Source organism: Streptomyces sp. NPDC101118 (assembly GCF_044759445.1).
In the GTDB taxonomy this organism is placed as follows: Bacteria; Actinomycetota; Actinomycetes; order Streptomycetales; family Streptomycetaceae; genus Streptomyces.
On sequence record NZ_JBIVZG010000020.1, the window covers coordinates 84,306 to 135,716 of the forward strand.

The 51,411-nt window shown below is 75.6% G+C and carries 49 protein-coding genes; 26 read left to right on the forward strand and 23 right to left on the reverse strand.

The window, feature by feature from the left end:
• Positions 1-91 precede the first annotated feature (91 nt).
• The 3 genes from ACIQUQ_RS27545 to ACIQUQ_RS27555 all read left to right on the forward strand — a co-directional run bounded on the left by ACIQUQ_RS27545 (position 92) and on the right by ACIQUQ_RS27555 (position 3,688).
• Complete coding sequence (locus ACIQUQ_RS27545) at positions 92-2,029, forward strand: RICIN domain-containing protein (protein WP_403980933.1); 1,938 nt, start codon at positions 92-94, stop codon at positions 2,027-2,029.
• Positions 2,030-2,115: 86 nt separating this feature from the next.
• A complete protein-coding gene (locus ACIQUQ_RS27550) occupies positions 2,116-2,766 on the forward strand; it encodes a hypothetical protein (protein WP_403980935.1) in 651 nt (216 codons plus the stop codon).
• Between the two features lie 277 nt (positions 2,767-3,043).
• Positions 3,044-3,688: a 1,4-alpha-glucan branching protein gene (locus ACIQUQ_RS27555; RefSeq protein WP_403980938.1), complete on the forward strand. Its 645-nt coding sequence runs from the start codon at positions 3,044-3,046 to the stop codon at positions 3,686-3,688.
• A 68-nt stretch (positions 3,689-3,756) separates the two neighbouring features.
• Here ACIQUQ_RS27555 and ACIQUQ_RS27560 read toward each other — a convergent pair whose 3' ends face one another.
• Complete coding sequence (locus ACIQUQ_RS27560; RefSeq protein WP_403980940.1) at positions 3,757-5,244, reverse strand: alpha/beta hydrolase family protein; 1,488 nt, start codon at positions 5,242-5,244, stop codon at positions 3,757-3,759.
• 296 nt (positions 5,245-5,540) lie between these two features.
• Here ACIQUQ_RS27560 and ACIQUQ_RS27565 point away from each other — a divergent pair, with 296 nt between their 5' ends.
• Both ACIQUQ_RS27565 and ACIQUQ_RS27570 read left to right on the forward strand, forming a co-directional pair.
• Positions 5,541-6,695 (forward strand): sensor histidine kinase, encoded by a 1,155-nt coding sequence (locus ACIQUQ_RS27565; RefSeq protein WP_403980942.1) that lies wholly within the window; start codon positions 5,541-5,543, stop codon positions 6,693-6,695.
• Positions 6,692-7,354 carry a response regulator gene (locus ACIQUQ_RS27570; protein ID WP_403980945.1) on the forward strand — a complete coding sequence of 221 codons (663 nt, stop codon included), beginning with the start codon at positions 6,692-6,694 and terminating at the stop codon, positions 7,352-7,354. Before ACIQUQ_RS27565 ends, ACIQUQ_RS27570 begins: the two co-directional genes overlap by 4 nt.
• 179 nt (positions 7,355-7,533) lie before the next feature.
• Here ACIQUQ_RS27570 and ACIQUQ_RS27575 read toward each other — a convergent pair whose 3' ends face one another.
• Entirely contained in the window at positions 7,534-8,805 is a 1,272-nt protein-coding gene (locus ACIQUQ_RS27575; RefSeq protein ID WP_403980948.1) for an MFS transporter, read from the reverse strand.
• Positions 8,806-8,916: 111 nt separating this feature from the next.
• Positions 8,917-9,741, reverse strand: coding sequence for a dienelactone hydrolase family protein (locus ACIQUQ_RS27580; protein WP_403980951.1), 825 nt, complete (start codon positions 9,739-9,741; stop codon positions 8,917-8,919).
• 142 nt (positions 9,742-9,883) lie between these two features.
• Between ACIQUQ_RS27580 and ACIQUQ_RS27585 the strand changes: the two genes are divergently transcribed.
• The gene (locus tag ACIQUQ_RS27585; RefSeq protein ID WP_403980953.1) at positions 9,884-10,639 is read left to right on the forward strand and encodes an ASCH domain-containing protein; all 756 of its coding nucleotides are present in this window, start codon (positions 9,884-9,886) and stop codon (positions 10,637-10,639) included.
• A 92-nt stretch (positions 10,640-10,731) separates the two neighbouring features.
• Here ACIQUQ_RS27585 and ACIQUQ_RS27590 read toward each other — a convergent pair whose 3' ends face one another.
• Positions 10,732-12,297, reverse strand: coding sequence for a PQQ-binding-like beta-propeller repeat protein (locus tag ACIQUQ_RS27590; protein WP_403980956.1), 1,566 nt, complete (start codon positions 12,295-12,297; stop codon positions 10,732-10,734).
• A 224-nt stretch (positions 12,298-12,521) separates the two neighbouring features.
• Between ACIQUQ_RS27590 and ACIQUQ_RS27595 the strand changes: the two genes are divergently transcribed.
• Positions 12,522-12,863: a hypothetical protein gene (locus tag ACIQUQ_RS27595; protein ID WP_403980959.1), complete on the forward strand. Its 342-nt coding sequence runs from the start codon at positions 12,522-12,524 to the stop codon at positions 12,861-12,863.
• A gap of 161 nt (positions 12,864-13,024) precedes the next feature.
• Positions 13,025-13,390: an SCO0607 family lipoprotein gene (locus ACIQUQ_RS27600; protein ID WP_403980961.1), complete on the forward strand. Its 366-nt coding sequence runs from the start codon at positions 13,025-13,027 to the stop codon at positions 13,388-13,390.
• A 274-nt stretch (positions 13,391-13,664) separates the two neighbouring features.
• On the opposite strand, the gene ACIQUQ_RS27605 is transcribed toward ACIQUQ_RS27600, so the two are convergent.
• Positions 13,665-14,042 carry a hypothetical protein gene (locus ACIQUQ_RS27605; RefSeq protein ID WP_403980963.1) on the reverse strand — a complete coding sequence of 126 codons (378 nt, stop codon included), beginning with the start codon at positions 14,040-14,042 and terminating at the stop codon, positions 13,665-13,667.
• A gap of 210 nt (positions 14,043-14,252) precedes the next feature.
• Between ACIQUQ_RS27605 and ACIQUQ_RS27610 the strand changes: the two genes are divergently transcribed.
• The 5 genes from ACIQUQ_RS27610 (at position 14,253) to ACIQUQ_RS27630 (ending at position 19,612) form a co-directional block, all read left to right on the forward strand.
• Positions 14,253-14,921: a hypothetical protein gene (locus tag ACIQUQ_RS27610; protein ID WP_403980965.1), complete on the forward strand. Its 669-nt coding sequence runs from the start codon at positions 14,253-14,255 to the stop codon at positions 14,919-14,921.
• Between the two features lie 173 nt (positions 14,922-15,094).
• Positions 15,095-16,069 (forward strand): hypothetical protein, encoded by a 975-nt coding sequence (locus ACIQUQ_RS27615; RefSeq protein WP_403980968.1) that lies wholly within the window; start codon positions 15,095-15,097, stop codon positions 16,067-16,069.
• A 126-nt stretch (positions 16,070-16,195) separates the two neighbouring features.
• Positions 16,196-16,759: a toxin-antitoxin system, toxin component gene (locus tag ACIQUQ_RS27620; RefSeq protein ID WP_403980970.1), complete on the forward strand. Its 564-nt coding sequence runs from the start codon at positions 16,196-16,198 to the stop codon at positions 16,757-16,759.
• A 97-nt stretch (positions 16,760-16,856) separates the two neighbouring features.
• The gene (locus tag ACIQUQ_RS27625; RefSeq protein ID WP_403980973.1) at positions 16,857-18,311 is read left to right on the forward strand and encodes an NAD(P)/FAD-dependent oxidoreductase; all 1,455 of its coding nucleotides are present in this window, start codon (positions 16,857-16,859) and stop codon (positions 18,309-18,311) included.
• A gap of 11 nt (positions 18,312-18,322) precedes the next feature.
• A complete protein-coding gene (locus tag ACIQUQ_RS27630; RefSeq protein ID WP_403980976.1) occupies positions 18,323-19,612 on the forward strand; it encodes an MAB_1171c family putative transporter in 1,290 nt (429 codons plus the stop codon).
• Between the two features lie 115 nt (positions 19,613-19,727).
• On the opposite strand, the gene ACIQUQ_RS27635 is transcribed toward ACIQUQ_RS27630, so the two are convergent.
• Positions 19,728-20,213: a flavodoxin family protein gene (locus ACIQUQ_RS27635; protein ID WP_403980978.1), complete on the reverse strand. Its 486-nt coding sequence runs from the start codon at positions 20,211-20,213 to the stop codon at positions 19,728-19,730.
• A gap of 258 nt (positions 20,214-20,471) precedes the next feature.
• Between ACIQUQ_RS27635 and ACIQUQ_RS27640 the strand changes: the two genes are divergently transcribed.
• A complete protein-coding gene (locus ACIQUQ_RS27640; protein WP_403980980.1) occupies positions 20,472-20,726 on the forward strand; it encodes a hypothetical protein in 255 nt (84 codons plus the stop codon).
• A gap of 129 nt (positions 20,727-20,855) precedes the next feature.
• On the opposite strand, the gene ACIQUQ_RS27645 is transcribed toward ACIQUQ_RS27640, so the two are convergent.
• From ACIQUQ_RS27645 to ACIQUQ_RS27655, 3 genes are all read right to left on the reverse strand, one after another.
• Positions 20,856-22,130 (reverse strand): 2,4-dienoyl-CoA reductase, encoded by a 1,275-nt coding sequence (locus ACIQUQ_RS27645; protein ID WP_403980983.1) that lies wholly within the window; start codon positions 22,128-22,130, stop codon positions 20,856-20,858.
• A 115-nt stretch (positions 22,131-22,245) separates the two neighbouring features.
• Positions 22,246-22,623, reverse strand: a complete 378-nt coding sequence (locus tag ACIQUQ_RS27650; protein ID WP_403980985.1) for a hypothetical protein — start codon at positions 22,621-22,623, stop codon at positions 22,246-22,248.
• Between the two features lie 166 nt (positions 22,624-22,789).
• Complete coding sequence (locus ACIQUQ_RS27655; RefSeq protein ID WP_403980988.1) at positions 22,790-24,352, reverse strand: IucA/IucC family protein; 1,563 nt, start codon at positions 24,350-24,352, stop codon at positions 22,790-22,792.
• A 53-nt stretch (positions 24,353-24,405) separates the two neighbouring features.
• Between ACIQUQ_RS27655 and ACIQUQ_RS27660 the strand changes: the two genes are divergently transcribed.
• Positions 24,406-26,529 carry an IucA/IucC family protein gene (locus ACIQUQ_RS27660; protein WP_403980991.1) on the forward strand — a complete coding sequence of 708 codons (2,124 nt, stop codon included), beginning with the start codon at positions 24,406-24,408 and terminating at the stop codon, positions 26,527-26,529.
• Positions 26,530-26,826: 297 nt separating this feature from the next.
• Positions 26,827-28,332, forward strand: coding sequence for a cellulose binding domain-containing protein (locus ACIQUQ_RS27665; protein ID WP_403980994.1), 1,506 nt, complete (start codon positions 26,827-26,829; stop codon positions 28,330-28,332).
• On the opposite strand, the gene ACIQUQ_RS27670 is transcribed toward ACIQUQ_RS27665, so the two are convergent.
• Complete coding sequence (locus ACIQUQ_RS27670; protein ID WP_403980997.1) at positions 28,329-29,339, reverse strand: GlxA family transcriptional regulator; 1,011 nt, start codon at positions 29,337-29,339, stop codon at positions 28,329-28,331. The two genes, ACIQUQ_RS27665 and ACIQUQ_RS27670, sit on opposite strands and share 4 nt — an antisense overlap.
• 52 nt (positions 29,340-29,391) lie before the next feature.
• On the opposite strand from ACIQUQ_RS27670, the gene ACIQUQ_RS27675 reads away from it, so the two are divergent.
• Positions 29,392-29,835, forward strand: coding sequence for a cupin domain-containing protein (locus tag ACIQUQ_RS27675; RefSeq protein ID WP_403981000.1), 444 nt, complete (start codon positions 29,392-29,394; stop codon positions 29,833-29,835).
• Between the two features lie 90 nt (positions 29,836-29,925).
• Here ACIQUQ_RS27675 and ACIQUQ_RS27680 read toward each other — a convergent pair whose 3' ends face one another.
• The 3 genes from ACIQUQ_RS27680 to ACIQUQ_RS27690 all read right to left on the reverse strand — a co-directional run bounded on the left by ACIQUQ_RS27680 (position 29,926) and on the right by ACIQUQ_RS27690 (position 34,288).
• Complete coding sequence (locus ACIQUQ_RS27680) at positions 29,926-31,137, reverse strand: PQQ-binding-like beta-propeller repeat protein (RefSeq protein WP_403981002.1); 1,212 nt, start codon at positions 31,135-31,137, stop codon at positions 29,926-29,928.
• A 268-nt stretch (positions 31,138-31,405) separates the two neighbouring features.
• The gene (locus ACIQUQ_RS27685) at positions 31,406-33,385 is read right to left on the reverse strand and encodes a glycoside hydrolase family 5 protein (protein WP_403981004.1); all 1,980 of its coding nucleotides are present in this window, start codon (positions 33,383-33,385) and stop codon (positions 31,406-31,408) included.
• 75 nt (positions 33,386-33,460) lie between these two features.
• Positions 33,461-34,288, reverse strand: coding sequence for a LysR substrate-binding domain-containing protein (locus ACIQUQ_RS27690; protein ID WP_403981006.1), 828 nt, complete (start codon positions 34,286-34,288; stop codon positions 33,461-33,463).
• A gap of 58 nt (positions 34,289-34,346) precedes the next feature.
• Here ACIQUQ_RS27690 and ACIQUQ_RS27695 point away from each other — a divergent pair, with 58 nt between their 5' ends.
• Positions 34,347-34,745, forward strand: a complete 399-nt coding sequence (locus tag ACIQUQ_RS27695; RefSeq protein ID WP_403981009.1) for a DUF5997 family protein — start codon at positions 34,347-34,349, stop codon at positions 34,743-34,745.
• A 260-nt stretch (positions 34,746-35,005) separates the two neighbouring features.
• Here ACIQUQ_RS27695 and ACIQUQ_RS27700 read toward each other — a convergent pair whose 3' ends face one another.
• The 3 genes from ACIQUQ_RS27700 to ACIQUQ_RS27710 all read right to left on the reverse strand — a co-directional run bounded on the left by ACIQUQ_RS27700 (position 35,006) and on the right by ACIQUQ_RS27710 (position 38,111).
• Positions 35,006-35,719, reverse strand: a complete 714-nt coding sequence (locus ACIQUQ_RS27700; RefSeq protein ID WP_403981011.1) for a class F sortase — start codon at positions 35,717-35,719, stop codon at positions 35,006-35,008.
• Between the two features lie 1,054 nt (positions 35,720-36,773).
• On the reverse strand, positions 36,774-37,100 hold the full coding sequence (locus ACIQUQ_RS27705; RefSeq protein ID WP_403981014.1) for a putative quinol monooxygenase: 327 nt from the start codon (positions 37,098-37,100) through the stop codon (positions 36,774-36,776).
• 273 nt (positions 37,101-37,373) lie between these two features.
• Entirely contained in the window at positions 37,374-38,111 is a 738-nt protein-coding gene (locus ACIQUQ_RS27710; RefSeq protein WP_403981016.1) for an IclR family transcriptional regulator, read from the reverse strand.
• A gap of 162 nt (positions 38,112-38,273) precedes the next feature.
• Between ACIQUQ_RS27710 and ACIQUQ_RS27715 the strand changes: the two genes are divergently transcribed.
• Together ACIQUQ_RS27715 and ACIQUQ_RS27720 are read left to right on the forward strand one after the other, a co-directional pair.
• Positions 38,274-38,921, forward strand: a complete 648-nt coding sequence (locus ACIQUQ_RS27715; RefSeq protein WP_403981018.1) for a nucleoside/nucleotide kinase family protein — start codon at positions 38,274-38,276, stop codon at positions 38,919-38,921.
• On the forward strand, positions 38,918-39,406 hold the full coding sequence (locus ACIQUQ_RS27720; protein WP_403981020.1) for a GNAT family N-acetyltransferase: 489 nt from the start codon (positions 38,918-38,920) through the stop codon (positions 39,404-39,406). Before ACIQUQ_RS27715 ends, ACIQUQ_RS27720 begins: the two co-directional genes overlap by 4 nt.
• 91 nt (positions 39,407-39,497) lie before the next feature.
• Here the strand turns inward: ACIQUQ_RS27720 and ACIQUQ_RS27725 are convergent, their stop codons facing one another.
• Both ACIQUQ_RS27725 and ACIQUQ_RS27730 read right to left on the reverse strand, forming a co-directional pair.
• Positions 39,498-40,001 (reverse strand): hypothetical protein, encoded by a 504-nt coding sequence (locus ACIQUQ_RS27725; protein WP_403981023.1) that lies wholly within the window; start codon positions 39,999-40,001, stop codon positions 39,498-39,500.
• Positions 40,002-40,159: 158 nt separating this feature from the next.
• Positions 40,160-40,660, reverse strand: coding sequence for a nuclear transport factor 2 family protein (locus tag ACIQUQ_RS27730; protein ID WP_403981026.1), 501 nt, complete (start codon positions 40,658-40,660; stop codon positions 40,160-40,162).
• A 152-nt stretch (positions 40,661-40,812) separates the two neighbouring features.
• Between ACIQUQ_RS27730 and ACIQUQ_RS27735 the strand changes: the two genes are divergently transcribed.
• Both ACIQUQ_RS27735 and ACIQUQ_RS27740 read left to right on the forward strand, forming a co-directional pair.
• The gene (locus ACIQUQ_RS27735; RefSeq protein ID WP_403981112.1) at positions 40,813-41,379 is read left to right on the forward strand and encodes a PadR family transcriptional regulator; all 567 of its coding nucleotides are present in this window, start codon (positions 40,813-40,815) and stop codon (positions 41,377-41,379) included.
• On the forward strand, positions 41,366-42,169 hold the full coding sequence (locus ACIQUQ_RS27740; protein WP_403981028.1) for an SGNH/GDSL hydrolase family protein: 804 nt from the start codon (positions 41,366-41,368) through the stop codon (positions 42,167-42,169). The genes ACIQUQ_RS27735 and ACIQUQ_RS27740 overlap by 14 nt, the downstream gene beginning before the upstream one ends.
• A gap of 63 nt (positions 42,170-42,232) precedes the next feature.
• Here ACIQUQ_RS27740 and trpS read toward each other — a convergent pair whose 3' ends face one another.
• Positions 42,233-43,420 (reverse strand): tryptophan--tRNA ligase, encoded by a 1,188-nt coding sequence (gene trpS, locus ACIQUQ_RS27745; protein ID WP_403981030.1) that lies wholly within the window; start codon positions 43,418-43,420, stop codon positions 42,233-42,235.
• A 255-nt stretch (positions 43,421-43,675) separates the two neighbouring features.
• The gene (locus tag ACIQUQ_RS27750; RefSeq protein WP_403981032.1) at positions 43,676-43,963 is read right to left on the reverse strand and encodes a helix-turn-helix domain-containing protein; all 288 of its coding nucleotides are present in this window, start codon (positions 43,961-43,963) and stop codon (positions 43,676-43,678) included.
• 77 nt (positions 43,964-44,040) lie between these two features.
• Between ACIQUQ_RS27750 and map the strand changes: the two genes are divergently transcribed.
• The 3 genes from map to ACIQUQ_RS27765 all read left to right on the forward strand — a co-directional run bounded on the left by map (position 44,041) and on the right by ACIQUQ_RS27765 (position 47,153).
• Positions 44,041-44,808, forward strand: a complete 768-nt coding sequence (gene map, locus ACIQUQ_RS27755) for a type I methionyl aminopeptidase (protein ID WP_403981034.1) — start codon at positions 44,041-44,043, stop codon at positions 44,806-44,808.
• A 128-nt stretch (positions 44,809-44,936) separates the two neighbouring features.
• Positions 44,937-45,296 (forward strand): hypothetical protein, encoded by a 360-nt coding sequence (locus ACIQUQ_RS27760; RefSeq protein WP_403981038.1) that lies wholly within the window; start codon positions 44,937-44,939, stop codon positions 45,294-45,296.
• 561 nt (positions 45,297-45,857) lie between these two features.
• Entirely contained in the window at positions 45,858-47,153 is a 1,296-nt protein-coding gene (locus tag ACIQUQ_RS27765) for an MFS transporter (protein WP_403981041.1), read from the forward strand.
• A 10-nt stretch (positions 47,154-47,163) separates the two neighbouring features.
• Here ACIQUQ_RS27765 and ACIQUQ_RS27770 read toward each other — a convergent pair whose 3' ends face one another.
• From ACIQUQ_RS27770 to ACIQUQ_RS27780, 3 genes are all read right to left on the reverse strand, one after another.
• Positions 47,164-47,643 carry a hypothetical protein gene (locus ACIQUQ_RS27770; RefSeq protein ID WP_403981043.1) on the reverse strand — a complete coding sequence of 160 codons (480 nt, stop codon included), beginning with the start codon at positions 47,641-47,643 and terminating at the stop codon, positions 47,164-47,166.
• 106 nt (positions 47,644-47,749) lie between these two features.
• Complete coding sequence (locus ACIQUQ_RS27775; RefSeq protein ID WP_403981045.1) at positions 47,750-48,691, reverse strand: TauD/TfdA dioxygenase family protein; 942 nt, start codon at positions 48,689-48,691, stop codon at positions 47,750-47,752.
• Between the two features lie 108 nt (positions 48,692-48,799).
• Positions 48,800-49,597 (reverse strand): DUF4239 domain-containing protein, encoded by a 798-nt coding sequence (locus ACIQUQ_RS27780; RefSeq protein WP_403981048.1) that lies wholly within the window; start codon positions 49,595-49,597, stop codon positions 48,800-48,802.
• Between the two features lie 259 nt (positions 49,598-49,856).
• Between ACIQUQ_RS27780 and ACIQUQ_RS27785 the strand changes: the two genes are divergently transcribed.
• Positions 49,857-51,290 carry a glycoside hydrolase family 16 protein gene (locus ACIQUQ_RS27785; RefSeq protein ID WP_403981050.1) on the forward strand — a complete coding sequence of 478 codons (1,434 nt, stop codon included), beginning with the start codon at positions 49,857-49,859 and terminating at the stop codon, positions 51,288-51,290.
• Positions 51,291-51,411 lie beyond the last annotated feature (121 nt).

Consider the following 51,411-nt stretch of genomic DNA (forward strand, 5'->3'; position numbering starts at 1 on the left):
ACAGCGTCAGAAAAGCCGCCATCAGCGGAAGCCGCGCCGGCTCATATTCGCGACGCTGGCCACGGCCGCAGCGGGGGTGATGGCGGCCGGCATGTTCTACGGAAACGTCCTCGAGGGGGCGCAAGCCGAACCGCTCGCGCCGCGCGCCGGAGCCGTCGCCCCCGCGGGGCCGGCCGGCGCGCCGGCCCGCGACGCGGAGCCCGCGCCGCTCAAGGCCGTACCCTCCGACCAGCCCGCCAAGGGCATGGTCTTCGACGGCCTGGCGGCCGCCCCCAAGGGCGACCGCTGCGCCGGTGTCTACCGCACGGATGCCGGCCACTGCACCCACGGGCCCGACGCGCCGCCCAAGGGCGTCGACATCAAGAAGCAGGTGCCCCCCGCGGTCAAGACGACCGCCGTCGCGGCCGACCCGACCCGCCCCGGCTCCGCGGCCAAGGCCGGCGGGCGTCCTCAGGACGCGCCCGCCACCGCCGACGCGCAGGCCGCGAGCGGCAGCGCCGCCTCCGCCCCCGCCCCGGCCGCCGGCCAGCGCGCCGTGGCCGCCGGCCCGGCCGGACAGACCGTGCAGTGCGACGGCGACGGCAGCACGGGCAACCGCGTGCAGGTCGTCTACGTCCACGGACCCGGCCGCGACCGCTTCTCCCAGTACGTCGCGTCGTTCCGCAAGTGGGCCGCCGACGCCGACCTCATCTACTCGGCCAGCGCCCAGGAGACCGGCGGCGTCAGGCACATCCGCTACGTCACGGCCGCGGACTGCACGCCGACCGTCCTCAACATCGAGCTGCCCGACTCCGCGCTCTCCGAGTTCAGCGCCACCAACCGCGCGCTGGCCGGCAAGGGCCTGGACCGCCGCGACCGCAAGTACATGATCTTCGCGGACACCCAGGTCTACTGCGGCATCGGCACGTTCAACGGCGACGAGCGGCCCGGCCAGGCCAACCTGAGCAACTTCGGCCCCTCCTACGGCCGTACGGACTCCGGCTGCTGGGGCGGCCACACCGCCGCCCACGAACTCGGCCACAACCTCGGCGCGGTGAACAACAGCGCCCCCAACACCAGCCGCGGAGCGCACTGCACCGACGAGTACGACGTCATGTGCTACTCGGACACGCCGTACTACCCGCAGATGCGCTACGTCTGCAACAACCAGGCGAAGGAGAACATCCTCGACTGCAACCACGACGACTACTTCCACACCAGCCCCCGCGCGGGCAGCTACCTCGCCACCCACTGGAACATCGCCGACAACCAGTTCCTGATGCGCGGCAAGGGCGGCGGTGGCGGCGGCACGGACCCGAAGCCCGACCCGACGCCCACCCCGACCCCGACCACGCGTCCCGGCACCGGCCCCGACGTCAAGGTCGGCCAGATCCGCTCCGACGCCGCCGTGGCCAGCTGGCCCAAGGTCTCCGGCGCCGCCTGGTACCAGGTGCTGCTGAACGGCCGTCACCTGACCTGGATGCAGGGCACCGCCGTCCGCATCTACAACCTGCGCCCCGACACCGCGTACACCGTCGCCGTCTCGGTCCGTGACTCGGCCGGCCGCGACAGCGGCCCCGGCAAGGCCACCTCCTTCCGCACCGCGAAGGCCGGCGGCGCGGGCACCGCGCCCGGCGCCCGCTACCTGCTCGGCAACGGCAGCACCGGCATGACGGCCGAGATCTGGGGCGGCCGCACCGCCGACGGCACGGTTCTGGTCGGCTCCGCCGCCACCGGGTACGCCCAGCAGCAGTGGTACTTCGACGACGCGGGCAACGGCCTCGTCCGGATCCGTTCCGCCGCCTCCGGCAAGTGCCTCCAGACCGGTGGCGCCCCCTCCGCCGGCATGTGGACGGCCCAGCAGCCCTGCCGCGCCGTCACCGCCCAGCAGTGGAAGGTCTCCGCCCGCGGCAGCGCGGTCACGGTCACCGACCGCTCCGGCGCCTACGCGCTGACCGTCGGCAGCCGCCCGTACTACGGCGCCTGGCTGCTCGAACTCCAGCCGAAGGACGGCCGCGCCGCCCAGCTCTGGACGCTGACCAGGGCCTGACCCACAGGCCCGTCGCGGGCGGCCGTTCGGGGGGACGGCCGCCCGCCCCCACCCCTCATGTCCCGTCTCCCCCGGAGAGCACCGCCATGCCCGTAGGAACCGCACGCTCCGCCGCACGAAGAACCGCCCGGTCCGCCGTCCTCGTCCCCCTGGCCGCCACCGCGACCGCCGTGGTCATCGGCCTCCCCGGCCTGGCCCGGGCGCACGGCGACACGCTGAAGGTCGAGGTCACCGGCAACCGCGAGGGCCGGGTGACGGCCGTCATCACCTGGGAGAACGACAACGACCCGCTCGACGAGCCGGTCGCCGGCACCGTCAACGCGGTGAGCGCCGACGGCGCCCGCCTCCAGGGACCCTGGCGGCTGGTCGCCGACCCCGGCACCCCGAACGGCTGGACCACCAAGGAGGCGCTGCCCTCCGGCACCTGGAAGGTCTCCGTCGACGCCGCCTTCCCCGGCCTCGGCCACGCCGAACGCAGCCTGACGATCAATCCCGCCGGCACCGGAGCCACCGCCCCGCCGGCCACTCAGGGGCCGGGCGCCGAACCCGTGCGGACCACCGCCCCCGTCGCCGCGCCGCCCGCGAAGGGGCGGCCCATCACCTCGGAACCCCGGCGGACCGGCCGTACGTCGGCCACCTGGTGGACCGCGGCCGGCGTGGTCGTCGCCGCTGCCGCCGGCGCCGCGGTGGGCGTCCTGGTACGCCGAGCCCGGGCCCGGCGCGCCGGCCGCGCGTAACGCCGCACCGGCACGGCGACGCCGGACCGCAGCGCGGGACGGGCGGCAGGACAGCCGCCCAGCGCCGCGCGTGACGCCGGACCGGCACCGCCCGGCGGGCCCGCCGAACCCGGTACGGGATCCCGCCCCCGCGCCCCCCACCCCGTGCGCCCGACACCCCTGGGCGTACCGGGGGCGGCGGCGCGGCCCCGAAGGCCGCCGGCCGCGGGGGAGTTCGCCGCGGATGCGAAGCTGGTCGCGACCGGCTCCATCCACGACGACGGAGGAGGACGCGGCCATGGCCGTCATCCACCACACCACCCTCACGCCGACCAAGCTCGAACTGCTCGCCGCCTGGCTGCCCTCGCGCCCCTGGTACCGCGGCGGCGAAGCCGGCCCCGAGCCGGCCAAGGCGGGCGGCTTCCGGCTGGACGACCCGGAGGGCGCGGTGGGCATCGAGTTCATGGTGGTCAGCGACGCCTCCGCCGGCGAGCCGACCGCGTACCTGGTCCCGCTCACCTACCGCGGGGCCCCGCTGGACGGCGCGGAGGACGCGCTCGTCGGTACCATGGAGCACGGGGTGCTCGGCAAGCGCTGGGCGTACGACGGCTGCCACGACCCGGTGCTGGTCGCGCAGTTGCTCGCGCTGGTGGAGGGCCGCGCGGAGGCCCAGGCGCAGAGCGACAGCGGCACCCCGGACCGCGACGTCACCCGCGCGCTCACCGGCGGCCCCCTCACCGGCCCCGCCACGGCCGCCGACACCGCCGAGGGCACGGTCCTGACCCTCGCGACGGGCGCCACGCTGCACCTGAACCGCGTCCTCACCCCCGCCACCCCCCTCCCGCCGACCGCGACGGGCCACGTCTCGGGCGTCTACCGCCCGACCCCGGACACCACCACCCCGACGGTCTTCGCGGTGGTCCACCCCGAGCCGGAGAACTGACGTCCTGTGCCGGGCCGGTCGGTCGGACGGTGATCGGGCCGCCGTACGACCAGGAGCCGTCCGGCCGGTCATGTGACGCCCCGGGCGCGTCCCCCGGGCGGGGTGGCCGTGCCCCGGGCCCCCGATGAGGTGACCGTGCCGTAGGCCCGGAGGGTGTCGGCCAGGTCGCCGGGGCGGCCCCGCAGGGTGGCGTCCAGGAAGGCGAGGGTGGCCGCGGCGACGACGCGCGGACTCTCGGTGCGGCCCAGGTCCCCGACGACCGAGGGCACCGGCGGCAGGTAGAGCGGGGCGTCCGTGAAGGTGAGGTGCCCGGCACCGGGGACGGTGAGCCGGTAACTCGCCGCGGTGTTGTGCGCGAGGGCCTCGGTGAGCCGGGGCAGGTAGCGCGGGTCGGTGCCGGCGGTGATCTCCTGGGTGAGTGCGAGCGCCGGCTGTTCGAGCGCGGGCGCGGTGGGGCCGTGGGGGTAGCCGTCCAGGTCGACGACGGCGTCGAACCGGCGGTCCTGCCGGGCCGCCTGCAGGGCGGCGGCTCCGCCCAGGGAGTGGCCGGCCACCGCGGCGCGGCCGGTGTCGAGGCGTCCGGCCAGCGGGTCGGCGGTCCCACCGCCGCCCAGTCGCTCCAGCCGGGTGAGGACGAAGCCGAGGTCGGCGGCCCGGACGGCGGTCCAGCCGGCGGCCAGCTCCTCGTCCCTGGCGCGGTCCCCGGAGGAGGCGGTGGTGGCGCGGATCGTGCGGCCGTCGGCGAGGACGACGACGGTGGAGTCGTACGGGTGGTCGAGGGCGGCCACCAGGTAGCCGTGGCTGGCCAGCTCCTCCGCCCAGGCGGTGTTCTGGGACCGGACCCCGCCCGAGCCCGGGGAGAAGAGGACGACCGGGAACCGCTCCTGCCCGCCGGCCACCGGGGCGTCGTAGACCGCGCGGCTGCGGGCCCTCGGGACGCCGCCGACCAGGAACCCCGGCAGGCCGGCCCCGCCGGCGAGGGCCTCGGAGACGGTCCGCGCCTCGTCCTCCGTGCGTCCCAGGTACTGCGCCCGGGGGACGCCCGCGGGACTCTTCCGCGCCGGGTACCAGAGCTGGACCACGACGGTGCGCCGGTCGGCCGGATCGGCGGTGAAGCTCTCGGCGCGGAGCGGGTCGGTCCACTGCACCACCCGGGTGCCGACCGCGAAGTCGCCCGTCGGCTCGGGGAAGACGGGCACGGGGAAGGCCCAGGCGGCCACCGGGCCGGTGGCGATCAGGCCGGCGCAGGCCAGCGATCCCGGCAGGGCCGGCCACCGGCGGGCCCGCCGCGCCGGCCGGCCGGCACCGCGCCGCAGCAGGGGCGGGAGGGCGAACGCCGCCGCGACGGCGGCGCCGGCCAGGACCGGCAGCATCTGCCAGCGGATCCCCACGCAGGCGAGCACGGTCGCCGACGGTACGAGCACCGCCCCGGCCGCGACGGTGCCGGGCCGGCGGGCCGCCGGGGGGAGCCAGCGCGCCACCGGCAGCGCGAAGGCGCCCAGCAGGACGAGGACTTCCGGAAGGGACAGGGACAGCCCCGGGATGGTTTCGGTCACCCGGCCATGCTCGGCACCGGGCCCGCACCGCCGCATCGGCCCCGGGGCGGCGCCGACTGCGACCGGCGTGGCAACCGGGGGCGGGCCGCGGTACGACCGGGGTGGCAACCGGACCCCCGGGACCGGCGGCCGGCCTGCGACCGGGGGAGGTGCCGGGTCTCCTCCTGTGGTCGTACTCCGGCCCGGTGCGTTCCGACGCCGGGCTCATGTGCGGCGCGGAACCCGCGGCCTAGGCTGCGGCCGTACGCGGTGGCGGCCCCGGCCGGACCGCCGCGACGACCGACCGACGGAGAGGTGTGACGGTGCGCCACCGGGACCGGGTACCGCCCCTGGTGTGGGACTCGGTGCTGCCGGCGCTGCTCCTGCTCAACGTCGTGACCACGTTTCCGGCCCGGGAGCTGCCGGTGGCGGCGGCGCTCACCGCCGCCCTGGCGCTGCCCCTGGTGTGGCGGCGCCGGGCCCCGCTCGCGGTGTTCGCCGCCGTGGTGGCCGCTGCCTCCGTCCAGTGGCTGGCGGACGTCCAACTGCCCGCGGACGTCGCCCTGCTGGTGGCCCTGTACACGGCTGCCGCGCACACGGGCCGGCGCGGCACGCTGCTCGCCGCCGCCGTCGTGGAGGGCGGGGCCGTGCTGGCCTGCCTGCGCTGGGCACCGGACGGCGCGTTCCCGACCCCGTTCGTCGCGCTCTCCGCGACGGTGGTCGCCGCCGCCGTCCTCGGGGTGAACGTGCGCACCGGCCGGGCCTACCTCGCCGCCGTGCAGGAACGGGCCGAACGGCTGGCGCTGCACCAGGAGCAGCAGGCTCGGCTGGCCGTGGCCGAGGAGCGGGCCCGGATCACGCGCGAGATGCACGACATCGTCACCCACAACCTGTCCGTCATGGTGGCGCTCACCGACGCCGCCGTCTACGCGCAGCACAGGTCCCCGGACCGGGCGACCGCCGCGATGCTGCAGATCTCCGAGACGGGCCGGCAGGCCCTCACCGACATGCGGCGCTCGCTCGGCGTCCTGCGGGCCGACGAGCCGGACGCCGAACGCCACCCGCCGCCCGGCATCGCCCAGCTGGGGGCGCTCGCCGACCAGATGGCCGCCGCCGGTCTGCCGACCGGCCTGGCGGTCCGCGGCGGCCACGCCCATGTACCGGCCACCGCACAACTCACCGTCTACCGCCTGGTACAGGAAGCGTTGACCAACACTCTCAAACACGCCCCCGCCGGCACCCGCGCGACGGTCCTGGTCGAGTGCTCGGCCGGGAGCGTCGGCGTGGAGGTCACCGACAGCGGCCCCCGGCCGGCGCTTCCCGCCGCCGCACCGTCCGGCCACGGCATCCCCGGCATGCGCGAGCGCGCGGCCGCCTACGGGGGGACGCTTCGGGCCGGACCGCTGCCGGGCGGCGGCTGGGGTGTGCGGACCCGGCTCCTGCTCGACAGTGGCGGGACGGGCGCCGCATGACGATCCGCATCCTGATCGCCGACGACGAGGCCCTGCTCCGGATGGCCTTCGGCACGGTCCTGGAGGCCCAGCCCGACATGGCGCCGGTCGGCGAGGCCGCGGACGGCGCCCAGGCCGTCCGCCTCGCCCGGGAGCTGCGGCCCGACGTCGTCCTGATGGACGTCCGGATGCCCGGGACGGACGGGATCGAGGCGACCCGGCAGGTCGTCGAGGTCTCCCCGCGGAGCAGGGTGCTGATCCTGACCACCTTCGACCTGGACGCGTACGCCTTCGCCGCGCTCGCCGCCGGGGCCTCGGGCTTCCTGCTGAAGAACACCCGGCCCGAGGAGCTGCTCGCCGCGATCCGCAACGTCGCGGCGGGCGACGCGGTGCTCTCCCCGCGGATCACCCGGCGCCTGCTGGAGGACTTCCGTCCGCACCTGGCCGACGGGGGCACCGCCGTCCGCGACGAGCGGCTGGACCGGCTCAGCGCCCGGGAGCGCGAGGTGCTCGTCGAGGTGGGCCGCGGCCTGTCCAACGCCGAGATCGCGGCCGCCCTGTTCCTCGCGGAGGCGACCGTGAAGTCCCATCTGGGGCGGATCCTGCTCAAGCTGGAACTCCGCGACCGGATCCAGGCCGTGGTCTTCGCCCACGAGAACCGCCTGGTCCCCCAGGCCTGACGCCGGCCGAGGGCCCGGAACAGCGGCCGGACGGCGGCCCGGACGGGCCGGCCACGTCGGCGATGGGGACGGCGCCGGTGGGGACGGCGCCGGTGGGGCTGTTGCGGTGGCAGCGGGAGTCCGCGGGGTCGCCGCGGCGGCCGCCCCCGACCGGGAAGGACGAGCAGGCCGGGCGACGGTCACCCGACCGGCCCGGACGGCTCCCGGCCGACCCGTGCCCGGGGGCGGCGCGTCGCGCGGAGGTGGCGGGCCAGGGCCGTGGTCGCGAGGGTCGTGACCAGCGCGCACACCGGCCACCAGCCCCAGCGCGCGTACAGGTGGGTGCCGAGCCAGGAGCCCGCGCTGCCGCCCACGTAACCACACGTCATGTAGGCGGTGTTGAGACGGCCGCGGGCGTCTGCGCGGAGCGCGTAGATGCGTACCTGGTTGGCGACCATGCCCGCCTGGAGGCCCACGTCGAGCAGCAGCGTGCCCACCACGAGTGCCGCCAGGCCCACCGCGCCGCCCGTGGCGCCGAGGCCCAGGACCAGGCCCGTGGCGGCCACGGCGAGCAGGCAGACGAGGTTGACCGCGTCGGGCCCGCGCCGGTCCACCAGCCGGCCCGCCACCGGCGTGCACGCCATGGTGGCCGCGTTGACCAGCGCCAGCGCCCCCACCGCCGGGGCGCCCAGCCCGTACGCCGGGCCGGTGAGCAGCAGCGCGACGGAGGTCCACACGGCGGTGAACCCGCTGAACACCGCCGTGTGGTACCAGCAGGACCGGCGCAGTTCGGGCTCCGTGCGCAGCAGCCGCAGCGGCTCGGCGAGCAGCGCCGGGTAGCGCTGCCGGGACGGCGGCACGGTGACGGGGAGCGCGCGGACGAGCAGGAGCGCGACGCTCAGCGACAGGGCCGCGGCCAGCAGGTACGGCGCCCGCCACCCGAACCACTCGCCCAGCGTGCCGCCGAAGGCCCGGGAGATCAGCATGCCGCCGAGCGAGCCGCTCAGCATCGTTCCGGTGACCCGCCCCCGCTGGTCCTCCGGCACCAGGCCGACGGCCAGCGGGCCGATCACCGGGGCGACCACGGTCGCGGTGCCGACGCGCGCGCTCGCACCGACCAGCGCGGGCAGCCCGGGCGCCGCGCCCGCGGCGAGCAGGCCCAGCCCGGTCACGCCGAGCAGGGTGACGACCAGCCTGCGGTGCGGGATCCGGTCGCCGAGGGGTACGAGCAGGAAGATGCCCGCCGCGTAGCCGAACTGACAGGCCGTCACCGCCAGGGTCGCCGACTCGGGCGTGACCCCGAGGCCCGAGGCGATCAGCGGGCTGATCGCCTGCGGGAAGTACACGTTGCCCACGGCGACCCCACAGGCGAGCGCGAGCAGCGCGAGCACGACCCGGCCCGGCGCGGTGGCGGCCGGTCGGGGGGCCCCGGGGGCCGGGTCGCTCCGGTTCTCGTCGTCCGTCGTCCTCATGGGCCGAAGTCCACGGCACGGCGCGCGCCCTGCCAAGCGAATTACCGTCCCGGGGCGGCCGGGGCGGCCGGAACGTCCGGGGCGTCCCGGGCGACGGGCCCCGGCCGGCGCTCACGCGCCTGGCAGCAGCCGGCTCCTCAGGTGGTCGAGCACCTGGTCCAGGGCCGCCCGGGTCGGTTCCCCGGGCCGGTCGACCAGGTGCTCGGTGAGCACCGAGTGCGGCGGCAGCACGCCCTCCGGATTGGCGTGCCGGGGATCCAGCTCCACCGCGACGAAGCCCTCGCCGAGCTCCCGCCTGAGGTACGCGAACCGGTCGCCCGGCACGAACCGGTCCCCCCGGAACCGCAGGCCGAGGACGCGCAGCCCGTCCCGCTCGCAGCGGTCCCGCACCACGGCCATCTCCTCGGCCGAGATGTCGATGCCGCAGGCCTGCCTCCGGGTCCACGGCACGGGCAGCGAGGGCTGCGAGAGCACCGGGGCGAGCAGCCGGTCGTCCGTGGCCATGGCCAGCGCGAACCCGCCGGTGAAGCACATGCCCACCGCGCCGACGCCCGGGCCCCCGCACCGCCCGTGCTCGTGCGCGGCCAGCGCCCGCAGCCAGGCCACGGCGGGGGAGGAGCGGCCGGTGGCCAGTACGGTGAACTCCCGGCTGACGCACACCGAGGCGATCGACGAGGCGGCGTACGCGAAGCCGGCGAGCCGGCCGTGGGCATCCGGGTGCGGGTCGCGGCCGGGCCTGCCGAAGAGCACGGGCAGCACCGCCGTACAGCCGAGCGCGGCCACGCGCTCGGCGAACGCGAGCACCTTCGGCGTGATGCCGGGGATCTCCGCCATCACGATCACGGCGGGTCCGGAACCGTGCCGCAGGACCTCGCGGGTGGTGCCGTCGTGGGTGAACTCCTCGCGTGCGAAGCCCTTGAGGTCGTGGTCGGCCACCGGGTACCGCCTTTCGTCAGCCGGGAGGGGACGGGGAACTCGGGCTGGTCCGGGAAGGGACGGTACCGGCAGGCGCGCCCGCCGGTGTCGTGACGTTCACCGGGTGCAGGGCTTGCGGACGGGTATGAGTAGGGTCTGTCGGATGGACAGCACGACGAATCTGCCGACGGAAGAAGACCTGGAGCTGGTCGAGTTCGCCCAGCGCATTGTCGAGGCCAACGGTGACGGTGAGGTGCACACCGTCGGGGCAGCCGTACGAGACGCACAGGGCCGGATGTTCGGTGGCATCAACCTCTATCACTTCACGGGCGGACCCTGCGCGGAGTTGGTGGCCCTGGGGCACGCGCGCGCCGCGGGAGCACGTGACCTGGCGGCGATCGTCGCCGTCGGCGACTCGGGGCGCGGCGTGCTCGCGCCGTGCGGCCGGGACCGGCAGGTCCTGCTGGACTACCACCCGGGCATTCGCGTCCTCGTGCCGGTGGCCGGCGGCATCCGCAGCGTCGCGGTCTCCGACCTTCTGCCTCATGCCTATGTCTGGGGGGAGCAGCCCGTCGCGGGGTCCGAAAGCGCGCTGCGCACGACCGCGACGCAGGCGCTCCACTTCCATCCCGCCTACCTCGATGCCGTGCGCGCCGGGCGCAAGACGACCACGGTGCGGTTCCGGGACCCGGTGGAGACGGGCCCGGTGAACATGGTGTTCGAGCTGGACGACGAGGTGGTGCTGCCGGGTGTGATCACCCGGATCACCTCCAGGAAGGTTGCCGAGCTGACCGAGGCGGACGCCGTCGCCGACGGGTTCCGCGATCTTGCCGAGTTGCAGGACAGGCTGCGGCTCCACTACCCCGACATCAAGCCGACCGATGACGCCGCCATCGTCCACTTCCGTCTGACGAGCTGACGGCACCGGCCGACGAACGCACGAGCAGGCGATCGGCCTGCTCCTGCTGCCGCCGGCCGGGGCCGCCACCGTCAACCTTCCCGGTCGCAGCACTAGTCGGCGAAGGACAGCATGCGGATCACCGGCTGCCGGTCGTCGCCGTCCATGAGGGAGTCGGTCACGAAGACGCGGCCGGCGGCGTACGCGACGTTCCCCGCCAGCATCTCCTGCTCCGGGGCCCGCGCCGAGGACGTGTGCCGCAGCAGCACGGTGACCTTGTCCGGGCCGGGGCCGAGCCGCAGGGTCCGGCCCGCCTGCTGCGAGGTGGCCCCCACGTACGCGACGAGGGTGCCGCCCTCGGCCTTCAGCGGCAGCAGGGGGCGGTACGCCTCCACCTTCCGCCCCCACGCGAACTTCCCCGTGGCCAGGCTGAACGCCGCCAGCCGGCCCTCCGTGGACGCGTACAGCATGCCGCCGCCGACCAGCGCTCCCCGGCAGTTCTGCACGCCCTCCCCGGAGTCGCCCTCGTCGCACGGGTCGAGACCCCGGTTGCCGGGGTCGACGACCATGCGCTGCCGGCCTGCGGCGTCGAGCACCACGGCCGTCCACTTCCCGATGTCCGTCCGGTCCTGCGAGACGATCACGACCGGGTCGACGGAGAGGACCTTCCACAGCTTCCGCCCGGTCGGCAGCCGGAACCGCCACTTCACCTTCCCGGTGCGGGGGTCGAGCTCCTTGATCTGGTCCTGCGGGGTCTTGCCGGTGATGCCGCAGTGGTCGACCTGGAGCAGGCGGACGCCGCCGGCCACGTCGTCGGGGTAGCAGGCGCCGGGGTTCTCCTTGCGCGACACGAACAAGGGCGCCCCGTCGCTGACCCGGTAGGCGTCGGCGGACATGAACCGGCCGACCATCAGGGTGTCCCCGCTGATCGCGAGGTGGATGGTGAGGAGGGTGTCGGAGGGGGCGTCCGAAGTGAGCTTCTTCGTCCACCCCGGCTTGCCGGTCTTCAGGTCGATCATCATCAGGTGGTTGCAGCGGCGGCCCGGGCCGCCACCGGTGCCGCCGCCGTTCGTGTAGGCGACCACCACCTTCCCGTCGGGCGTGGTGCCGACCGGGGTGTCGCAGACCGGGGCGGGCAGCTTCAGGCCCCAGGCCTTGGTGCCGTCGGCCGTCCTCAGGGCGGTCACCTCGGTGTACGCGGCCTGGACCACGGTGTCCCCGGCGAACCAGAGGTCGTGGAGCTGGGTGTTGTCCGGTACGTCGAGGTCGTTGGCGAACGCCCAGGCCCGGGCCTCGCCGGCCGCCCGGCCGATGTTGATGTCGGCGCCCAGGCCGGGCGCCGAGCCGCCGGAGGCCGGCGACGGGGCCTTCGGCCCGCCGGGCGGCCGGGCGGCCACGGTGGGTCCGGCGGTCCGGTCCGCGCGGCCGCCCTCCTTCCCGGAGCCGCCGCCCAGACCGGCGTACAGGCCCGCTCCCAGGAGCACCAGCGCGAGTGCGGCGGCCCCGGCCAGGAGCACGGCCCGGTGCCGGGAGGGGCGCGGCGACGGCAGCGGTGGCGGGGCCTCCGGCTGCCAGGAGGGTCCGCCCCAGGGGTCGTCGCCCCGGGCGTACGGGTTGTCCCCGGTGCCGGCCGCGCCCGGCGGCGGTGCCTTCGGTGGCTCGTACCAGGGCTGGTTCATCGGTTCCCCCTCGTGCGACGGCCGGATCGGGCGGGCCCGGTCCGGAGAGCGGCCCCAGTGTTCCAGCGGACGGCGCCCGGCCGCCGCCCCCACCGTCACATCCGGCCATCGGGCACCGTCACCGGCCACGGTCTCCGGCGGCCGGGCATCGGCGCGGCCGGCCCCAGCGCAAATGTCCCTCAACTCCGTTGGTCCGGACGATCATGGTGCGTAGCCTCGCCCGCATGACGCACACCTGGCACGTCCTCGTCGAGGAGACCCGCACCATCGAGCGCTGGCTGGACCACCGGCAGGTCGAGACCGAGCACTGGAGCCTCGCCGTCAGCGAGCCCGTCGCCGGCCCGGAGACGGCGGCGGACAGGGCCCGGGAGCTGGCCGGGGAGTACCTGCCCGACTGGATGGCGCGCCCCGGCCGCCCCGGTGACCGTCCGCGCCGCCGGGCGTACCTCACCGCCGGCGGCAGCTGGCTGGTCACCCTCGCCCACGAGGAGGGCCGCCGCAACTACTGCCACCTGCGGATCACTCCGGCGCAGATGATGCTGGACGAGGCGGAGACCCGGGGGTAGGGGCGGGGACGGGAGGCAGGACCTCCGGCGTTCCGTCCCGGTGCGCACGCGGGTACCGGTTGCGCACGTGGGTACCGGGACGGAAGTGAGTACCGGTACTCATGGCGGAAGTCCCCGCGCCGGCCCGAGACTTACGGCACCGACGAGAAAGGTCACCGATCATGCTGCAGAACCGAGGAGCGCGCGGGTCCGCCGACGCGACCGGCGCCGTCCGCGCCTCCCGCCAGTCCCTCACCCACCTCGCCGTCGCCGGCCTGGTGACGGCGCTGTTCGTCACCGGCTGCGGCACGGGCGCGGACCGGGTCTGCGGCGGCGGACGGTACCCCGTGAAGGCGGTGGGCAACACCACCGGCCAGGACTGCGTGCCGGACGGCCAGGAGCCGCCCGCGGGCTACGTCCGCTACCCCGAGGGGAAGGTGCCGGAGCACGTCGGCGACAAGTGGGACGACTACTGGAGCAAGGTCGTGGTCGACGAGAAGGGCAACATCGTCTCCGGCGGGACGGACGGCACCGGCGGCCAGGGCTGAGGCCCCGGGCGGGTCCGGCCGTCCGCCGTCACCCGCAGGTGGGTCCGGCCGTCCGGCGTCACCTCAGGTGGGTCCGGCCGTCCGGCGCCACTCCCAGATGGCTCCGGCCCTACGGCGTCACCCCCGGCGGGTGCGCCGTCCGGGGTCACGCCCCCCGGCGGGTGCGCCGTCCGGCGTCACGCCCCCGGCGGGTTCGCCGTACCACCGGAGCCGCCCCCCGCCCGCTTCGTGACCCTGGCCAGTACGGCGTACCCCGTCGCGTCCCGCATCGTCGTCAGGCGGCCGGAGTTGCTCCGGCAGCGTGGCCCGCGCGTGGTCGAGGGCGGCCTCGGCCGTCGTTCGGCACGACCACGTCCCCGGTCTCCAGCAAGCCCGGGTCGACGGTGCGCAGGTCGGCCGCCCCGCCCGAGGCGATCAGCAGGATCCGCACCGGGTGCCCGCCCGGCGGACGGCCGGCGAGCGCGGCACTGATCGGCCGTGCCCGGTGGGCCGTCCGGTTGCGCTGCTGCTGCGCGATCGGCGCGTGCAGCAGGTGCTCGTCCAGGTACCAGCCGCCGCTGCCGGGGTCCGCCCCGTTCCGCCCGGCGAGCAGGTACTCGACCGTCTCGAAGTCGCCCGCGTGGCCCCGCGGCCGGTCCTGCGCCCGCCGCACGACCACCGAGCCGCGCAGTTGCCTCCCGCAGGGGCGCGGGCGCCGGAACGGGTGACGGGGGTGACGTGCCGGTCACCCGGCGTCGGCAAACCGCTCCGCCCGCACGCGAGGTGACGGTGGGTGAGGTGCCCCGACGCGCCGGGGGCGGAGGCCGCGCGGGGACCGGCGGCCGGTGCCGGCGTTGTCAGAGGGGCCCGCCACACTGGCTCCATGGAGAAGAACGAGGGGCGCGACGGGCACGTCGACCCGCACGCACTGCTGGCGCTGACGGACTGGGACGCGGTGGAGAACTGCTGGTCCGACATGGCCCCGCCGACCGAGGACATACTGCTGCGCCTGCTGGCCGACGACCCCCAGGAGCAGGGCCACGCCCTGCGGGAGCTCATGGAGGCCGTCTGGCACGGGAACGTCGTCTCCAGCGCCGCCGCCCCCGCCGCCCGGTACGTCGCGGCCGTCCTCGCCGACCCCCGGACCCTCGCGCTCGTCAAGGACCGGGTGCCCGTGGAGGAGGCCGAGGAGGGTGAACAGACGCCGTACCCGCTCCGCGCCGGCCTGCTCAACTGGCTGGGTGACATGGTCCAGGACGCCGCCTCACAACAGCACGCCCCCTACGGCGAACAGGAGGACGTCGACGCCGTGCTGGCCCTGGCGCCGGAGCTCCACGACGCGGTCCGGCCCTTCCTGGACGACCGGTCCCGCGACGTCCGCGAGGCCGCCCAGGGCGCGCTCCTCCCGCTGCTCGCGCTGCCCGCCCTGGCCGAGCGGATACCGGCCCACCGGGTGCTCGTACGCCACCTCGCCCTGACCGACGGCCACCACAAGTGGCGCGCGATCGACACCCTCGCCTACTGGGGCGAGGACCTGTCCAGGCTCCTGTAGGGGGAGGCCGGAGGCGGGCGCGCGGCCGGACCGTGCGGGCGGGCGGCGTCTCAAGTTTCGTGGGGTGACCTCAAGAAGGTTTACGGCAGGCCTGGTTCGGCGGGTCCCCTCCCGTTAGGCTTCTCGCAGCTCAACCCCCTTGCCCAGCCCCCCGACCCACAGGAGAGCAGCCGGTGCGCGAAGCCCTGCCGCCCCTGGGGGAACTCTGGGACACCGTGGCCGCGCTCGCCGCGGAGCAGGGCCAGGACCCGGCCGAGGTGCTCGGGACCGCCAGGCTGTCCGGCCTCACGGGCATACCCGCCGCCCGCGTCGAAGCCGTACGCGACGGCCGGGACGCCGGGCTCCCCCTCGACCGGCAGGTGCGGGAGCGCTTCAACGAACTGCGCCACAGCAGGAGGCGCCCGGACGGGGCCCGCCACAGCCTCGACGCCATCGCCCGCCACTTCGCCGCCCGCGGCGCCTCCCTCGGGGCGCTCAACGGCGGCTCGGGACTGCCCGGCCTGCGGCACGCGGCGGGCATCCAGTCCTTCTTCGGCGTCTACGCCGGCTTCCTCGTGGCCGACGACCGCAGCGCCGTGGAGCACGCCCTCGCCGCCTCCGGCATCGTGCCGCCCTGCACCCCGGCCGAACTCGACCGGATCGGCCGCCTCACCGGCATCGAGCCGGCCGGCGTCGCCCGCGCCCTCGCCGGCGAAGGCGGCGGCCTGCCGCTGCCCCGCCGCGTCCGTACCCGGTTCCGGCTGCTGCGCGCCACCCGGCCGGGGCCCGACGGGGAGCCGTACTCCCTCAGGGAGATCGCCGCCTCCTTCTCCGGCACCGCCCAGTCCCTGAGCAAGCTCAACGTGGACGAGGACGACAGCCTGCCCAGCCTCGCGGTCGCCGCGGGCATCCAGCGCTTCTTCGGCGTCGACGGCGGCTTCCTCCTCGCCGACGCGCCCACCGCCCTGCGCCGCGCCCTCCACCACCTGGCCGCCGGGCTGCGCCGCTCCGCGGCCGAGGCGGCCGGGGACCCGCTGGAGAAGCTCAAGCGGGACTACGAACTGCTGCACATCGCGATGCGCGCCAGCAACCTCTCGCCCCGCGGCCGCCGGGACCTCGCGGCCCACCTCAAGAACCTGCTCGCCAGTGAGGGGATCGCCGATGAGTAGCCGGGCACACGGCCGGTTAGCGGCCGGGGCGGGGGAGCGCGCGCCGGGACGGCACGCGCGCCCGAAGGGCCGTGGGACGTTCCGGACGTGGGAATTCCGGAAGGGCGGGACCGGGGGAGGCAGCCGATGAGGGTCACGCGCGAGATGCGCGCACTGCGCAGGCGGCTGCTCGCCGACACCCGCCTGCCCCGCCCCGCCGACGCCGGCACCATCATCGCCGGCCTCTGCGAGGCCTTCGCCCGGCGCCGCGGCGGACGCCCCGTCGACCACCGCTTCAGCCGCTTCCCCGTCGCCACCGCCAGCGGCCTCTGGCTCCAGCTCGCCGACCGCGACCTGATCGTCATAGAGGAACGCACCCGGCCGGGACACCAACTGGTCATCGCCTGCCACGAGCTGTGGCACATCCTCGAGGGGACCTGCGACAGCCACGGCCCCGGCCTCGCCGTCGCCGCCCGGCTGGCCGGCAGCGACACCGACCTCGGCGCCCTGCTCGGCACGGAGCAGGGCCTGCGCGCCGTCGTCCAGCAGGCCGCCGCCCGCGCCGGACACGACAACCCGGCGGAGGACCGGGCCGAAACGTTCGGCCTCTTCATGGCCAGAGAACTCACCTGCCTCCTCCCCGCACCCGAGGAGGAGCAGGTGCCACCCGCCATCGAGCGGATCCGCACCTCACTCGGCGGGGGGCACTGACGTTGCCCGCCGACCGCCCGCCGACCTTACGTTCCGCCGAACTCCCGTCCCCCACACCCGTCCCCGAACTCGGCGCAGCGAAAGAGAGCCCCGCACGATGAACAGCACCACAGCGACCCCGCACGCCGTCGTGATCGGCGGCAGCATGGCCGGACTGCTCGCCGCGGCCGTCCTGGCCGCCCACGCCACGGTGACCGTCATCGACGCGGACGAACTCCCCGACCGCCCCGCGCCCCGCCGCGGCCTCCCGCAGGGCCGCCACGTCCACGTCATGTGGTCCGCGGGCGCCCGGGCCGTCGAGCGGATCCTGCCCGGCGTCACCGACGCCTGGACGGCGGCCGGCGCGCTGCGCCGCAGGCTGCCCACCGACCTGGTCACGATGACCGCCCAGGGCTGGATACCCCGGTTCGGCGAGCACCAGTTCAACATCTCGTGCAGCCGCGACCTCCTCGACTGGGTGGTCCGCACCCGCGTCGCCGCCCTCGACGGCGTCACCCTGCTGCAGCGCAGCACCGTCCGCGCGCTGGAGGGCTCCCGCCGCGCGGTCACCGGGGTCCGCGTCGACACCCCGGACGAGAAGGACGTACGCCTGCCCGCCGACGTCGTCGTCGACGCCAGCGGCCGCGGCTCCCGCGCCCTGCGGTGGCTCGGCGACCTCGGCGTGCGCGGCGTCCGCCAGGCCGAGGTCGACTCCGGACTCGTCTACGCGACCCGCCTCTACCAGGCCCCGCCGGGCGCCCACGAGACCGGCTTCCCCATCGTCAACGTCCAGTCCGACCCCCGCGTGCCGGTGCCCGGCCGGACCGCCACCATCGTGCCCATCGAGGACGGCATCTGGCAGGCCACCCTCTCCGGCACCCGCGGCGGCCAGCCCACCGCCGACCCCGACGCCTTCGTGCCCTTCGCCAAGAGCCTGCGCGACCCCGTCGTCGGCGACATCCTCGAACGGCAGACCCCGCTCGCCCGCACCGCCCGCGACGGCGGCCGGACCGCCGCCGAGGTCGCCGTCACCCAGGGCAACGCCAACCGGCGCAGCTACTTCGAGAAGGCGGAGCTGCCGGCCGGCTTCTTCGCCGTCGGCGACTCCGTCGCCACGTACAACCCGCTGTACGGCCAGGGCATGACCGTCGCCGCCCAGGGACTCCTCGCCGTACGGGAGATCCTGCGCCGCAGACCCGTGACCGACCCGGAGTTCACCCGCCAGGCCCAGCGCGCCGTCGCCGGCCCCGCGACCGTCGCCTGGGAGCTGGCCACCTCGCAGGACATCCTCTACCCGGGCGCCACCGGCATGCGGCCGCGCCCCGGCTCCGGGCTCCTCAACTGGTACGTCGACCGGCTCATGACCGGCGCCACCCACCAGGAGGAGCTCACCGCCGCCTTCCTGCGCGTCATCACGATGACCGAGTCCCCGGCCGACTGGATCCGCCCCCGCACCCTGGCCCGCGTGCTGCGCCCCGGCGGCACCGCCGCCCACGCCAGCGCGCCGCTCACCGCCGCCGAACGCGCCGTCGCCGGCCTGGCCGCCAACGAGTCCGCGGGCAGCGCCCGATGAGGTGCCGCTAGATGGACAGCGGCATCCTCCTCTACGCCCCGGGCGCGCTGCTCACCCTCGCCCTGCTCGTCAAGGCGCCCGCCCTGCGGCGGGACTGGCACCGGCCGATGATGCGCGCCGTGTGCGTGCTGCTCGTGGTCGGCTGCCTGGTGCTGTTCCTCGCGGCGCCGCCGACCATCGTGGCCGTCAACCGGCTCACCGGGATCCCCAACTGCGCGGCGCCGCTGGTCTACGGGGTGCTCACCGCGTTCTCCGGCTCCTGCATCGTGCTGGTCCTGCACTGGAGCGGGACGGACCCGGCCGTCATCAGACGCGGCACGCGGTGGACCGTGTCGGCGACCGCGGCGGTCACCGTGCTGATCGTCGCGGCGTTCGCCGCCGGGGACGCGGGGGTCGAACGGGTGCGCGACCTGGACACGTACTACGCGAACACCCCGTACGTGCGCGAGATGATAGTCCTCTACCTGCTGGCCCACTCGGCCGGCAGCGCCACCCTGACCGTGCTGTCGTGGAAGTGGCTGCGACGGGTACGGCCGGCCATGCGCTCCCTCCGGGGCGGGCTGGCCCTGCTGGCGCTGGGCGGGCTCCTCGACCTCGGCTACCTCGCGGCCAAGTGGGCCGCGGTGGGCGCGCGTTGGGCCGGGCGGGACTGGGACGCGCTCTCCACGGACCTCGCTCCGCCGCTGGCCTCGGGCGCGGCGGTGCTGGTCGGCGCGGGGTTCCTCGTACCTCTGGTGGGGGCGTCTTCGGCCTGGCGGGAGTACAGCCAGTACCGTGCTCTGCGGCCGCTGTGTAGGGCGCTGGGCGGGCCGGCCGGCCCGGGGGCGGCGACGGTGCCGCTGAAGTGGTGGTCGCCGGTGGGCATCCGGCTGATCCACCGCGAGTCGGTCATCAACGACGCGATCCTGGCCCTGACCCCGCACTGCGAGGCGCACGTCCGGGCCCGCGCCCTGGACGCCGCGCTCGCCCAGGGCCTGGCCCCCGCGGACGCCGCGACGGTGGCGGACGCGGCCATGCTGGCCGCGGCGGCCGCCCGCCGGCGCGGGACGCCGCCGGGCCGTGACACGGAGCGGGTGGCGACCGCCGCGGCCCGGGACACGAACCGCCCCGGTGCCGCCCCGCCGACCGGGCGCGGCGACGAGGCGGGCCCCGGCGCGGACGGCCGGCAGGAGGCCGGGCCCGGCGTCGAGGCACGGCTGGGGTCGCGCCCGCTGGGCGCCCTCGCGGCCGAGTTCCGGCGTTCCCCGGTGGTGGCCGCCGCCCGCCGCGAGGCGTCCGGCACGGCCGACGCCGCCACCTGAGCCCCGGGCGGAGCGCAGCCCCGCCGCCGGGGCCGCCGCCTGCCGGGTTCGTGGCCCGCCGGGTTCGTGGCCCGCCGGGTTCCGCCGCCGGTCGGGCTCGCCGCCGCCCCGGCGGTCAGGCCGTCCGTGCGGAGCCGTTCGCGAGTCGTTCCGCGAACTCGCGGGCGGCGGTCAGGTCGGCCCCGTCCGGGCGCCGCTTGTTGATGCCGCCGATCAGCCTGAACGGCCCCCACGTGTCGTACGCGCGGCAGGTGAAGGTGCCCTCGACCTCGAATCCCTTGTGCTGGAGGAGCCGCACCAGCGGACGGGTGTACGGCGCGAACGCCGGCTCCGGGAGGCCACTCGTCGCGAAGACGAAGGCCCGCCGCGAAGACGCCGGCAGCGCGCGGACGAAGGCGAGCAGGTCCGGGTGCATCCGCTGCGCGAAGACACCTGAGCCGAAGCCCACCAGGTCGTGGCCCGCCGCCTCCGCGGTGGTCACCTCCTCCGGTGCGACCACGCGAGCACCGAGCACCCCGGCCATCGCCTCCGCCACGCGCCGGGTGTTCCCGTGGGATACGGACGTACAGACGAGCAGGTTCTTCATCGGTGTCCCTTTCATCGGTCGCTCCCTGCAGCGGAGACCGGGGAGACCCGCGGGATGTGACAGCCCTGCGCTGTACGGGGGTCCGTGGGCGGCAGGCCGGTGGCCCCGTCGGCAACCGGCCGTCGCGAACCGTGGGTCAGACGTCGTTTCATCTTCTTCGGTTTTCGGGGAAATAGTTGACCGCGATCGAGCATCGTCCCGGATGCCCGCCCACCCCGCCCGGACGACAATGGGATCGGACAGGGAAACCCTCTCGCGAAGGGAGGCAGGACAGTGGGTCTCAACACCGACCTGACCGAAGCTCAGAAGCGGGCGCTCAAGGAGAACGCGGACGACCTGGAGCAGTTTCGGCGTCAATTGGACGAGGTGCACGAAAGGGCCCGGTCCCGCCTGGAGAGCGCGGGTCTGGTGCCCGGCCTGGACGCCCTCAACTGCCTGATCTGCGTCGTGTGCAAGGGGTGGAAGAGCGGCCCTGGCGGCAAGTGCGCCAACTGCCCCCACGATCTGTTCTCGCACAACATCATCTAGGACCACTCCTCCGGAGCACCTCGCTGACCGGAGGGGAGCGTTCCGAGGGCAGGATCGGACGGCGCGCCGGCCGGGGCCGGTCGTGGCGGGCCCCGGCGGCGTGCCGGTGAGCGCGGACGTGCTGATGATCTAGACGCCGCGGCCCTTCGCCGTGCCGGCCGGGTGGCCGGAGAGCCAGGCGCCGTAGCGGCGGACCAGGCGGCGGTGGCCCGCCAGGTCGCGTACGAGCGTCAGGCCGGCGGAGACGGTGCGGCGCGGGCGGCGGCCCTCGGCCAGCCGGTGCAGGTGGCGGCGTACCACCGCCAGGTGCGTGGCGGCCCGCCACGAGGTGTCCCGCACCGGCAGCCGCAGCCCTTCCACCCGGGCGGTGGCGTCCTCCCCGGCGGCCCACCGCTTCGGCAGGTCGGGGGAGAGCGCGAGTACGCCGGCCATGCCGGCCACCGCCACGCCCTTGGCCAGCACGCCCTCGGCCACCTCGCGCCGGGCGATGCCGCCGGTCAGCATCAGCGGCACCGGGGGCGCCGCGGCCAGCAGTTCCTCGGCGAACGGCAGGAACCGGGCCTCGCGCGCCAGTGGCCGCCGGTCGGCGGCACCGTCCGCGACGGTGGCCACCGGGCTCTCGACGCTGCCGCCGGACAGCTCCAGCAGGTCGATGTCCAGCTCCCCGAGGAGGCCCAGCAGCGCCGCCACGTCCCCGGTGCCGAAGCCCCCGCGCTGGAAGTCCGAGGAATTGATCTTGACGCCGATGTCGAAGCCCGGCGCCACGCGTGCCCGCACCGCCCGGATCACCTCGGCCAGCAGCCGAGCCCGCCCCTCCGGCGAGCCGCCCCACCGGTCGGTCCGGCGGTTGACCAGCGGGGACAGGAACTGGCTGAGGAGGTAGCCGTGGGCGGCGTGGATCTGTACGCCGTCGAAGCCCGCGGCCTCGGCGCGTGCGGCCGTGCGCGCGAACCGGTCCACGGTCTCCTCGATCTCCCCGGCCGTCATCTCCTTGGGCGGAGCGAAGCGGTGGCTCAGCCTGCCGAGGTCGACCGGTACCTCGGACGGGCCCCAGGACACCCCCGGCATGTCGGAACCGACCTGCCGTCCCGGGTGGTTGATCTGCATCCACACCCGGCCGCCGCCGGCTCGTGCGGCGTCGGCCCAGCGGCGGAAGGGCTCCAGGGGCGAGTCGTCCTCCAGGACGATGGTGCCCGGCGAGGTCAGTGCCCGCCGGTCGATCATGACGTTGCCGGTGATCAGCAGTCCGGCGCCGCCCTCGGCCCACCGGCGGTAGAGCCGCTCGATGCGGGCGTCCGGCAGCTGTCCGGGCCCCGCCAGGCACTCTTCCATGGCCGCCTTGCAGAGGCGGTTGGCGAGCATGCTGCCGTTGGGCAGTCTCAGCGGCGAAAAGAGGTCGTCCAAGTCAGTGTCCCCCACTCACGTTCACCTGATGGCGAGAAGGCTGGCGCGAATGCTTCCCCAAGCACCCGCGCGCGGCGACACAACATACCCCCCGGTGGTGAACGCCACGCCGGTGCTACGGCAGTCGGCCCTCGTCCCTGCGCAGCAGTTCCGTCGCCCCGCAGAGCGAGTCCAAGTCCGGCGTGAGGCACAGGTTCCAGCCCTGCTGGTCCCGCCGGACCTGTGCCTCCCATGCGCAGTCGGCCGGCGCGTCCCCGGTGGAGAGAGTCAGCGTCTCGCCCTTCGTGAACGTGTCGTCCGCGTACCTGCCGCCCTGGCGGTCGACGGGGCTGTGGAAGGACCACCGTCCACTGAGCGAGACGGGGCAATCGGCGAGTACGCCGACCAGCGCCTTGTCCAGACCAGAACCGGACATGGTCCGGTCCGCCGCGAACCGTATGCGCGCGCCGCCGTCGCTGACCCACGTGCCGGTCAGGCCGGCCTCGGTGATCACGGCCGGGTCCCCGCCCGCCGCGCACCCCGCGCAACCCGCCCCGAGTGCGGCGAGCAGGGCGCCGGCTCGCCATGCCTTCCGAAGTTTTCCGGCCACGCGGTCCCCACTTGACTGAAACACAACCTTGAACGCGTTCAGAATAGCGGCCGCGGCCGGAGACCTGCCCTCAGCCCCCCGCCAGGGGATTCGGCAGGCCGGTCCACTGGTCGCCCCCCACCTCGCTGAGCCGCATCAGCGTCAGGGCCTTCACCGGCAGCGGCTCGGAGGTCAGCGCGCGCAGGTCGTCCCCGGCCGGCAGGGCGGCGGTGCCGGCCGCCAGCAGGGCACCCAGCGTCTCCGTGTCCCCGGCGAGCGGACCCAGCGCCCCCGACAGCAGGCCACCGAACAGCTTGCGGCGCAGCGCGACCGGGTCGTCCGTCTGCTGGCGGGCGGTGAGCGGCGGCAGGGGGATGCCGTGCCGGGCCAGCCGGGCGGGGCTGATCCGGATGTCCGCCAGGTCGCGGTAGACCAGCCGGGCCGGCCGCCCGGCCGCGTCCACCACGAGCAGCAGGTTCTGCCCGTGCGCCTCCAGGGCCACGCCGAGGCCGAGCAGCCGCAGCCCCACCTCCAGCACCAGCCCGGCGAACGCCGCCCGCCAGGACGCGCGCTCGCCCACCGGTACGGTGCCGGCCACGAACTCCGCCAGGCAGGCCACCGGCACCACCCGCTCCCCGGCGCCCCGGTCCGCGTACACGTCGGGCGCCTCCCGCAGCACCGCGGCCAGGTCCGGCGCGGGCGCCCCCACGGCCGCCACCGTGCGCGTGACGTGCAACCGCCCCTCCAGGCGGGCCGCCATCGCCTCCGCGAACTCCGACAGCACCGCCGCGTTCTCCACCGAGTACGCCGAGATGTCCCGCACGGACGAGGTCAGCCGCGTGCTCAGTGCCGTCTTCACGTGCAGCGCCGCCCCGGCCCCCGCCACCTCCCCGGCGGTCTCCAGGGTGCGCAGCGACAGCAGCGGCCGGGCCGGCAGCTGCGGGCCCCGCACCGGCTCCTTCAGCACGTGCGCCGCCTGCCACGGGTGTACGGGCACCAGCACCCGGTGCCCGTCGCGCAGCCCCCGCGGCCACCGCCCGACCAGCACCGCGTCCGCGACCGGCACCAGCGGCAGCCCCACCACCTGCCGGTGCTCGGGCGCGTACGCCAGCTGCTCCGCGGCGGTGAACCCCGGGCGCGAACGACAGCCGGGGTGGTACGGATGACCGTCCGTCACCCGCTGCTCCCACTCCCACGCGGCCCCCGCCACGCCGCCCGTCGTGCCCCCCACGCCGCCGTCCGTCGCCCCGTCCGTCGCGCCGGCCGTGCGCGAGAGGGCCAGGGAGGCGGTGCTCCCGTCGAGCTCCGCCGCGAAGTCCTCGCCCCGGGGCACCCCGAGTGCCCGCACCAGCAGTGCCGGATGGTCGTACGGGACCCCGTCCAGCTCGACGGGTCCGGCGGGCGGAGCCGTCGTCCAGGGGTCGCGGGGCGGGCCGCTCAGCCGCCGTCCGTCCGTCAGCCGCAGCACGACCGCGCCGCCCGCGGCCCCGCGCCCGGCGACCCACGGCAGCGGATCGTGGACCAGCCCCCGCCACAGGCGGGACAGCACCGCCGCCCGGGCGCCGGGAAGCGCGTCGGCGTACGGTCCGAGCAAGTCGGGCCGCACCTCGCGGAGTTCCGCGGCGAGGGATCGCTCGGCGGCGGTCTTGAACACGTGTTGCCCTCCTGGAACGCATGGAGCTGCGACGTTACACATACTGAACGGTGATGAACGCGATCCCCGACACCACCGTGCGGACGGCCGAAACCCTGGCCCTCGCCCCCCTGCTCACCTGTCTGCTGCGCGAGCTCGCCGAGCCGGCCGGCCCCGCCGGGCAGGGCCACCCCGACCGGCCCGCCGGCGCCCCGGGCGGGAACGGCCGCCGGGTCTACCGGCTCCGCCCGAGCGGGAGCCTGCTGCGGGTGCGCGGCACCCACCGGCCGGGCGAGCCCGAGCTGTGGAACGGCCGGGACTGGACGCCCCTGGACCACGCCGCGGTGGTGGCCCTCGCGGAGGGGGAGATGCGGAAGTGCACCGGCCGCGACAACGACACGCTCGGCGCCGAGATGGCCGACAGCCGCGAGGTGGTGGCCGCGATCCTGGCCGCCCGGGACCCGGCCCGGGCCCCCGAGGACCTCTGGATCCGGTCCGAGCAGTCCCTGGTCGGCGGGCACCCCTGTCATCCGGCGCCCAAGGCGCGCGGCGGCGGGCCGGCCGCCGGCTGGCTCCCGTACGCACCCGAGGCCTACGCCCGCTTCCCCCTGACCCTGCTCGGGGTGCGTGAGGACGCCCTCGTCGACGAGGGAGACACGGCCGCCCTGGACGCGCTCGGCGAGGCCCCGCCCGGCTACCGGCTGCTGCCGTCCCACCCCTGGCAGCTGGAGCTCGTACGGGAACTCCCGGAACTGCGGACGGCGTTCGCCGACGGGCGGCTGGTCCGCCTGGGCACGACGGACCGGGAGGCCCGGCCCACCGCCTCCCTGCGGACCGTCTACCTGCCGGCCGGCGGACCGGGCGCGCCGGCGCCGCGGAGTGCCCCGTTCGGCGACCTGCCCGGGGACCTGTCCCTCAAGTTCAGCCTGGACGTGCGCATCACCAACGACATCCGGCGGCTCTGGCGGCACGACCTCCTGAGGGTGCCGGCGCTGGACCAGGAGGTGGCCGACGCCTTCACCGCGCTGGCGAGCCCCGCCGGATGGATGCGGGACCGCGGGTACCGCACGGTCGCCGGCCTCCTCTTCGAACCGTGCGCCGTGCTGCTGCGGGACGGTCTGGAACAGCACCTCCCGCCGGGCACCGAGGCCGTGCTGCCCGCAGCCGTGGCGGAGGGCTTCGCCGGCAACCCGCTCGACCGGGCCGCCGATCCGGCGGCGTGGTGGGCGGCGTACCTGCGGGCCGTCGTACCGCCCGTGCTGGAGGTCTTCGAGCGGCACGGGCTGGTCCTGGAGTGCCACCTCCAGAACACGCTCCTCGCCGTGGACGGCCGAGGGATGCCCGTACGGGCGGTGTTCCGGGACCCGGAGGGCGTGAAGCGGGTGTCCGAGGTGGGCCGGGCCGCGGGCTGGGAGCGGCTGGTGTACTGCCTGCTGGTCAACCACCTCGCCGAGATCGCGGGCGCCGTCGCCGAGCGCTTCCCGGCGGCGGCGTACGGGCTGTGGCCGGCGGTACGGGCCGAACTGGAGCGGTACGCCGCCCGCCGCCCGCTCCCCGAGATCGCCGGCCTGCTCGCCTCGCCCACCCTCCCGGGCAAGGCGAACCTGCTGCTCCGATGGACGGACGCCGACGGCGCCGACTCCCGCTACCTCCCGCTGCGCAACCCGCTCCCGGACCCCGACGCCCCCACCTGGCTGGACCGGGCCCCGGCCACGGGCCCGGACCGCGACCCGGCCGCCGACGTGATTCCGGGCCCGGATCCGGACCCGTCCCCGCTGCCCGTCGAGGATCCGGCCCCGGACCTGGCCGCGGCCTTCCGGGACGCGGGCTCCGCGTCCTGGGCCGTCAGGGCGGCGGCGGGCCGGTGCCTCGCCGGCGCCGCCGCCGACGCCCGCGCGGCCGCGGTCCTGCGGCAGTTGCTGCTCGACGGCCAGGACACGGCGGTCACCCAGGAGACGGCCGAAGCGCTGCTGGAGCGGGGTGACGTGCGAGGCCTGCGGCTCGTGCTCGCCGCGCTGACCGTGGCGGACGACGACACCGGGGACCACCTCGCCGCCGCGCTGACCAACGTCTACGGGCAGTCCGACGAGGGCTGTGACCGGCTCGCGGCCCTCGCCTCGGTGCTGGTCTCGGACCCCGACGCGTCGATCGCCGAGGAAGCCAGGGGGCTGCTCGGGGAGCCCGGCACCCCACGCTGACCCTGCCTGCCTGCCTGCCTGCCTGCCCGGCCCTCGCCCGTCCCCGCCCGGCCGAGCCACCGCGAGGCGGGCGGGGGCGGGCGGACAACGCGGCGGCCCGGCGGCGTGGCGCACCGTGACCGGAGGGCACCCCGCCGCCACCGGACGGTTAACCCCGCTCGATGCGTTCCTTAAGGGGACCTCAAGATCTCAACGGCCGCCCTACTGCTAGGTATTTGTCTGATTCGTGGGCGCTAGCGTGCTGCTCGTTCCCCCCTCGGGACCCCCTCCCCTCCCGATCAGACAGGCAGGTACCCCATGGCCGGCAACACTCACCGTCGCAAGGCGAGCGGCAAGGCGAAGGCGGCGGCAGCCCTGGCCGTCGTGGCGGCGGTCGGCGGCACCGCCGTCGTGCTCACCGGCACCGCCCAGGCCGCCTCCGTCGGCGCCGCGTTCACCCGCACCAGCGGCTGGGAGACCGGGTACACCGGCCAGTACGTGGTGACCAACCACGGCAGCTCCCCGCTCACCTCCTGGACCCTGGAGTTCGACCTCCCCGCCGGCACCTCCCTGGCCTCCCTCTGGAACGCCGAGAAGGCCGTCAGCGGCCGCCACGTCACCGTCACCCCGCCCGGCTGGGACCGCGACGGGCTCGCGCCGGGCGAGTCCGTCACGGTCGGCTTCGTCGCGAACGCGACGGGCGGCGGCGGAGCCCCGGGCAACCCCACCGGGTGTCTGATCGACGGGCAGAAGTGCTCGGCCGGCGGCGGCACCACCCCCCGCCCCAGCGGCCGCCCCACCACGGCCCCCACCGCCACGGCCAAGCCCACGGGCAAGCCCACTCCCACCCCCACCAAGCCCACGGCGAAGCCCACGTCGACCCCCACGGTCAAGCCGACGCCCACGGCGACCCGCCCCACCACAGGGCCCGCCTCCACCGGCTTCGCCCCGTACGTCGACACCTCCCTCTACCCGGCCTACGACCTCCTCGGCACGGTCGACGCGACCGGCGTGAAGGAGTTCAACCTGGCCTTCATCACCTCCGGCGGCGGCTGCTCACCGCTCTGGGGCGGGGTCACCTCCCTCGCGGACGACCGCGTCGCCTCCCAGATACCGGCGCTGCGCGCCAAGGGCGGTGACGTCCGCGTGTCGTTCGGCGGCGCGGCCGGCTCCGAACTGGGCCTGGTCTGCGGTTCCGCCGACGCCCTCGCCGCCGCGTACGGGAAGGTCGTGGACACGTACAAGCTGACCAGGGTCGACTTCGACATCGAGGGCGCGGCCCTGCCCGACACCGCCGCCAACACCCGCCGCGCCAAGGCCATCGCCGAGCTCCAGCGCCGGCACCCCGGCCTGGACGTCTCCTTCACGCTCCCCGTGATGCCCGAGGGCCTCACCCAGCCCGGCATCGACCTGCTCGCCGACGCCAAGCGCAACGGCGTCGCAATATCGGCCGTCAACATCATGGCGATGGACTACGGGCCGGCCTACAGCGGCGACATGGGCGGGTACGCGATCCAGGCGGCCACCGCCACCCAGGCCCAGGTGAAGAGCGTGCTCGGCCTCTCCGACGCGGCCGCGTGGAAGACGGTGGCCGTCACGCCCATGATCGGCGTGAACGACGTCGTCACCGAGGTGTTCACCGTGGACGACGCCACCCAGCTGGCCGGCTTCGCCCGCTCGAAGGGCCTGGCCTGGCTCGCCATGTGGTCCGGCGCCCGCGACCGCCAGTGCCCCGGCGGCGCCAAGAACCAGGCCGACGCCACCTGCTCTTCCATCCTCCAGACGCCGCTGGCCTTCACCCGCGCCTTCGCGGCCCGCGGCTAGGTCCCTTCTTCCGCCGGGACTCGGGCCGGGGCTCGCCCCGGCCCGAACCGGTCCCGGTACGCCGAGGGTGTGAGGCCGGTGGCCCTGCGCATCAGGGTGCGCAGGTTCGTCGCGCTGCCCAGACCGCTGCTCCGGGCCACCACCTCCGTCCGGGTCTCGCCGCGCTCGAGCAACCGGCAGGCCAGGGTGATCCGTTCACCCGTGAGCCAGGCCAGCGGGGTGGTGCCCAGCTCGGCCTGGAAGCGCCGGTGCAGGGTCGCCGGGCTGACCGCCGCCCTGGCCGCCAGATCGGCCACGGACAGCGGGCCGCCGAGACGCTCCTGCGCCCAGGCCAGCAGCGGTGCGAGGGAGGCCTCTGGCACCTCGGGCACCGGCCGCTCGACGAACTGCCGCTGGCCGCCGTCGCGGTGGGCGGCGAAGACCAGACGCCGGCTGACCGCGTTGGCGATCTCCGCGCCGTGGTCGCGCCGCACCACGTGCAGCCCGAGGTCGAGGGCCGCCGAGCTGCCGGCGGAGGTGAGGATGTCGCCGTCGTCGACGAACAGCACATCGGCTTCCAGGCGTACGGCCGGGAACCTCTCCCGGAAGGATTCCGCCCACTGCCAGTGCGCGGTGGCCCGCCGCCCGTCCAGCACCCCGGCCTCGGCGAGGGTGAACGCGCCGCTGCAGAATCCGATGAGCCGCGCCCCGCGGGCATGGGCCCGCCGCACGGCGTCCAGCACGGCGGGCCGCCGGGGGACATCGGTGTCGGGGCGGTTGGGCACGATCAGGGTGTCGGCGCTCTCCGCGGCCTCCAGTCCGGCGACCCCGGTGAGCGTGAAGAACCCGTCGCGCATGAGGGTCCCGGGCTCCGGGGAGCAGAGCCGGAAGTCGTACAGCCGCTCGCGCCCGATCTCGGGGCGGCGCAGCCCGAACACCTCGGTGGCGCAGCCGAGTTCGAAGGGGTTGGAGTTCTCGTCGACGATCACGACGATCCGGTGGGGCTGGTGAGAGGATCCTTGCGCCATATGCGATTTCTAGCACTCCCGCGGCCGGGCCGGGAGCGCGCAGGCTGTACCCATGACCAACCACCGCAGCCCCGGCAGCAACCCCAACGCCCCTGACGGCACCGGCGACGTCAGCACCCCGGTCTCCCTCGCCGCCGCCCTCGCGTCCTTCGACGCCCTGTGGAGCCCCCGCATCGTCACCCGCGTGAACGACTACGACGTCCGCGTGGCCAAAGTGGCGGGCGAGCACGTATGGCACGCGCACGACGAAACCGACGAGTTCTTCCTCGTCCTGGAGGGCGACCTGTACATCGCCCTGCGCGAGGAGACCGGGGAACGTACGGTCCACCTGCCCGAGGGCTCGGTCTTCACGGTCCCGCGCGGCACGGAACACAAGCCCCACGCCCCCGCCGGCGCCCGCATCCTCCTCCTCGAACCCACCGGCACCAGCACGGTCGGCGACCGCCACGACCCGGTCCCCGCCCACGTGGACGCCACCACCGGCCACCCCCTCTGAACCACGCCACCGCCCGCCCGACGCGCCGCCCCCGGTGGAGTGGCCGGCCCGCTGGCGAAGGGAACGCGGCGCGCGGGCTCCGGTCTCCCGTCAGGAGCGTGCGTACGCCGTGCCGTCGACGATGAGCCGCCCCTCGTGCTCGAAGGCCTTGCCCCAGGGGTTCTCGCCGTACGGGAAGCGGCGGACTTCGCGCTCCTCGCCGGTGGCCGCGTCGAGGACGTACAGCCGTACGGCCGGCACGAACAGCATGTCCTGACGTCTGCCGACCGCGGTCAGCCGCCCGTCCTGGAGGTGGAAGACGCCGACGTCGGAGTCGAGGTCGGTCCTCCACGCCTGCCGGCCGGTGGCCAGGTCGAAGGCGACGGCACTGTGCCTGCTGCCGGCCTTCTTCACGTAGCGCCCGTCGAGCGCGTAGAGCCGGTGCTCGTCCACGGCCACGGACGAACTGTTGACGTCGATCGGCGGATGGGGCCGGCCGTCCCCGCCGAAGAACTGGAAGGTGCCGACCCGGTCCACCACCAGCGGGTCGGCGGAGACGAGGAGCGCGCCGGTCTCGCCCCACACCGCCGGTTCGCGGTCGCCGACCGGCATGGACCACAGGAGGGCACCGGTGGCCGGGTCGAAGGCGACCGCGTGCAGTCCGGCGTCCTTGGGGATCCCGTTCGGTTCCTTCGTCGGGCCGCCGCCGCAAGCGAGGACCGCACCGACGCGCCGTGCGGCGGGCAGGGCGTGGGCGGGGAGGCAGCCCGGCGGAACCGCAGCCGTCCAGCGAACCTCGCCGGTGCGTGAGTCGACGGCGCGCAGCGCCCGGTGGCTGAGCAGGGTGAGGCCGCCGCCCGCGGTCACCCGGGCGCGCTGGTAGTCGCTGATGCGCTTCTCGCGGGGCGCGGCGGGCAGGGTGGTGCGCCAGATCTCGCGGCCCGTCCCGATGTCGACCGCGGCGAGGGTGGTGCACAACTGCCGCCCGGCCGAGGCAGGCCGGTTCTCGTCGTCACGGGTCACGAGCAGTACGGAACGCTCGACGTCGGCCGCCGTGGCGCAGATCCTGGAGCGGCCCGGCGGCCGGTACTCCCACTCCCGTGCGCCGGTGCCGGCATCGAGGCCGGTCACGAGGGCGGAGCGGCTCCGTACCAGCGTGCCGCCGGCCGGCCAGGTGCCGTTGGCGTCGGACAGCGCGTCCCCTTCGCCCTGGCCGGCCGCGGTGCCGTCGGCCGGGGCCTGCCAGGCGACGTCCATGGTGTCACCGGGTACGCGGCCCGCGGCCCAGAAGTACCCGGCGGTGACGACGCAGACCGCGGCCACGAGCGCACCGCCCCGGACCAGCAGACGGGTCCCCCGGCCCCGTCGGGCGGGCGAAGACCCGTTCCGCGCGCCGGTGTCGTCGCCCCGCCCGGCGTCCTCGCCCGGGCCGTGCCGTCACCGTTCCCGAGGCCGTCGCCCGGCTGCCCCGCACGTGTGACCATGATCGTTACCCCCCGCCGGCGCGACGCCGCCGGCCGTCGGCCGGGGCGTCACGTGGATCTTCAGCGGGTGATCACAGACACGGGACCGGAACGGCCGGTCAGGACGGTCAGCCCGCCGCCACCCGCCGGCACAGCAGCGCGTCAGGGCCGCCCCGGCTGCCGGCCCGCGTGGTGAACGCGATCCCCGCCGCGTACTCGTCCGCCGCGCACTGTCCCTTGTACTGGCCGTACGCGAACTCGCCGCCCGGCGCCCCGGCCGGCCGGTTGTCGCCCCGGTCGAACCAGACCGTACGCCCGACCGTCCCCAGCGCCTGCCGGGCCGGCGCGCACAGCCCGGACGACACCCGCTCGCCACGCCGCGCGTACCCGATCAGGAACTGCCCCGCCGGGCACTGGAACTTGGTGTACCCCGAGGCCCAGTCGCCCCCGGCCGGCACGTACCGCTCGTCCCACACCACCGTCTGCGCCGTGCCCGCGGCCCGCAGGTCCCCGGCCGTCACGTCCGAACACAGCCCCCGGCCGCCCGCGTGCCCGAGGCCCAGCAGACGCTGGCCGTCCGGACAGGCCGCCTTGCGGGCCCCGGAGTCCCAGTCGCCCTGCGACCGCACCCGGAGCGACTGTACGAAGTCGCGGTGGTCGGTGGTCAGCATCTGCCAGCGCGCCTCCGGCGCGACCGCCCCGGTCCTGGTGGGGGCGGTCCGCAGCCGGTCCCACGCCGCCGCCCGCCAGTCGCCCGGGTCGAGCAGGCCGGACCGGGCGCCGGAACGCTCGTACCGGAGCAGCGCCCAGTCGTCGTGCCCCGCCCAGCCCACGAGCGGCCAGTACGCGAAGTCGGCGTCGGCGCGGACCAGTTCCTCGGTGAAGGCGCCGAACCAGGCGCGCGGCCGCTCGCCCGTCTCGCCGGAGCCGATCCCGAACTCGCTCACCCACACGGGGGCGGTGAAGTGCCGGCCGGTCTCGGCCGACACGAAGAAGGCCTGGTCGTACAGCACTTGGCGGAGCTCGGCGGGGCTCAGGTCCTGGTAGCGGGGGTCGTGCGTCTCGCCGAGGCCGGTGGCGCCGCTGTGGTTCGGGCCGGTGTAGCCGTAGAAGTGCGCCGAGTAGACCAGCTTCCCCGAGACCACCAGGGTGTGGGACAGGGTCCGGGCCGGCGTGAGGGTGGGGCGGCCGTGTGCGAAGCCGTCGACCGGGATGCCGGTCCAGTTGATGCCCTCGATCACGACGAGGAGGTCGGGGTTGGCCTCGGTGAGGATCCGGTCGGCGGCCTCCTGGGCCGCCGCCTGCCAGTCGTGCCCGTCGCCCCAGCCCCAGTTCGGGTCGTCCCAGACGTCCCGGCGCACCTCGTTGTACAGGTCGGCGCCCACCACCAGCGGGTCGGACCGGTAGCGGCGTGCCATGAAGACCCAGTCGTCGGCCCACTGGGCGGTGCTCTGGCCGCTGTTCCAGCGCTCGTTGCCGTCCACGCCGCAGCACCAACGGGTGGTGCGGGTGTGGTTGTTGAGGATCACCGCGAAGCCGTCCGCGGTCAGGGCCCCGACCACGGCGTCGTACACCTGGAGCGGGGTCCGGCCGCGCAGCTGCGGGTTGGCCGCCACCGCGGAGTCCGGCACCGGGGCGGTGGTGTGGACCATCTCGTTCGAGAACGGCAGCCGGATGCTGTTCAGGCCCAGCCGGTGGAAGTCGGCGAGCAGGTCCGCGACCGGCACCCGGTCGAGCCCGAGCGGGATGCCGTGCGCGTCCTGCCCCGCGTGGTGGTTCGCCGGGTCCGCGATGTCGCCCGAGCCGGTCCAGGAACCCTGGGCGCCGTCCCAGTTGGCGGCCCGCAGCCGGAACCTGCGGCCGTCGGCGTCCACGATGTACCGGCCCCGGGTGGACAACGGCGGCCGCCAGTCCGCCGGGGTGCCGGTGTCCCCGGCGGTGGCCGTACGCACGCCCGAGGCGACCGTACGCACGTCGGAGGTGACCGTACGCACCTCGCCCGCTCTCGTACGCGCTTCCGGGGCCGCCCCCGCCGCCGTCGGCGCAGCGGCCAAGCCGCCCGCCACCAGGGCCGTGACCGCCCCGGCCGTACCCAGAAGAACCCGCATGCCACCCCGCCGTCCAGGTCGTCCGCCAGCCGAACGGCGCCAAATTACCGGCGAGTTGGTACGAAAGCCAGAGGTTCAGGAGCGGCGGCGGGGCTTCCCGCGCTTCGCGCCCGCGGCACCCTTGCCCGCACCTCCGGAGGCCCGGCCGCCCCGGGCACCGCCCGAGCCGCCGGCACCGCCCCGCGCACCCTTGGCGCCCGAGGCGCCGGCGGACTTCTTCCGGGCGTCCCCGCCCGACGCGGGCCGCTTGCGGTCCTGGCGGCCGGCGTCCGCCGCCCCGCCGCCGGACGGCTGCCGGCCCCGGGAACTGTTCACGGTGCGGCCGCGCACGATCCCGATGAAGTCCTCGACCAGGTCCGTGGTCTTCTCCTCCGGCCACGACAGCGCCACCTGCGACTGGGGCACGTCGGTGAGCGTCCGGTACGTCAGGTCCCGGCGGTGGTGCAGCCGGGCCAGGGACTGCGGCACGACCAGCACGCCCACCCCCGCGGCCACCAGCTCGATGGCGTCGCCGGTCGTGGCCGGACGCTCGATCGCGGGCTTGCCGGGCGGCTGCTCCCAGTCCAGGGTGTCGTCGAGCGGGTGGAAGACGACCTCGTCGGCCAGGTCGGCCGGGGTGACCTCCTCGGCCGCGGCGACCAGGTGGTCCTTGGGGACGACCACGACGGTGGTCTCCGTGTAGAGGGGGATCGCGCTGAGGAACGTACGGTCCACCGGCAGCCGGACGAAGGCGGCGTCCGCGTCACCGCGGTGCAGCGCGTCCTGCGCCTCCGCGGCGGGCACCGCCACCAGCTCCAGCGGGACGTCCGGCAGCCGCTCGCGCCAGATCCGCACCCACTTGGCGGGTGTCACGCCCGGTACATAAGCGAGCCTGAAGGAAGGGGATGTATCCGAGCCTGTCACCGGGCCAGATTACCGGGCGTGGTCGGAGCCCGCGCACGCGCTCGATATCCTTGGTCCCATGAGTTCGCACCAGAGCACCCAGTCCATGAAGCCCGCCACCGCGGCGAAGAAGCTGGGTGTGTACCTCGACGCCACCCCCGCAGAGTTCCGGGAGGGTGTCGTCACGCGCGACGAGCTGAGCGCGCTCCAGGCCGAGCCGCCGGCCTGGCTGGTCGAGCTGCGCGCCAACGGCCCGCACCCGCGCCCGGTCGTCGCGGCCAAGCTCGGCGTCTCCATCTCGGGCCTGGCCCGCGGCGGGATCACCGAGGCGCTCACCACGGAGCAGATCGAGGCGGTCAAGCAGGAGAACCCGGAGTGGCTGCAGAAGGAGCGCGCCACCCAGTCCGAGGTCCGCAAGGAGACCGTGCGCGTGAAGAAGATGCACGCGGAGCGTGAGGCGCGCCGCCAGGAGTCCTGACCCCCTTTCCCCGTACCACCTCCGCCGTGGGGTGCCGCGCCGTATCGCTGCGCGGCACCCTGCGGCGTTTTCGTGCCCGGGCCGGGCCGGGCCGGCCCAGTCCGGTCCGGCCCCCGGGCCCAGTCCGGCCCCCGGGCGCGGCCCGGTTCGTGCCCGGCGGGCGGGGCAGGCGTCGGGTCCGAGGCCTTGTACGGGCAGGCAGGACCGGGCGACCGGGGCCGGGATCCGGGACGCGGGGCCACGGGCCGGGCGGTCCGGCGTCAGCGGCTGACGTGCGTGAGCCGGGCGACGACCGTGACGGCCACGCGGCAGGCCGGCGGGGCGCCGGCACAGCCGAACAGCCGGAGCCGGGGGCCCCTGGCACGTCCCTCCCCGCGCCCGGCGCCGGTACCGCCGCGGGCGCGGAGCCTCGCCCGCTCGGGGCCGGTGCGGGACCGGGCGGACATGCCCCCGGCGCGGGCGGTGCCGCCGCCGACCCACTCGACGGTGAAGGTCGCGGTGGAGCCGTCCTCGCGGACGGCGTGCACCCGGTCGCCCGGCCGGAGCGCGGCGAGCCGGTGGAAGGACCCGGGGAGCGCAGCCGTACCGGTGTGCCCGAGGATCAGCGCACTGCCCCGTTCCCCCGGGGTGGGTCCGGCCCCGTTCCAGGACAGGACGCGGGGGTGTGCCGGGCCTCCGGAGCCGACGGGGGCGTCGATGCGCAGGGCCGGGATGCGCAGGCGTAGTGGCGCGGAGGCCGGGAGCGGGCCCGCGGCGCGGCGTCCTCGGGGGTGAGCGAGATCGTCGGCGAGCCGCCGGTGCGCGGCCAGGGGACCGGCGGCCGGCCCGCTCTGGGCGCGGGGTCCGGGCAGGCCGTCGTGGGGCCCGTCGCCGCTGGTGACCACCCAGGCACCCACGCTCACGGCCAGCACCGCGAGCAGCGCGACGAGCCGGTCGGTCCGCCGGCGGCCCGCTGCCTTCCTGCTGGAATCCACCCGTGCCCCCTCGTCCTCCGGGGTTCCCCCCGGACGTCCCCCGTGGCCCCGCACCTCGGCCGGGCCGCCGCGGGCGCGGCTTACGCGCCGCTTCCGTCTGCGGCCGAAGGCCCGGCGCTGGGACGTGCCCGGCGGCCCGCCGGTTCCGGGCCGTCCCCGTCACCAGGGGCCCGCTGCCCACGGTCCGGCCTGACGAACCTTCAGCCCGGACCGTACGCAAGCACTGCCGAGCCCGTCCCGCCGCGTCCCCTGCAGGTCAAAGGCCCCGCGGCGCCCGCCGCGACGCACGCCGGCGCCCCGGCAGCCTGCCGCCGAAAGGGTGACGGCCCGGGCGGCCCGACAGCTGCCGGGGACGGCGGCGCCGCGCTCCGGGGCCGGGGGACGGTGCGGCCCGGGGGCGGGACTGGGGGCGGCGCCGCTGGGTCCAGGGCGGGGACGGCCCGGCCCGGGGGGTTCGGAGCTGGGGGCGGTGCGGCCCGGTGGGTTGAGGGCCGCGGGCGGCGTGGCCCTGTGGGTCCATGGCTGGGGACGGCGTGGCCCTGTGGGTCCAGGGCTGGGGACGGCGGCCCCGTGGGCCCAGGGCGGTGCGGTGTGGCCCCGTGGGTTCAGGGCTGGGGCGGTGCGGCCCGGTGGGTTGAGCGCCGCGGGCGGTGCGGCCCCGTGGGTTCAGGGCTGGGACGGCGTGGCCCCGTGGGCTCAGGGCGGTGCAGTGCGGCCCATGGGTCCAGGGCGGGGGCGGTGCGGTCCGGGGGCAGGGCTGGGGACGGCGCGGGCCCCGTGGGGCCGGGCCCGGGACGGCGCCGCGCCGCGGAGTCGGCGACGGGCGCGGCGCGGCCCGCGGGTCAGGGATGGGACGGCGCAGCCCGATGTGGTCGGTGTTGGGGACTGCGCGGCCCGGTGGGGTCAGGGTTGGCGGACGGCGCTGCCCGGTGGGGTCGGGGTTGGCGGACGGCGCTGCCCGGGCCGGGCACGGGCGGGCGGCCCCGCGGGGTCAGGACTGCGGCGCAACGCTCCCCCCGGGGCCGCGGCACGGGCGGGCGCGGCCCCTCCCGGGTCAGGACCGGGGTGCCAGTTCCGCCATCGGGCTCCAGCCCTCGCCGGGGATCTCGGTGTGGATGATCTCGGGGGTGGCGGCGATGGCCCCGGCCATGGCCTCCAGACCGGCCTTGAAGTGCGGGGCCGCTACGTGCGCGGCGCCCGCCGCCGAGTCCCTGAACCCCTCCACGAGGGTGTACTTGTTCGGGTCCTCCACGCTGCGCGACCAGTCGAAGAAGAGGTTCCCGGACTCGGCCCTGGTGGCGCGGGTGAAGCCGTCGACGAGTGCGGGCCAGTCGTCGGCGTACTCGGGACGGACGGTGAAACGGACGGTGATGAAGATCATGCCCCGAGCCTGGCAGCCGCCCCCGGCCGGGCGCCACCCGCACCGCGCCGTTTTCCGGCCCCGCCGGAAAACGGCCGCGGTGAGCGTGCGCCGCCGGTCAGTGGGCTCCCATGGGTGAGCGGGCACCCGCTGCTGAGTCTGCGCCGCCGGCCAGCGGGCACCCCGCGGTGAGCCGGCACCCCAGGTGGGCCGGCACCCACCCCAGGTGAGCGTGCGCCGCCGGTCACCGGGGCGCCCCCGGTCAGCCGGCGCCCCGGTCAGCCGGCGCCCCGGTCACAGGGCGCCCGCCGCCGCGCGTTCGAGGGCGAGGCGTGCCGCCTCGGGGCGGCGCCGGTACTCCTCGGTCGGCAGCGAGACGGACAGGGCGTGCACCGCCCCGGCCTCCCGCGGGCCCGGCAGGGTCAGCGCCAGGCAGGTGAACGCGGGGTCGGCCTCCCCGACCGACACCGCGAAGCCCTGCCCGCGCACCCGGGCCAGCTCCGCCTCCAGCCGCTCGGCGGAAGTGATCGTGGCCGCCGTCAGCCGGGCCATTCCGTGCTCGTCGAGGTAGCGGCGGCGGGCGGCCCGGGGGAGCGCCGAGAGCAGCGCCTTGCCGTGCGCGGTGGCGTGCGCGCGGGTCTCCCGGCCGGGCGCGAAGGGGTTCACGGTGTCGGTGACCGGGGCGGTGGTGTCCACGACCGTGATCACCCCGCCCCGGTACGCGGTGTGGTACGCCTCCCCGCCCGTGGCCCGTCGCAGCCGGCCCAGCAGCTCGGCCGTCCCCGCGGCGGGCTCCCACTGGCGCCGGAACTCCCGGTGCAGCGCGGGGATCCGTGGCCCGGGCACGTACCCGTGGGCGGTCCGAGTGACGTAGCCCCGCTCGGCCAGCGGGCCCAGCAGGTGGTACGTGGTGGACAGCGAGCACCCGACCCGGCGCGCCAGCGCCTTCGCGGCCAGCGGCCCCGGCGCCGAGGCCACCGCGTCCAGGATCGCCAGGGCGCGGTCGACCGACTGCGGTCCGCTCTGCGGCATCGGAAACTCCCGGGGACGGCGTCAACGCTGACCGGTCACCCTAACCAGCCCCGTGCCCCGCCGGGCCACGGGCCCCGCCAGGCGGCAGGATCCGACCGGCTACCGGCTACCGGCTACCGGCGACCAGCCCCAGGCCCGGCCCCCGCCCCGCCCCGTGGCCCGGTGCGGCAGGATGCCGGTATGCGGATCGAGGAGCTGGAACGGCGTGCGCGGGGGCTGGCCGGGGCCGGGGGCCGGCGGATCCTGGGGATCGCCGGGCCGCCCGGCGCCGGGAAGTCCACCCTCGCCGACCGCCTGGCCCGAGCCCTGGGACCGGCGCTGGCGGCCGTCGTGCCGATGGACGGGTTCCACCTGGCCCAGGCCGAACTGGTACGGCTGGGCCGCGCCGACCGCAAGGGCGCGCCCGACACCTTCGACGCCGCCGGCTACACCGCGCTGCTCCGGCGGCTGCGCGAGCCCGCCGGGCCGGTCGTCTACGCCCCGGCCTTCGACCGGTCGCTTGAGGAGCCGGTGGCCGGCAGCATCCCGGTCGCCCCGGACGTACCCCTGGTGATCACCGAGGGGAACTACCTGCTGCACGGCGCGGGGGAGTGGGCCGGCGTGCGGCCGTTGCTCGACGAGGCCTGGTTCCTCGCCCCCGACGACGCGCTCCGCGTCCGGCGCCTGGTGGACCGGCACGTACGCCACGGCAAGGCGCCGGACCACGCGGCGGACTGGGTCGCCCGTTCCGACGAGGCCAACGCCCGCCTGATCGCGCCCGGCCGGAACTCCGCGGACCTGGTGCTGGCCGACGTATGCTGCGCGCCATGATCACCGTGGAGCGACTGACGGCCGAACACGCCACTGCCCTGCTGGAGTTCGAGCGGGCGAACCGGGCCTACTTCGCGCGCTCGGTACCGGACCGCGGGGACGCCTTCTTCGAGTGGTTCGGCGACCGCATCCGCGCCCTGCTCGCCGAACAGGCGGACGGCACCTGCCACTTCCACGTCGTCCTCGACTCCGCCGGGGCCCTCGTCGGCCGGGTCAACCTGGTCGACGTGGCGGACGGCGCGGCCGAACTCGGTTACCGGATCGGCGAGTCGGCGTCCGGACGGGGCGTGGCCACGGCCGCCGTCGAGGAGGTCTGCCGGCTGGCGGCCGGCCCGTACGGGCTGTCGCGCCTGTTCGCCGTGGTCACCCTCGACAACCCGGCCTCCCGGGCGGTGCTGCGCCGCACCGGCTTCACGGAGGCGGGGGACACGGTCGTCGACGGCCGCCCCGGCATCCGGTACGAGCGCCCGCTGGGCGGCAGCTGACGGCCGGCCCCACCACCTCCCCGCGCCCCCGGCGTGACGCCGCCCCCGGCACCGACAGCCGGGGGCGGCGCCACGCGCGGGTGCGCGGGGCTCAGCGGAAGAGCAGCGAGGCGTCGCCCGCCGCCGTGGTGACCGAGGACGGGCAGAGGAAACTGCCCGAGGTCTTGGCCGCGGTGAAGGCCCGGTTGACGTACTTCCGGTCCGTGCCGTCGCGGTTCCACAGCACGTTCGTGGCCTTGTAGCGGCAGGAGATGAAGCTCTGCTTGCCGGTGATGTCGATGACGTCGGCCGCGGCGGTGCCGGCCGCGTCGTCGAAGGTGACGTTGGGGTTGTTGTTGAGCGTCGCGGTGATGCCCCCGCTGCAGCTCAGGTTGCCGCCGGGCTTGTTGATGGTGTTCCGGTCGATCGACAGGGTGCTCGGCGGGTTGGCGCTGGTCTTCGCGTTGGTCCAGGTGCAGGTGTTGCCCGCGACCACGATGACGCCGTCGACCAGCTGGCTCGCCGTGGGTCCGAGCGCGGTGGCCGCGGTCGAGGCGCCGGCGGTGGCGGCGATGATCAGGGCGGTGACGCACGACAGTTCCGAGATCCTTCGCATGTCGCTCCTTCTTGCCACGTCCTTGTGGGGGTGTGAGCGGAGCCCGGAGGTGCGGGATGGCCGGCGGAGGTCCGTCCGGATCCGGGTGCGTCATGGAAGGTCCCATAGGGATGTTCGATTGTCAGGTCCCCGTCAAATCATTGGCCGGATCGCGGCACTCAGGCCTCCGGCGCCCGCACGCTTCCGGCCGCTCCGCCGGTGGCGGCTTCCGCGGGCGCCGGTCCGTCGGCGGCCAGCCCGTCGGCGACCAGGCCGGCGAGCACCGCCTGACCGAGGGCGTGCACGGCCGACTGCGGCCGCACCATCACCGTGATCTCCTTGATCAGGCCGTCGTCGCCGGTGTGCAGCAGGTCGATGCCGTGGATGTCCTTCCCGCCGGCAACGGCCCGGAACAGCAGCACCTCCGAGGGTGCGGTCGTGCCGTCCGTGCTGGTCTCGGAGCTGCCCTCGAAGGCGCCGACGTAACGGAAGTCCTCGAAGGTGCGCAGCAGCACCCCCAGCAGACCGGTCACGGCCGCCTTGCCCTCGAACGGCCGGAACTTGACCGGGCTGTACAGCCGGATGTCGTCGGTGAACAGCTCCTCCACAGCGGCGAGATCGCGGCGCTCGACGGCGGCACGGAAACGGGCGCCGGCGGACGGCGTCGGGGTGTCGGGCATGGCTCCTCCAAGGTGCGGGCCGGGCGAATCTTCATACTCATCAATCTGACTACTCATATTCATGACTATGATGGCTCGTGTCCAGGGTCCCGGGGAACGGGAACGGGAACGGGATCCGGATCGGGAACGACGAGAACGAGGAGGTGACCGCGATGGCACTGCGCCACGCCGTCCTGGCGGCGCTGCTCGGCGAGGAGCTGAGCGGCTACCAGCTGGCCAAGGCCTTCGACCTCGGTGTGGCCAACTTCTGGCACGCCCAGCCCCAGCAGCTCTACGCCGAGCTGACCAGGCTGGAGGCGGAAGGGCTGGTCACCGGCCGCGAGGTGGTCCAGGACACCCGCCCCAACAAGCGGCTGTTCACCGTCACCGCGGACGGCCTGGCGGAGCTGGACCGGTTCACGGCGGCCACGAGCAAGCCGACCTTCATCCGCGACGACCTCCTCGTGAAGGTCCAGGCCGCCGACCACGTCGACACGGACACGCTCGTCGCACAGCTCACCGAACGCGCCGCGTTCACCCGCACCAAGATCGAGCTGCTCGAGAAGCTGCTGCGGCACATGCGGGGCGACCGCGACGAGGCCGACTTCCTCCGCCACGGCGGCCCCGTCGGCCCCTACCTGACCTGCCTGCGCGGACTCGCCTTCGAGCAGGGCAACCGCGACTGGTACGAGCGCACCGTCACCGTTCTGAGGGAGAGGCAGACCCATGACCGGCACTGACCCGCACGAGCCCCGCCCGGCACCCCGCTACGAGCGGTACGTCGCACTCGGCGACAGCCAGACCGAGGGCCTCGGCGACGACGGCGCCGGCCTGCGCGGCTTCGCGGACCGCCTCGCCGAGCTGCTCGCCGCCCACGAACCGGGCCTCCGGTACGCCAACCTCGCCGTCCGCGGCCGCCAGGCCGGACAGGTGCGCGCCGAACAGCTCGCCCCCGCCCTGGCGCTGCGCCCCGGCCTCGCCTCCGTCGTCGCCGGGGTCAACGACGTGTTGCGGCCGAAGTTCGACGCCGACGAGGTCGCGGGCCACCTGGAGGCGATGTTCGCCGCCCTCACCGCCCAGGGCGCCCGCGTCGTCACCGTCACGTTCCCCGACCTCACCCGGCTGATCCCGCTGGCCCGCCCGGTCGGCCCGCGCATCGACGCCCTCAACGACCGGGTCCGGCTGGCCGCCGCCCGGCACGGCGTCACCGTCGCGGAGACCGCCCGCCCCGCGGCGGTCGCCGACCCCCGGATGTGGACCGCGGACCGGTTGCACGCCAGCCCGCTCGGCCACGAGCGGATCGCCGCCGCGCTCGCCGAGGCCCTCGCGCTGCCCGGCAGCGACGACACCTGGACCCGCCCGCTGCCGCCGCCCGCAGTCCCGCTGCCCACCGGCTGGGGCGCCACCGCCGCCGACCTGCGCTGGGCCGCCGGTCACCTCGGCCCCTGGCTGCTCCGCCGGGTGCGCGGCCGGTCCAGTGGCGACGGCCGCACCGCCAAGCGGCCGGGGCTGCTGCCGGTCCTGGGCTGACCGCCGTACGCCCGTCGTACGCCCGCCGTACGCCCGCCGTAAGCCCCGACCGCCGGGGCCTCCTCAGTAGCGGGTGCCCATCGCCTCGTGGACCTCGGCCAGCGTGGCCTCCGCGCGGGCGGCCGCCCGCGCGTTGCCGGTGCGCAGCACCTGGCGTACGTACGCCCGGTCGCGCGCGAACTCGGCGCGCCGGGCCCGCAGTGGCGCGAGGTGCTCGTTGACCGCCTCGGTCACGGTCCGCTTGAGCGCCGCCGCACCTCCGTCGCCGATGGCCGCGGCCACCTCGTGGGGGTCCCGGTCCAGGCACAGGGCGGCCAGCAGGACCAGGCTCGACACCTCCGGGCGGCGCTCGGGGTCGTAGGTGATGCGCCGGTCGGCGTCCGTCTTCGCCCCCTTGAGCAGCCGGGCCGTCTCGTCGGCGGTCGCGGCCAGGGCGATGGCGTTGCCGCGGGACTTGCTCATCTTCGTGCCGTCGGTGCCGAGCAGGACCGGCGCCGCCGACAGCAGCGCGGCCGGCTCGGGGAACACCTGCCCGTAACGCTCGTTGAAGCGCCGGGCCACGGTCCTGGTGACTTCGAGGTGCGGCAGCTGGTCGCGGCCCACGGGGACCACGTTCGCCTTGGAGAAGAGGATGTCCGCCGCCTGGTGCACGGGATAGGTGAACATCAGCCCGCTGACGGACGACTGGCGGGAGTGCGCGATCTCGTCCTTGACGGTGGGGTTGCGCTGCAGCTCGGGCACCGTGACGAGGGAGAGGAAGGGCAGCAGGAGCTGGTTCAGGGCGGGGACCGCGCTGTGCGCGAAGACCGTGGAGCGCTCCGGGTCGATGCCGGCGGCGAGGTGGTCCAGGACCAACTCCTCGACGTGCTCGGCAAGTCGCTCGGCCACGTCGCGGTCGGTGAGCACCTGGTAGTCGGCGACGATCACGTACGTGTCCACGCCGAGGTCCTGGAGGCGGACGCGGTTGCGGAGCGTCCCGAAGTAGTGGCCGAGGTGCAGGCGGCCGGTGGGGCGGTCGCCGGTGAGGACCCGGAACCGCTCGGGGGCCCGCAGGATCTCCGCTTCCAGGGCGCCGTTGCGGTCGTCGTGGGCGGGGGGCGGGGCCGGGGCCGTGGTGGGGGTCGGGGCTGGGGTGGTGACCGGGGTCGGGGTGGTGGTCGGGGCTGGGGTGGTGGTCGGGGTCGGGGTGGTGGTCGGGGCCGGAGTGGTGACCGCGGCCGTGGTCGGGGTGGTGGTCTTGGTGATCGTCATGCTCTTCCGCCTTCGCTTCCGTTGCCGGGCGGGCCGTCACCGGACGGGCGGGTCCGCACGCGAAGCGGTACGCGGAAGGGCCGTCCGATGGACGGCCCGGGACATGTCTCGTCGGTGGCCGCCCCTAGGGGGAGCGCCACTGCCACACACGAGACATCTGGGTCATGCGGGAAGCCTACCGGCCGCCCCGGGCCCCGCTCCAGGGCATTTCGCCCCGGGGGGACGGCAGGCCGTCCGGGCCCGCGGGCGGCGGGTTCAGGCGGACAGCGCCTTCCCGGCCTCCCTCGCCGCCTCCCCGTCGGCCGCGGCGCAGGCCGCCACCAGCTCGTCCAGGGACATGCCGAGGGCGCCGGCCAACGCCGCCACCGTGAAGAAGGCCGGGGTCGGGGCCCGGCCGGTCTCGATCTTGCGCAGGGTCTCGGCCGACACGCCGGCCGCCGCCGCGACCTCCACCATGCTGCGCGCGCCGCGCGCCTCGCGCAGCAGCGCGCCGAAGCGCTCGCCGCGCTCCCGCTCCCACGGAGTCAAAGGGGTCCTCACCATGACCGTGATACTAATACCGGTATAAGTATTGGGTCCAGGTGCGTCGCCGGCGGCGTGCGGAACAGGGGGCTGCGGCCATGGTGGAGATCAAGACGGCGGAGGCGCTCGACGCGATGCGGGAGGCCGGGCGGGTGGTGGCCCGTGCCCTGGCGGCGGTCCGGGAGGCGGCGGAGGTGGGGGTCGCACTGGTGGAACTGGACGCGGTGGCCCGTACCGTACTGGCGGACGCGGGGGCCACCTCGCCCTTCCTCGGCTACCGGCCCGCCTTCGCTCCCGTTCCCTTCCCGGCCGTGATCTGCGCCTCCGTCAACGACGCCGTGGTGCACGGCATCCCGACCGGCTACCGGCTCCGGGACGGCGACCTGGTCAGCATCGACTGCGGCGCCGAGCTCGGCGGCTGGACGGGGGACGCCGCGATCACCTTCCCGGTGGGCACGCCGCGCCCGGGCGACCTGGAGCTGATCGACGCCACGCAGCGTGCGCTGGACGCCGGCATCGCCGCCGCCGTGCCGGGCAACCGGGTCGGTGACATCGCCCACGCGATCGGCGGCGTCGCGCGGGAGGCGGGTCTCGGGGTGCCCGCCGACCTGGGCGGCCACGGGATCGGGCGGCGGATGCACGAGGACCCGCACGTGCCGAACCGCGGGCGCCCGGGCCGCGGTTTCCCGCTGCGGCCGGGTCTGTGCCTGGCGCTCGAGCCGATGTTCCTGGCGGGTGGGCGCGACGGGTACCGCACGGGTGCCGACGGCTGGACGCTGTTCAGCGGCGACGGCAGCCGGGCGGCGCACATCGAGCACACCGTGGCCGTCACCGAGGACGGCCCGCGCGTGCTGACGCTGCCGTGAGTGTGGAACCCGGCGCCTTGGGTGCGGGTGCGGGTGCGGGTGCGGGTGCTGCCGTGGGCGTGGAACCCCGCGCCGCGTGGGTGCGTCGTAGCCCGCACACGGCAACGGAAACGACCCGAGGGGGACCCATGGGGGAGTACGACTCCGCGCGACCGCAGCCCGGTACGGACGAGGCCGGCGAGGCCGGCGAGTCCCAGGACAACGTCCAGCACGCGGACCTGACGGTCCCGCCGGCCGCCGCGGCCGCCACGGGGGAGGGGGAGGGGGCTGTCGTCCCAGCGGACACCGGGTCCGACTGGATCGGTCCGTCAGCGGCTGCCGGTGATGCCGCTGAGGGGTGGGACGGGCCGTCCGTCGCGCCCGGTGATGCCGCCGATGAGTTCATCGGGCCCGGCGCCGTCGCGGAGGGTGTCGCGACCGATTGGATCGGCCCGGGCCTGGTCCCCGAAGCTCCGCTGGACGACGCGGGCGGTGCGCAGCCCGGCTGATCTGCTGCCCTCACCCCGACGTGTTCCGCTCGGAGCGGGGCCGTGCCCGGTCGTGTTCGGCCCGGCCCGGTGGATCCGGACGGGGTCGGGTCAACCGGCCGCACCAGCCGCCGGGCGGCCCCCTGTGCCGCGACCCGGAACCGCCGGCCGCGGACGGACGGACTCGCGCGCCCGCTGCGGGGGCGTGCCCCGTGGTGCGTGGGTCCCCTCGGTGCTTGACGGGGCATGGCCTGCAGGCCTCCCCCAGCTACCGCTGGGAGGTGCCCCCAGCGGCAGGCCCACCCCTGGGGCTTTGGGGCTTCGCCCTGGCCTTCGGCCACCCCAGGCCCGGGCCTGCCTCCGGACCAGCCTGCCATGCCCCGTCAAGCACCTCCCCCACACACCACGGGGCGGGGTGTGACGCGGGGGAGGTGACGTACGTGGAGGGGACCCGGGCGGACCCGCAGCGGCTGGGGCGGTGCGTCCAGCATGGGAGACACCGGGGTCGGAACGGCATGGCCGGGCGGAGACTGGGGCAGGCAAGTCCACCCGGTCCGCCCGTTCCACCCGTACGGAGTCCGCATGTCCGCACCCGCAGCCGGCGACGCCGTCGGTCCCGACGGCACCGGGCGACCGGTTTCCGGTCCCTCGGAGCGTCCCCTCCGGGCCTGGTCGGCGGTGCTCGCCGTGTCCCTCGGGATCTTCTGCCTGATGACCTCCGAGCTGCTGCCCGTCGGCCTGCTCACCCCGGTCGGCGAAGGACTCGGCGTCTCGGACGGCACCGCCGGGCTGATGGTCACCGTGCCCGGCCTGGTCGCCGCGGTCTGCGCGCCGCTCGTCACCGTGGGCACCGGGCGCCTCGACCGGCGTCTCGTCCTCTGTGCGCTGATCGCCCTCGTGGCCGCGGCCAACCTCACCGCCGCCGTCGCCCCGAACTTCGCCGTGCTCCTCGCCGCCCGCCTCCTGGTCGGCGTGGGCGTGGGCGGGTTCTGGGCGATAGCCGGCGGCCTCGCCCTGCGGCTCGTACCGGAGCGGCACACCCGCCGCGCCACCGCCGTCATCGTCGCCGGCGTCTCCATGGCCTCCGTGCTGGGCGTGCCCGCCGGCACCCTGCTCGCCGAACTCAGCGGCTGGCGCGCCGCCTTCGCGTCCGTCGGCGTGCTCGGCCTCGGCTCGCTCGCGGCGCTCGTCCTGCTGCTCCCCCCGCTGCCGCCCGGCCCGTCCGTCGGCTTCGCGGAACTGCCCGCCGTCCTGCGGTCCAACGCCGCCGTGCGGGCCGGGGTGATCGTGACGTTCCTGCTGGTCACCGGCCAGTTCGCGGCCTACACGTACGTGCGTCCCGTGCTCCAGGACATCTCCGGCGTCCCCGCGGCGGCGGTCAGCACCCTGCTGCTCGGCTACGGCGCGGCCGGCGTCGCGGGGAACTTCCTGGCCGGCGCCCGCGCGGCCCGGCGGGCCCTGCTCGTCACCGGCCTGGTGCTGCCCGTGCTGCTGACCCTCATCGCGCTGCTCTCCTCGCCCGTGGCCGGCGGCGTGCTGCTGATCGCCTGGGGGCTGGTGTACGGCGGGGTGTCGGTCAGCGTGCAGAACTGGATGAACAAGGCCGCCCCCGGAGCCACGGAGGCCGCCTCCTCGCTCATGGTCGCGATGTTCAACCTGGCCATCGCCGTCGGCGCGGTGACCGGCGGTGCGCTGGTCGACGGGGTCTCCACGGCGGCCGCCCCGCTGGCCGGGGCCGCCCTGGTCCTGCTGGCCGCCGTCACGATCCTCAGCACGGCCCGCCCCGCGGGCCCATCCGTGCCGGTGGCCGGGCACGCCCCGGACAGCGGTCCCGGGGACGTCCGCACGGGCGAGGACGACACGGTCGCCGGGCGCTGACACCCGTCGGCTACGAAGAACTCCCCGGAGCCGGCACGCGCTTGCCGCGGGAGTTGTCACAGAGCAGGCTGATGAAGACGGGGGTGTCCGAGGTATCGGTGGCGGGGCCGCGCAGGGAGGTGGACGCGGTCCAGCCGCCCTTGCGCAGGGTCAGGGCGCCCGGCATGTCGGGGCCCTGCTGCCAGCCGTGGGCGGAACGGGCCTTCCCGAACGCGCTCCGGAGCTTCGCGTCCGCCGTGGCCGCGCGGGTCTGCCCGGTGAGCTGCTCGTTGCATTCCAGCGGGATCACGTCCTGGGGCGTGCGCCGCAGGGTGACGCCCTCCGCCGCCAGCAGCGCCGTCAGCTCCGCCACCACCGTGTCGGCGGGCAGCGGCGCCGCCGTGCTGCGGGCGGGCAGCGGGCCGAGGTCCTGGAGCGGGTGGGCGCAGCCCGTCGCCGTCACGGCGAACAGCAGCGCCGCGCACCCCCGTACGTACCGTCCGCGTGCCATGAACCCGCCCGTCGTGCCGTGTTGCCGTTACCGGCGGCCCAGTCTCGCACCCCGGTCGGGGCGCCGCGGCACAGGGGGGTGCCGGAACCGCCGTCCCGCCGGTACGTCACCAGCGCCCCGGCGCCGTCCCCGTCACCGGCTCCGACGGCCTGCCGTCCACCCCCACCGGGACCTCGCCGGCCAGCATCACCCGGTGCATCACGCGCGGACCGTCCACCACTCCCGTGTCGTTCGGGGCCAGGTGGACGGTGGCCCGGTTGTCCCAGAAGGCCACGTCCCCCGGCTCCCAGCGGAAGCGGACGGTGTACTCGGGCCGGACGGCCTGCTCCACGAGCATCTCCAGCAGCGGCGCGCCCTCGGCCCTGCTGAGACCGAGGATCTGCTCGACGTAGTAGCCGTTGACGAACAGCAGCCGCTCGCCCGACTCCGGGTGCACCCGCACCAGCGGGTGGTGCGAGGCCTGCTGGTGCTCCAGCAGGTGGCGTACGTACGCGTCGTCCCCCGGCCGCGGCTGGTAGCCGACCCCGAGCCGGTGCTCGGCCCGCAGCCCGTCCACGAACGCCCGCAGCGGCGCCGACAGCCCCGCGTACGCCGCCGCCAGGTTGGACCAGCAGGTGTCGCCCCCGTACGCCGGCACCGTCTCGGCCCGCAGGATGCTCGCGGCCGGCGGGTCGATCCGGGCGCCGTGGTCGCAGTGCCAGCCGCGCAGCAGCGTGTGCCGGCGGCGGTCGAGCCACTCCGCGCGGTCCATGCCGTACCGGCCGCCCAGCTCCAGGCGGTCGGCCGTGGTCTCGATCTCCGGGAACTCCGGCGGCGACACGCTGCCCCGCCGGGACGGAGCCACGGGTGTGCCGAACCGCCGGGCGAAGGCCAGGTGCGCCTCGTGGTCCAGGTGCTGGCCCCGGAAGAACAGCACCTTCCAGCGCAGCAGCGCGGCCCGGACCGCCGCCGCCTGCACGTCCGACAGGGGCTTCGCCAGGTCGAGCCCGACGACCTCGGCGCCGGTGTACCCGGCCACGGGCCGCACCTCGACCGCACCGTCCTCCATCACACGCCCTCCGCTTCCGCTTCCCCGCGGCTGCCCGCCGACCTCCCCAGCCTGCCCCGCCCCGGCGCCAACGCGCCAGCGCCCGCGCGGCGGCGGGCGCGCCGGTCCTCACACGCGTTCCGGCCAGAACTGCGACAGGGCGCCCTCCTTGTACGGGGCCGGGCTCACGGCCAGTTCGCCCGCGAAGGGGCGGTCCAGGACGAGGACCAGCACCAGGCTGAAGCCGATCAGGGCCGCGACCGCCGTGACGAACAGGAGCTGCATGCGCAGGCTGCGCAGCCCGAACAGGAAGGTCAGCGGGATGATCACCAGCGCGCCGCCGAACACCAGCACCTCGAGCAGGGTGGGGAGTTCGGCCTGGGCCAGGCTGATCCGCTCGCGGCGCTGGGCGACGGCGTCGTTGAGGCCGGCCACGGCCTGCTCGTAGAAGACCTCGTCCCGCGCGGTCACCGGCTCGTACGCCTGCAGGGCGTCGTACATGGCCTCCACCCGGGACGACGTGGCCCCGTAACTCGGTTCGCCGGACCGCATCCTCGGCCACTGCACCTCCACCACCGAGTGCACGTACTCACCCACGGCCCGGTGCACCCGGGCCCGGTCGGCGGGCGGCAGGACCCGCGTGGTGCGCACGACGATCGCCAGGTCGGTCGACTCCTTGGACACCACCTGCTGCGTGTGGTCGAGCTGCGTCCACAGCGTCACCACCACGAAGGCCAGGATGATCCCGTAGATCGCGCCGAACATCCCCAGCACCACGCCCACCATCTCGTTGTGCTCGCCCTCCGCCAGGTGCGGGTGGCGGCGGCGGGCCACCAGGCTGCCGGTCACGGCCAGGGCGATGAGGACGCCGACCATGAGCACCGTGAGCGTGAGGGTGTCGAGATGGTTGAGCAGCCAGAGCGACACCGAGGCCGACCTCCCCTGTTGGGCGCGTGCGGGACAGCCGGTGAAACGATCGTGCGGCCCCGGTGGTCACGTGCCACCGCGCCCCAGCCGGGGAGTTCACGAAGTGAACGTGCCAACTACCCTCCGGATTCTTTGTGTTCACCTCTTGCCCCGGCGGCGGCGGGCGAGCACAGTGGTCGCGCGGCCGCACTGGGAGCGCTCCCACCACCGGAGCGCCCCCCTTCCCGAAGCACCCCCCTTCCCCCACCGAGAGGTGCCCATGAGCGAGATGAGCGTGACACGCGTACGCCCCGGCCCCTTACGCCGCGCCTCCCTGGCGGCCGGCGCCCTGCTGCTGGCGGCCGCCGCGGCCGTCACCACGGCCTCGCTGCCCGCCAACGCCAGCGCCCCGGCCCCCGGGCCCGGCTGGACCACCGTGTTCCTGGAGGAGTTCGACGGGCCCGCGGGCAGCGGGATCGACACCGCCGACTGGCAGTACACCACCGGCACGAGCTACCCCGGCGGCCCCGCCAACTTCGGCACCGGCGAGATCGAGACGATGACCGCGGACCCGGCCAACGTCTCCCTCGACGGCGGCGGCAACCTGCGCATCACCCCGCTGCGCGACGCCGCCGGACGCTGGACCTCGGGCCGCGTCGAGACCCGCCGCTCCGACTTCCAGCCCCCGGCCGGCGGAAAGCTCCGCGTCGAGGCCCGCATTCAGATGCCGAACGTCACCGGTCCCGCGGCGAAGGGCTACTGGCCCGCGTTCTGGATGCTCGGCGCTCCGTACCGCGGCAACTGGTGGAACTGGCCCGGCATCGGCGAGCTGGACATCCTCGAGAACGTCCAGGGCATGAACCAGGTCTGGGCCACGATGCACTGCGGCACCAGCCCGGGCGGCCCGTGCAACGAGACCTCCGGCATCGGCGGCCAGCGCGTCTGCGCCCCGGTCTCCTGCCAGGCGGGCTTCCACACGTACGCCGTCGAGTGGGACCGCAGCACCAGCCCGCAGCAGATGCGCTTCTCCCTGGACGGCACCGTCTACCACACCGTGCGCCAGGACCAGGTGCCCGCGACGGTCTGGGCGGACGCCACCGACCACGGCTACTTCCTGATCCTGAACGTGGCCATGGGCGGCGGCTTCCCCGACGCCTTCGGCGGCGGACCCGACGGCGGCACCGTCCCCGGCCACCCGATGCTGGTGGACTACGTGACGGTCCTCAGCAGCGGACCCGGCGGCAGCACCCCGCCGACGACGCCGCCGACCACACCCCCCACCACCCCGCCGCCCGGCGGCACCCGCGACGCCTACACGACCCTCCAGGCCGAGGCGTACGACGGGCAGTCGGGCCTGACCACCGAGACCACCACCGACAGCGGCGGCGGCCGGAACATCGCCTCCATCGCCAACGGCGACTGGGCCCTCTACCGGCAGGTCGACTTCGGCACCACACCCGCCCGCCAGTTCGTCGGCCGCGTCGCCAGCGGCGCCGCGGGCGGGGTCAGCGGCCTGGTCGAGGTACGCCTCGACTCCCGCACCAGCGCCCCCGTCGGCAGCTTCGCCCTCGCCGGCACGGGCGGCTGGCAGAGCTGGCGGACGGTCCCCGCCAACATCGCGGCGGTCACCGGGACGCACGACGTCTACCTGACCTTCACCAGCGGCCAGCCGGCCGACTACGTGAACGTCAACTGGTTCACCTTCGGGCACTGACGACCGAAGGCGGACCGGTCTCCCCGGGGGGGGGGGGGGGGCCCCCCACGGGGCGCCCCCCCCCCCCCCCCCCCCCCGGCGCCCCCCCCCCCCCCCCCCCCCCCCCCCCCCCCCGCCCCGC

What these genes read in the sequence shown, in the direction of transcription:
- ACIQUQ_RS27705 (WP_403981014.1), bottom strand. Translation starts at nt 37,100, where the DNA reads ATGATCTTCATCACCGTCCGTTTCACCGTCCGTCCCGAGTACGCCGAC.
- ACIQUQ_RS27740 (WP_403981028.1), top strand. Translation starts at nt 41,366, where the DNA reads ATGACCGGCACTGACCCGCACGAGCCCCGCCCGGCACCCCGCTACGAG.
- ACIQUQ_RS27735 (WP_403981112.1), top strand. Translation starts at nt 40,813, where the DNA reads ATGGCACTGCGCCACGCCGTCCTGGCGGCGCTGCTCGGCGAGGAGCTG.
- ACIQUQ_RS27660 (WP_403980991.1), top strand. Translation starts at nt 24,406, where the DNA reads ATGAACGCGATCCCCGACACCACCGTGCGGACGGCCGAAACCCTGGCC.
- ACIQUQ_RS27590 (WP_403980956.1), bottom strand. Translation starts at nt 12,297, where the DNA reads ATGAACCAGCCCTGGTACGAGCCACCGAAGGCACCGCCGCCGGGCGCG.
- ACIQUQ_RS27555 (WP_403980938.1), top strand. Translation starts at nt 3,044, where the DNA reads ATGGCCGTCATCCACCACACCACCCTCACGCCGACCAAGCTCGAACTG.
- ACIQUQ_RS27610 (WP_403980965.1), top strand. Translation starts at nt 14,253, where the DNA reads ATGGAGAAGAACGAGGGGCGCGACGGGCACGTCGACCCGCACGCACTG.
- ACIQUQ_RS27625 (WP_403980973.1), top strand. Translation starts at nt 16,857, where the DNA reads ATGAACAGCACCACAGCGACCCCGCACGCCGTCGTGATCGGCGGCAGC.
- ACIQUQ_RS27545 (WP_403980933.1), top strand. Translation starts at nt 92, where the DNA reads ATGTTCTACGGAAACGTCCTCGAGGGGGCGCAAGCCGAACCGCTCGCG.
- ACIQUQ_RS27595 (WP_403980959.1), top strand. Translation starts at nt 12,522, where the DNA reads ATGACGCACACCTGGCACGTCCTCGTCGAGGAGACCCGCACCATCGAG.
- ACIQUQ_RS27575 (WP_403980948.1), bottom strand. Translation starts at nt 8,805, where the DNA reads ATGAGGACGACGGACGACGAGAACCGGAGCGACCCGGCCCCCGGGGCC.
- ACIQUQ_RS27770 (WP_403981043.1), bottom strand. Translation starts at nt 47,643, where the DNA reads ATGGCACGCGGACGGTACGTACGGGGGTGCGCGGCGCTGCTGTTCGCC.
- map (WP_403981034.1), top strand. Translation starts at nt 44,041, where the DNA reads ATGGTGGAGATCAAGACGGCGGAGGCGCTCGACGCGATGCGGGAGGCC.
- ACIQUQ_RS27670 (WP_403980997.1), bottom strand. Translation starts at nt 29,339, where the DNA reads ATGGCGCAAGGATCCTCTCACCAGCCCCACCGGATCGTCGTGATCGTC.
- ACIQUQ_RS27785 (WP_403981050.1), top strand. Translation starts at nt 49,857, where the DNA reads ATGAGCGAGATGAGCGTGACACGCGTACGCCCCGGCCCCTTACGCCGC.
- ACIQUQ_RS27585 (WP_403980953.1), top strand. Translation starts at nt 9,884, where the DNA reads ATGGACAGCACGACGAATCTGCCGACGGAAGAAGACCTGGAGCTGGTC.
- ACIQUQ_RS27675 (WP_403981000.1), top strand. Translation starts at nt 29,392, where the DNA reads ATGACCAACCACCGCAGCCCCGGCAGCAACCCCAACGCCCCTGACGGC.
- trpS (WP_403981030.1), bottom strand. Translation starts at nt 43,420, where the DNA reads ATGACGATCACCAAGACCACCACCCCGACCACGGCCGCGGTCACCACT.
- ACIQUQ_RS27665 (WP_403980994.1), top strand. Translation starts at nt 26,827, where the DNA reads ATGGCCGGCAACACTCACCGTCGCAAGGCGAGCGGCAAGGCGAAGGCG.
- ACIQUQ_RS27720 (WP_403981020.1), top strand. Translation starts at nt 38,918, where the DNA reads ATGATCACCGTGGAGCGACTGACGGCCGAACACGCCACTGCCCTGCTG.
- ACIQUQ_RS27730 (WP_403981026.1), bottom strand. Translation starts at nt 40,660, where the DNA reads ATGCCCGACACCCCGACGCCGTCCGCCGGCGCCCGTTTCCGTGCCGCC.
- ACIQUQ_RS27765 (WP_403981041.1), top strand. Translation starts at nt 45,858, where the DNA reads ATGTCCGCACCCGCAGCCGGCGACGCCGTCGGTCCCGACGGCACCGGG.
- ACIQUQ_RS27725 (WP_403981023.1), bottom strand. Translation starts at nt 40,001, where the DNA reads ATGCGAAGGATCTCGGAACTGTCGTGCGTCACCGCCCTGATCATCGCC.
- ACIQUQ_RS27710 (WP_403981016.1), bottom strand. Translation starts at nt 38,111, where the DNA reads ATGCCGCAGAGCGGACCGCAGTCGGTCGACCGCGCCCTGGCGATCCTG.
- ACIQUQ_RS27750 (WP_403981032.1), bottom strand. Translation starts at nt 43,963, where the DNA reads ATGGTGAGGACCCCTTTGACTCCGTGGGAGCGGGAGCGCGGCGAGCGC.
- ACIQUQ_RS27570 (WP_403980945.1), top strand. Translation starts at nt 6,692, where the DNA reads ATGACGATCCGCATCCTGATCGCCGACGACGAGGCCCTGCTCCGGATG.
- ACIQUQ_RS27685 (WP_403981004.1), bottom strand. Translation starts at nt 33,385, where the DNA reads ATGCGGGTTCTTCTGGGTACGGCCGGGGCGGTCACGGCCCTGGTGGCG.
- ACIQUQ_RS27620 (WP_403980970.1), top strand. Translation starts at nt 16,196, where the DNA reads ATGAGGGTCACGCGCGAGATGCGCGCACTGCGCAGGCGGCTGCTCGCC.
- ACIQUQ_RS27600 (WP_403980961.1), top strand. Translation starts at nt 13,025, where the DNA reads ATGCTGCAGAACCGAGGAGCGCGCGGGTCCGCCGACGCGACCGGCGCC.
- ACIQUQ_RS27635 (WP_403980978.1), bottom strand. Translation starts at nt 20,213, where the DNA reads ATGAAAGGGACACCGATGAAGAACCTGCTCGTCTGTACGTCCGTATCC.
- ACIQUQ_RS27550 (WP_403980935.1), top strand. Translation starts at nt 2,116, where the DNA reads ATGCCCGTAGGAACCGCACGCTCCGCCGCACGAAGAACCGCCCGGTCC.
- ACIQUQ_RS27775 (WP_403981045.1), bottom strand. Translation starts at nt 48,691, where the DNA reads ATGGAGGACGGTGCGGTCGAGGTGCGGCCCGTGGCCGGGTACACCGGC.
- ACIQUQ_RS27695 (WP_403981009.1), top strand. Translation starts at nt 34,347, where the DNA reads ATGAGTTCGCACCAGAGCACCCAGTCCATGAAGCCCGCCACCGCGGCG.
- ACIQUQ_RS27630 (WP_403980976.1), top strand. Translation starts at nt 18,323, where the DNA reads ATGGACAGCGGCATCCTCCTCTACGCCCCGGGCGCGCTGCTCACCCTC.
- ACIQUQ_RS27760 (WP_403981038.1), top strand. Translation starts at nt 44,937, where the DNA reads ATGGGGGAGTACGACTCCGCGCGACCGCAGCCCGGTACGGACGAGGCC.